Origin of the sequence: Pseudomonas sp. ANT_J28 (genome assembly GCF_008370005.1) — a bacterium.
GTDB lineage: Bacteria > Pseudomonadota > Gammaproteobacteria > Pseudomonadales > Pseudomonadaceae > Aquipseudomonas > Aquipseudomonas frigoris.
Genome location: NZ_VOBM01000037.1, coordinates 1 through 56,017, shown reverse-complemented (window position 1 = coordinate 56,017; position 56,017 = coordinate 1). Strand labels below are relative to the sequence as shown.

The 56,017-nt window shown below is 59.8% G+C and carries 54 protein-coding genes and 1 other RNA gene (1 of these 55 cut by a window edge); 32 read left to right on the top strand and 23 right to left on the bottom strand.

Annotated features, from left to right (window positions below):
• The 4 genes from FQ187_RS22880 to FQ187_RS22865 all read left to right on the top strand — a co-directional run.
• Positions 1-1,080, top strand: the 3' portion of a protein-coding gene (locus FQ187_RS22880) for a uroporphyrinogen-III C-methyltransferase (protein ID WP_149631207.1). Its footprint begins 75 nt before the window's first position; 1,080 of the gene's 1,155 nt are visible here — the last part of the coding sequence; its start codon lies beyond the left edge, outside the window; the stop codon is at positions 1,078-1,080.
• A complete protein-coding gene (locus FQ187_RS22875; RefSeq protein ID WP_149631206.1) occupies positions 1,077-2,315 on the top strand; it encodes a heme biosynthesis protein HemY in 1,239 nt (412 codons plus the stop codon). The genes FQ187_RS22880 and FQ187_RS22875 overlap by 4 nt, the downstream gene beginning before the upstream one ends.
• Before the next feature lie 229 nt (positions 2,316-2,544).
• On the top strand, positions 2,545-3,096 hold the full coding sequence (locus tag FQ187_RS22870) for a disulfide bond formation protein B (protein ID WP_149631205.1): 552 nt from the start codon (positions 2,545-2,547) through the stop codon (positions 3,094-3,096).
• 179 nt (positions 3,097-3,275) lie between these two features.
• Positions 3,276-3,734, top strand: a complete 459-nt coding sequence (locus FQ187_RS22865; RefSeq protein WP_046045098.1) for an Rsd/AlgQ family anti-sigma factor — start codon at positions 3,276-3,278, stop codon at positions 3,732-3,734.
• Between the two features lie 63 nt (positions 3,735-3,797).
• On the opposite strand, the gene FQ187_RS22860 is transcribed toward FQ187_RS22865, so the two are convergent.
• A complete protein-coding gene (locus FQ187_RS22860) occupies positions 3,798-4,463 on the bottom strand; it encodes an FKBP-type peptidyl-prolyl cis-trans isomerase (protein WP_149631204.1) in 666 nt (221 codons plus the stop codon).
• A gap of 192 nt (positions 4,464-4,655) precedes the next feature.
• Here FQ187_RS22860 and FQ187_RS22855 point away from each other — a divergent pair, with 192 nt between their 5' ends.
• Positions 4,656-5,765, top strand: a complete 1,110-nt coding sequence (locus tag FQ187_RS22855) for an AlgP family protein (RefSeq protein WP_149631203.1) — start codon at positions 4,656-4,658, stop codon at positions 5,763-5,765.
• Here the strand turns inward: FQ187_RS22855 and FQ187_RS22850 are convergent.
• Positions 5,762-6,226 (bottom strand): TIGR02444 family protein, encoded by a 465-nt coding sequence (locus tag FQ187_RS22850; RefSeq protein ID WP_149631202.1) that lies wholly within the window; start codon positions 6,224-6,226, stop codon positions 5,762-5,764. The genes FQ187_RS22855 and FQ187_RS22850 overlap by 4 nt on opposite strands.
• 50 nt (positions 6,227-6,276) lie before the next feature.
• Between FQ187_RS22850 and FQ187_RS22845 the strand changes: the two genes are divergently transcribed.
• The 5 genes from FQ187_RS22845 to FQ187_RS22825 all read left to right on the top strand — a co-directional run bounded on the left by FQ187_RS22845 (position 6,277) and on the right by FQ187_RS22825 (position 12,145).
• A complete protein-coding gene (locus tag FQ187_RS22845; protein WP_046045102.1) occupies positions 6,277-8,187 on the top strand; it encodes an ATP-binding cassette domain-containing protein in 1,911 nt (636 codons plus the stop codon).
• Positions 8,187-8,768, top strand: a complete 582-nt coding sequence (locus tag FQ187_RS22840; RefSeq protein WP_134420855.1) for a mechanosensitive ion channel family protein — start codon at positions 8,187-8,189, stop codon at positions 8,766-8,768. The genes FQ187_RS22845 and FQ187_RS22840 overlap by 1 nt, the downstream gene beginning before the upstream one ends.
• 115 nt (positions 8,769-8,883) lie before the next feature.
• Positions 8,884-9,516, top strand: a complete 633-nt coding sequence (gene rhtB, locus FQ187_RS22835) for a homoserine/homoserine lactone efflux protein (protein WP_149631201.1) — start codon at positions 8,884-8,886, stop codon at positions 9,514-9,516.
• 247 nt (positions 9,517-9,763) lie between these two features.
• Positions 9,764-11,662, top strand: coding sequence for a cytochrome c/FTR1 family iron permease (locus FQ187_RS22830; RefSeq protein WP_149631200.1), 1,899 nt, complete (start codon positions 9,764-9,766; stop codon positions 11,660-11,662).
• A 27-nt stretch (positions 11,663-11,689) separates the two neighbouring features.
• Complete coding sequence (locus FQ187_RS22825; RefSeq protein WP_149631199.1) at positions 11,690-12,145, top strand: YaiI/YqxD family protein; 456 nt, start codon at positions 11,690-11,692, stop codon at positions 12,143-12,145.
• A 29-nt stretch (positions 12,146-12,174) separates the two neighbouring features.
• On the opposite strand, the gene elbB is transcribed toward FQ187_RS22825, so the two are convergent.
• Positions 12,175-12,843, bottom strand: coding sequence for an isoprenoid biosynthesis glyoxalase ElbB (gene elbB / locus FQ187_RS22820; protein WP_149631198.1), 669 nt, complete (start codon positions 12,841-12,843; stop codon positions 12,175-12,177).
• Between the two features lie 115 nt (positions 12,844-12,958).
• Between elbB and FQ187_RS22815 the strand changes: the two genes are divergently transcribed.
• A complete protein-coding gene (locus FQ187_RS22815) occupies positions 12,959-14,194 on the top strand; it encodes a sterol desaturase family protein (RefSeq protein WP_149631197.1) in 1,236 nt (411 codons plus the stop codon).
• On the opposite strand, the gene FQ187_RS22810 is transcribed toward FQ187_RS22815, so the two are convergent.
• Positions 14,175-14,807 carry a DedA family protein gene (locus FQ187_RS22810; protein WP_149631196.1) on the bottom strand — a complete coding sequence of 211 codons (633 nt, stop codon included), beginning with the start codon at positions 14,805-14,807 and terminating at the stop codon, positions 14,175-14,177. The genes FQ187_RS22815 and FQ187_RS22810 overlap by 20 nt on opposite strands.
• Positions 14,808-15,015: 208 nt before the next feature.
• Between FQ187_RS22810 and hemB the strand changes: the two genes are divergently transcribed.
• Both hemB and ppk1 read left to right on the top strand, forming a co-directional pair.
• A complete protein-coding gene (gene hemB, locus FQ187_RS22805; RefSeq protein WP_149631195.1) occupies positions 15,016-16,029 on the top strand; it encodes a porphobilinogen synthase in 1,014 nt (337 codons plus the stop codon).
• 18 nt (positions 16,030-16,047) lie between these two features.
• The gene (ppk1, locus tag FQ187_RS22800) at positions 16,048-18,270 is read left to right on the top strand and encodes a polyphosphate kinase 1 (RefSeq protein ID WP_149631194.1); all 2,223 of its coding nucleotides are present in this window, start codon (positions 16,048-16,050) and stop codon (positions 18,268-18,270) included.
• Positions 18,271-18,436: 166 nt separating this feature from the next.
• Here the strand turns inward: ppk1 and ppx are convergent, their stop codons facing one another.
• The 5 genes from ppx to FQ187_RS22770 all read right to left on the bottom strand — a co-directional run bounded on the left by ppx (position 18,437) and on the right by FQ187_RS22770 (position 23,036).
• The gene (ppx, locus tag FQ187_RS22790; RefSeq protein WP_149631193.1) at positions 18,437-19,939 is read right to left on the bottom strand and encodes an exopolyphosphatase; all 1,503 of its coding nucleotides are present in this window, start codon (positions 19,937-19,939) and stop codon (positions 18,437-18,439) included.
• 235 nt (positions 19,940-20,174) lie between these two features.
• A complete protein-coding gene (locus FQ187_RS22785) occupies positions 20,175-20,912 on the bottom strand; it encodes an amino acid ABC transporter ATP-binding protein (protein WP_149631192.1) in 738 nt (245 codons plus the stop codon).
• A complete protein-coding gene (locus FQ187_RS22780; RefSeq protein WP_149631191.1) occupies positions 20,899-21,549 on the bottom strand; it encodes an amino acid ABC transporter permease in 651 nt (216 codons plus the stop codon). The genes FQ187_RS22785 and FQ187_RS22780 overlap by 14 nt, the downstream gene beginning before the upstream one ends.
• Positions 21,546-22,214, bottom strand: a complete 669-nt coding sequence (locus FQ187_RS22775; protein ID WP_149631190.1) for an amino acid ABC transporter permease — start codon at positions 22,212-22,214, stop codon at positions 21,546-21,548. Before FQ187_RS22775 ends, FQ187_RS22780 begins: the two co-directional genes overlap by 4 nt.
• A gap of 36 nt (positions 22,215-22,250) precedes the next feature.
• The gene (locus tag FQ187_RS22770; RefSeq protein ID WP_129440119.1) at positions 22,251-23,036 is read right to left on the bottom strand and encodes a transporter substrate-binding domain-containing protein; all 786 of its coding nucleotides are present in this window, start codon (positions 23,034-23,036) and stop codon (positions 22,251-22,253) included.
• A gap of 256 nt (positions 23,037-23,292) precedes the next feature.
• Here FQ187_RS22770 and FQ187_RS22760 point away from each other — a divergent pair, with 256 nt between their 5' ends.
• From FQ187_RS22760 to FQ187_RS22740, 5 genes are all read left to right on the top strand, one after another.
• A complete protein-coding gene (locus FQ187_RS22760; RefSeq protein ID WP_149631189.1) occupies positions 23,293-24,000 on the top strand; it encodes a FadR/GntR family transcriptional regulator in 708 nt (235 codons plus the stop codon).
• Positions 24,001-24,120: 120 nt separating this feature from the next.
• Positions 24,121-24,450: a thioredoxin TrxA gene (trxA, locus tag FQ187_RS22755; protein WP_008150340.1), complete on the top strand. Its 330-nt coding sequence runs from the start codon at positions 24,121-24,123 to the stop codon at positions 24,448-24,450.
• A gap of 250 nt (positions 24,451-24,700) precedes the next feature.
• On the top strand, positions 24,701-25,960 hold the full coding sequence (gene rho, locus FQ187_RS22750) for a transcription termination factor Rho (protein WP_007942421.1): 1,260 nt from the start codon (positions 24,701-24,703) through the stop codon (positions 25,958-25,960).
• Positions 25,961-26,100: 140 nt separating this feature from the next.
• Entirely contained in the window at positions 26,101-27,567 is a 1,467-nt protein-coding gene (gene ubiD / locus FQ187_RS22745) for a 4-hydroxy-3-polyprenylbenzoate decarboxylase (protein ID WP_056738783.1), read from the top strand.
• The gene (locus tag FQ187_RS22740) at positions 27,567-28,535 is read left to right on the top strand and encodes a CDP-6-deoxy-delta-3,4-glucoseen reductase (RefSeq protein ID WP_149631188.1); all 969 of its coding nucleotides are present in this window, start codon (positions 27,567-27,569) and stop codon (positions 28,533-28,535) included. Before ubiD ends, FQ187_RS22740 begins: the two co-directional genes overlap by 1 nt.
• A gap of 14 nt (positions 28,536-28,549) precedes the next feature.
• Here the strand turns inward: FQ187_RS22740 and FQ187_RS22735 are convergent, their stop codons facing one another.
• Positions 28,550-29,026, bottom strand: a complete 477-nt coding sequence (locus FQ187_RS22735; RefSeq protein ID WP_178122747.1) for a sn-glycerol-3-phosphate transporter — start codon at positions 29,024-29,026, stop codon at positions 28,550-28,552.
• Positions 29,027-29,377: 351 nt separating this feature from the next.
• Between FQ187_RS22735 and FQ187_RS22730 the strand changes: the two genes are divergently transcribed.
• On the top strand, positions 29,378-30,046 hold the full coding sequence (locus FQ187_RS22730; RefSeq protein ID WP_129440131.1) for a gamma-glutamylcyclotransferase: 669 nt from the start codon (positions 29,378-29,380) through the stop codon (positions 30,044-30,046).
• Here the strand turns inward: FQ187_RS22730 and glpT are convergent.
• Positions 30,022-31,371: a glycerol-3-phosphate transporter gene (gene glpT / locus FQ187_RS22725; RefSeq protein ID WP_074871843.1), complete on the bottom strand. Its 1,350-nt coding sequence runs from the start codon at positions 31,369-31,371 to the stop codon at positions 30,022-30,024. The two genes, FQ187_RS22730 and glpT, sit on opposite strands and share 25 nt — an antisense overlap.
• A 291-nt stretch (positions 31,372-31,662) precedes the next feature.
• Positions 31,663-32,640, bottom strand: coding sequence for an NADPH:quinone oxidoreductase family protein (locus tag FQ187_RS22720; RefSeq protein ID WP_008150352.1), 978 nt, complete (start codon positions 32,638-32,640; stop codon positions 31,663-31,665).
• 150 nt (positions 32,641-32,790) lie between these two features.
• On the opposite strand from FQ187_RS22720, the gene FQ187_RS22715 reads away from it, so the two are divergent.
• A complete protein-coding gene (locus FQ187_RS22715; RefSeq protein ID WP_074871839.1) occupies positions 32,791-33,198 on the top strand; it encodes a flagellar basal body-associated protein FliL in 408 nt (135 codons plus the stop codon).
• A gap of 143 nt (positions 33,199-33,341) precedes the next feature.
• On the opposite strand, the gene FQ187_RS22710 is transcribed toward FQ187_RS22715, so the two are convergent.
• A complete protein-coding gene (locus tag FQ187_RS22710) occupies positions 33,342-33,794 on the bottom strand; it encodes an EVE domain-containing protein (protein WP_149631187.1) in 453 nt (150 codons plus the stop codon).
• 201 nt (positions 33,795-33,995) lie between these two features.
• Between FQ187_RS22710 and FQ187_RS30015 the strand changes: the two genes are divergently transcribed.
• The gene (locus FQ187_RS30015; RefSeq protein ID WP_178122746.1) at positions 33,996-34,148 is read left to right on the top strand and encodes a hypothetical protein; all 153 of its coding nucleotides are present in this window, start codon (positions 33,996-33,998) and stop codon (positions 34,146-34,148) included.
• Positions 34,149-34,182: 34 nt separating this feature from the next.
• Here the strand turns inward: FQ187_RS30015 and FQ187_RS22705 are convergent, their stop codons facing one another.
• The 4 genes from FQ187_RS22705 to FQ187_RS22690 all read right to left on the bottom strand — a co-directional run bounded on the left by FQ187_RS22705 (position 34,183) and on the right by FQ187_RS22690 (position 35,607).
• Positions 34,183-34,788: a 5-formyltetrahydrofolate cyclo-ligase gene (locus tag FQ187_RS22705; protein WP_046045124.1), complete on the bottom strand. Its 606-nt coding sequence runs from the start codon at positions 34,786-34,788 to the stop codon at positions 34,183-34,185.
• Between the two features lie 86 nt (positions 34,789-34,874).
• Positions 34,875-35,053: non-coding RNA, 6S RNA (ssrS, locus tag FQ187_RS22700), on the bottom strand.
• A 30-nt stretch (positions 35,054-35,083) separates the two neighbouring features.
• Positions 35,084-35,401 (bottom strand): cell division protein ZapA, encoded by a 318-nt coding sequence (locus FQ187_RS22695; protein WP_008024266.1) that lies wholly within the window; start codon positions 35,399-35,401, stop codon positions 35,084-35,086.
• A complete protein-coding gene (locus FQ187_RS22690; protein ID WP_007982902.1) occupies positions 35,398-35,607 on the bottom strand; it encodes a TIGR02449 family protein in 210 nt (69 codons plus the stop codon). Before FQ187_RS22690 ends, FQ187_RS22695 begins: the two co-directional genes overlap by 4 nt.
• A 128-nt stretch (positions 35,608-35,735) precedes the next feature.
• Between FQ187_RS22690 and FQ187_RS22685 the strand changes: the two genes are divergently transcribed.
• The 8 genes from FQ187_RS22685 to gcvH all read left to right on the top strand — a co-directional run bounded on the left by FQ187_RS22685 (position 35,736) and on the right by gcvH (position 44,782).
• Entirely contained in the window at positions 35,736-36,296 is a 561-nt protein-coding gene (locus tag FQ187_RS22685; RefSeq protein WP_008150369.1) for a YecA family protein, read from the top strand.
• A 27-nt stretch (positions 36,297-36,323) separates the two neighbouring features.
• Positions 36,324-37,658 carry a Xaa-Pro aminopeptidase gene (gene pepP / locus FQ187_RS22680; RefSeq protein WP_149631186.1) on the top strand — a complete coding sequence of 445 codons (1,335 nt, stop codon included), beginning with the start codon at positions 36,324-36,326 and terminating at the stop codon, positions 37,656-37,658.
• Positions 37,655-38,842: a 2-octaprenyl-6-methoxyphenyl hydroxylase gene (gene ubiH / locus FQ187_RS22675; RefSeq protein WP_149631185.1), complete on the top strand. Its 1,188-nt coding sequence runs from the start codon at positions 37,655-37,657 to the stop codon at positions 38,840-38,842. The genes pepP and ubiH overlap by 4 nt, the downstream gene beginning before the upstream one ends.
• Before the next feature lie 66 nt (positions 38,843-38,908).
• Complete coding sequence (locus tag FQ187_RS22670; RefSeq protein WP_178122748.1) at positions 38,909-40,126, top strand: 2-octaprenyl-3-methyl-6-methoxy-1,4-benzoquinol hydroxylase; 1,218 nt, start codon at positions 38,909-38,911, stop codon at positions 40,124-40,126.
• 221 nt (positions 40,127-40,347) lie between these two features.
• Entirely contained in the window at positions 40,348-41,352 is a 1,005-nt protein-coding gene (locus tag FQ187_RS22665; protein WP_149631183.1) for an extracellular solute-binding protein, read from the top strand.
• Positions 41,353-41,492: 140 nt separating this feature from the next.
• Positions 41,493-43,109, top strand: a complete 1,617-nt coding sequence (locus FQ187_RS22660) for an iron ABC transporter permease (RefSeq protein WP_149631182.1) — start codon at positions 41,493-41,495, stop codon at positions 43,107-43,109.
• A 156-nt stretch (positions 43,110-43,265) separates the two neighbouring features.
• Positions 43,266-44,348 carry a glycine cleavage system aminomethyltransferase GcvT gene (gene gcvT, locus FQ187_RS22655; RefSeq protein WP_149631181.1) on the top strand — a complete coding sequence of 361 codons (1,083 nt, stop codon included), beginning with the start codon at positions 43,266-43,268 and terminating at the stop codon, positions 44,346-44,348.
• A gap of 50 nt (positions 44,349-44,398) precedes the next feature.
• A complete protein-coding gene (gcvH, locus tag FQ187_RS22650; RefSeq protein WP_149631180.1) occupies positions 44,399-44,782 on the top strand; it encodes a glycine cleavage system protein GcvH in 384 nt (127 codons plus the stop codon).
• A 63-nt stretch (positions 44,783-44,845) separates the two neighbouring features.
• Here the strand turns inward: gcvH and FQ187_RS22645 are convergent, their stop codons facing one another.
• Positions 44,846-45,985: a DegT/DnrJ/EryC1/StrS aminotransferase family protein gene (locus FQ187_RS22645; protein ID WP_149631179.1), complete on the bottom strand. Its 1,140-nt coding sequence runs from the start codon at positions 45,983-45,985 to the stop codon at positions 44,846-44,848.
• 154 nt (positions 45,986-46,139) lie between these two features.
• Here FQ187_RS22645 and gcvP point away from each other — a divergent pair, with 154 nt between their 5' ends.
• On the top strand, positions 46,140-49,013 hold the full coding sequence (gene gcvP, locus FQ187_RS22640; protein ID WP_149631178.1) for an aminomethyl-transferring glycine dehydrogenase: 2,874 nt from the start codon (positions 46,140-46,142) through the stop codon (positions 49,011-49,013).
• Positions 49,014-49,076: 63 nt separating this feature from the next.
• On the opposite strand, the gene FQ187_RS22635 is transcribed toward gcvP, so the two are convergent.
• The 4 genes from FQ187_RS22635 to FQ187_RS22620 all read right to left on the bottom strand — a co-directional run bounded on the left by FQ187_RS22635 (position 49,077) and on the right by FQ187_RS22620 (position 52,561).
• Positions 49,077-49,742, bottom strand: a complete 666-nt coding sequence (locus FQ187_RS22635) for an outer membrane protein (protein WP_149631177.1) — start codon at positions 49,740-49,742, stop codon at positions 49,077-49,079.
• 214 nt (positions 49,743-49,956) lie between these two features.
• A complete protein-coding gene (locus FQ187_RS22630; protein ID WP_134420813.1) occupies positions 49,957-50,274 on the bottom strand; it encodes a DUF2388 domain-containing protein in 318 nt (105 codons plus the stop codon).
• A 73-nt stretch (positions 50,275-50,347) separates the two neighbouring features.
• A complete protein-coding gene (locus tag FQ187_RS22625) occupies positions 50,348-52,132 on the bottom strand; it encodes a GspE/PulE family protein (RefSeq protein ID WP_149631176.1) in 1,785 nt (594 codons plus the stop codon).
• A gap of 90 nt (positions 52,133-52,222) precedes the next feature.
• The gene (locus FQ187_RS22620) at positions 52,223-52,561 is read right to left on the bottom strand and encodes a hypothetical protein (RefSeq protein WP_149631175.1); all 339 of its coding nucleotides are present in this window, start codon (positions 52,559-52,561) and stop codon (positions 52,223-52,225) included.
• 126 nt (positions 52,562-52,687) lie between these two features.
• On the opposite strand from FQ187_RS22620, the gene FQ187_RS22615 reads away from it, so the two are divergent.
• Positions 52,688-53,158, top strand: coding sequence for an Lrp/AsnC family transcriptional regulator (locus FQ187_RS22615; RefSeq protein WP_018927598.1), 471 nt, complete (start codon positions 52,688-52,690; stop codon positions 53,156-53,158).
• Between the two features lie 84 nt (positions 53,159-53,242).
• On the opposite strand, the gene FQ187_RS22610 is transcribed toward FQ187_RS22615, so the two are convergent.
• Positions 53,243-54,610: an inorganic triphosphatase gene (locus FQ187_RS22610; RefSeq protein ID WP_149631174.1), complete on the bottom strand. Its 1,368-nt coding sequence runs from the start codon at positions 54,608-54,610 to the stop codon at positions 53,243-53,245.
• 157 nt (positions 54,611-54,767) lie between these two features.
• Here FQ187_RS22610 and argE point away from each other — a divergent pair, with 157 nt between their 5' ends.
• Positions 54,768-55,937: an acetylornithine deacetylase gene (gene argE / locus FQ187_RS22605; protein WP_149631173.1), complete on the top strand. Its 1,170-nt coding sequence runs from the start codon at positions 54,768-54,770 to the stop codon at positions 55,935-55,937.
• Positions 55,938-56,017 lie beyond the last annotated feature (80 nt).

The following is a 56,017-nucleotide window of genomic DNA, read 5'->3' as shown; positions in this document are numbered from 1 at the left end:
GGGCCACCTGCTGCAGTGCAGCGCCGAGGCAATGGGCTGGCAATCGTCGCGCTGCTGCTGGGCGCTGCCGGTGTCGCCGTGGGCGGTTGGGGAGTTTGGCAGGTGCGTCACCTGCAAGCCAATACTCAACAGCAGTTGAGCCAGGTCCAGGCATTGAACGATCAGGCGCAAGACCTGAAGCTCAATGAACAACGCCTGACTGCTCGCCTGGAACAAATGCCTGCCGCCGACGAGCTCGATGCGCGCAGTCGTTTGGTCACTCAACTTCAAGGCGATCAGCAACGCTTGAATCAACGTCTGGAAACGGTTCTCGGCGCCAGCCGCAAGGATTGGCGTCTGGCCGAGGCCGAGCACCTGCTGCGTCTGGCCAGCCTGCGTCTTTCCGCGTTGCAGGACATCAGCAGTGCCCAGGCTTTAGTACAGGGCGCCGATGAAATTCTGCGCGAACAGAACGACCCGGGTTCTTTTGCCGCTCGCGAGCAAGTGGCCAAAACGCTGGTGGCATTGCGTAGCACCCAACAGCCGGATCGCACCGGTTTGTTCCTACGATTGGGGGCGTTGCGCGATCAGGTTATCAGCCTCACCGAGCTGGCACCTGAGTACAAGGACCGTGGCGAATCCCTGTTGGGGCTCACCGCCGATGGCGACGGCGCCAGTCGCTGGGCGCAATGGTGGAATCAGGTCTCGCGCTACGTCCGCATCGACTTTAACGCCGACAAGAATGTGCGTCCGTTGCTGGCCGGGCAGAGCCTGAGCCAGGTGCGCCTGGCCCTGAGCCTGGCGCTGGAGCAGGCGCAATGGGCCGCGCTCAATGGCCAGGCCGCGGTTTATACCCAGGCGCTTGCCGAAGCGCGGGACGTGCTCAAGGGTAACTTCAACCCGGACAACCCTCAGAGCAAAGTGATGCTTGAGCAGGTTGGCGAGTTGAGCAAGCAACCGGTCAACGTTGTCACGCCAGACTTGACCGGCACGCTGAGTGCGGTTCAGGGGTATCTGGAGCGGCGTAATGTCAACGCCGAGGAATCGATCAAACCGATGGCCAAACCTGCCGCGGACACCGCTCAGGAGGCGACGCCATGAAACGCCTCTATGTGATCGTGTTCCTGGTGATCGCCGCTGCTGCCGCGCTGGGGCTGGCGATTGCCGAGCATTCCGGTTACGTGCTGATCGCCTACAAAAGCTTCCGTTACGAATCGAGCCTGTGGGCAACCCTGGCGTTGGTCGCCGTGCTCTGGCTGGTGTTCTGGGGCATCAAGGCGTTGATCGAATTGGTGACGACCTCCAGTGGCGTGGTCAATCCCTGGTCGCGGCGCAATCGCAGTCGCCGGGTGCAGGTGGCGATTGAACACGGCCAGCTGGATCTGGCCGAAGGTCGCTGGGCCAGTGCGCAGCGTCATCTGCATCGGGCAGCGGAAGCCGAGCGCCAACCTTTGCTTTACTACCTGGGCGCTGCCCGGGCTGCGAACGAACAAGGTCAATACGAGGAAAGCGACAACCTGCTGGAGCGCGCTCTGGAGCGACAGCCCCAGGCAGAATTGGCGATTGCCCTGAGCCACGCACAATTACAGACCGACCGCGGCGATACCGAAGGCGCTCTGGTGACCTTGCAAGCCATGCACGAGCGTCATCCTCATAACGTCCAGACCTTGCGCCAGTTGCAGCGCTTGCACCAACAGCGGGGCGACTGGTCGGCCGTGATTCGCCTGCTGCCGGAGCTACGCAAGGACAAGGTCCTGCCACCGGCCGAATTGGTCGAATTGGAACGCCGGGCCTGGGGTGAGAACCTGTCCCTGGCGGCGCATCAGGAAGAAGACGGGACGGTCGGCTTGCAAGCTCTCAATCGCGCCTGGCAGCAGTTGACCTCAGCTCAGCGTCAGGAGCCGCAACTGGTGCTCGCTTATGCCGAGCAACTTCGGCAACTGGGTGCTCAGGTCGAGGCCGAAGAGATCCTGCGAACGGCGCTCAAGCGCAACTACGACAGTCATCTGGCGCGCCTCTACGGACTCGTTCGCGGTAGCGATCCGGCACGTCAACTGCACACCGCCGAGGGCTGGCTCAAGGATCATCCGGCCGACCCGAGCCTGCTGCTGACCCTGGGGCGCTTGTGTCTTCAAAGCAGCCTTTGGGGCAAGGCCCGGGACTATCTGGAAAGCAGCTTGCGCGTGCAGCGCAATCCGGAAGCCTGCGCGGAACTGGCGCGGCTGCTGGCGCAGCTGGGTGACACAGAACGCAGCAATCAGTTGTTCCAGGAGGGCTTGGGCTTGCTGGACGAGCGCTTGCTGGCGGCACCGTTGCCGGTTCCTGTTCACGCTTAAAGAGTGGATGACGGGTCGCTCGAAGGAGCGATCCAGTTGCCTGCAAACTGTCGGAATTTTACCTCTGTAGTCCGTTAACGGCAGAGTCCTACAGAGGACTACACCTAATCCTCTCGTTTCTGTCGGGAATTCCCTACACCTCTGTTGAAGTGTCCCCGCTGGCCTGCCTTGAAAGGCTGCCGCGCTTTCCTCTACCGTAACCGCCTGTCTCTACTGTTACGGAAATGCCATGTCTTTGGCCTGCTCACGCTCCTTGTTTTTCATGGCTTTCATTGCAGGTGCCCTGGCCCTGGGCGTGTCCTATTACCTGGAATATGCGGTCGGCCTCAAGCCTTGCGGGTTGTGCCTGTTGCAGCGATCTTGCCTCGCGTTACTCACGGGTATTTGCCTGACGGCTTCGGTTCATGGGCCGGGCCGCTTTGGCTCTTTCCTGTATTGGATGCTCGGTCTGGTTTGCAATCTGGCGGGTACAGTCACGGCGTGGCGGCAGGTCTTGCTGCAGAGCGATCCAACGCATCAGCTGTTGACGTGTCCGCCTAATCTGGCAGTTCCGTACGAGGACTTGCCCTGGTTTTGCCAGGTGACACAGATGTTTAAAGGGGAGGCAGAGTGCGCGGAGATTTCGTGGACACTGTTCGACCTGAGTATTCCTGAATGGAGTCTGCTGCTCTTCATGGCGATGACGATTTTAGGTATTTATCAGGTGCTACGTCTTGTCTGGAAAGCTTGTCAGCGACCGCTCAGCGGCGGTTCGTCGCACCGGACGCTGGCGGGTGATTAAACACTTGTATGAACTTTATCTCCTGCGTACCTTGAAGCCATTGTCGCGCGGGCATAATCTGGCCCGCACGTGTCATTGGAATTATGTTGCTCGAATGACGCTCTGCCTGGCCGATACTTGACCTTCAAGTGTGGCGACGGGTGTAGGGCAGCATGACCCACAAGGGAAGAGAGATCACCATGCTCGAAAGTTGTCAGAATGCTCAGGAACGTTGGGGTGGAGTGCATCTGCTGATCGATCGCTGGTTGCAGGAGCGTCACGAACTGGTTCGGGCCTATGATGCTCTCGGCGCCAAGCCTGAGGCACTGGGTGAGAACCGCAAGCCGTTGCAGGAGTTCTGCGGCGTGCTGGTCGATTACGTGTCTGCCGGGCACTTCGAGATCTACGAACAGCTGACCGGCGAAGCCAAGGCGTTTGGTGACACTCGCGGGCTCGAGCTGGCCGAGACCATTTACCCTCGTATCGACGTCATCACCGAGAAGCTGCTGGCGTTTAATGACCTGTGTGATGCAGGTCAATGCGTGGCAGAGAAATTCAAAGAGCTGGGTGGCCTGTTGCACGAGCGCTTCGAACTGGAAGACTGCCTGATCGAAGTGCTGCACACCGCTCACAAGGAAGAGGACTCGGTTCAGGCCTGAACCCCCTTCCTGCAAGACCTCCAAAAACGGTGCGCTATGCGCGCCGTTTTTCGTTTCCGGTATTCAGCTTGTGGCACCGCGCAATTCGACTTCGAATACCAGCGGTGTGAACGGTGCAATCAGGTCGCCGGCACCCTCAGCGCCATAGGCTTCGGCCGATGGAATCACCAGACGCCATTTTGCCCCGACCGGCATTTGCTGCAGCGCACTGCGCCATCCGCTGATCACACTGTCGAGACTGAACCACTGCGGCTGACTGTTCTGATCGAACACTGTGCCGTCGGGAAGGCGACCGATATACAGCACCTGGACTTTGCCGTTGGGACCAGCTTTGGCGCCAGTGCCTGGCGCCAACTCCGTTAGCAATATTCCATCTGCCAGTTCACGAACGCCCGGTCTGGCTTTTTCCTCGGCGAGAAAGGCCTGCTCTTTTTCGAGGGCGATTTCACTTTGCGGCGTGCTCGGTTGCAAGGCGACCTGGGCTTCGTGCTCAGCAAGTATCTGTTCGATCTGCTCATCTTTCAGCGCCAGGGGTTTGCCTTGATAGGCTTGTTGCAAACCTTCGATCAGCGCCTGAAGTTGCAGATCGGGAACCTCCTGGCGCAGGCGTTCGCCGAGACTTGCGCCCAGGCTGTAAGAGAGATCATGAGTGTCATTTTCTTTGGTTTTCTCGGCGGCCTGGGCCACGGAAAAAAACACGCACAGTGATAAAAAAAGGTAGCGCGACATGGGCACTCTCCGACCTGAGATGCGGGGGATTATGCCAGTGTGAATGTGCTCTACGGTGAACTGGTTTTGCGCAAGCGCAGAAGAATTTCAATCCGTTGCAACGCAGCGCTTTGGATACTGTCAACATGCCCTAGCGGCGGTAGCAGCAGAGGTCTAGTATGAGCCGCACCCACGTCAGCCAGGAGGTAAACCATGTCGGCCACCAAGAAGCCTGTAAATACTCCGTTGCACTTACTCCAACAACTCTCGGGCAGCTTGCTCGAGCACCTGGAAAACGCTTGTTCCCAAGCCTTGGCTGATGCTGAAAAACTGCTCGCCAAACTGGAAAAGCAACGCGGAAAAGCGCAAGAAAAACTGCACAAATCCCGTACCAAATTGCAGGACGCTGCGGCGGCCGGCAAGGCCAAGGCACAAGCCAAAGCCAAGGGCGCGGTGAAGGAGCTTGAGGACTTGCTCGATGCCCTCAAGGATCGTCAATCCGAAACTCGCAGCTACATTCTGCAACTCAAGCGCGATGCTCAAGAAAGCCTGAAACTGGCCCAGGGCATCGGTCGTGTACAAGAGGCTGTCGGCAAGGCGTTGTCCCTGCGTTCGGCCAAGCCTGCTGCGGCTCCTGCCAAGAAAGCCGCTGCCAAACCGGCTGCTGCAAAAGCACCGGCCAAGTCTGCTGCCAAACCGGCCGCCAAAGCACCGGTGAAAGCCGCAGCAAAACCTGCCGCTAAACCTGCGGCGAAAAAACCAGTCGCTGCCAGCGCTGCAAAACCGGCTGCTAAAACAGCCGCTGCCAAACCTGCCGCCAAGCCAGCCGCTGCCAAAACAGCTGCCGCTAAACCGGCTGCAAGAACCGCTGCTGCTAAACCCGCGGTGGCGAAAACTGCAGCGGCGAAAGCAGCTGCCAAACCGGCCGCAAAAACTGCCGCTGCGAAACCTGCTGCCAAGCCTGCCGCGAAATCAGTCGCGACTAAAACTGCTGCCAAGCCAGCTGCAAAACCAGCTGCAAAAGCTGCAGCCAAACCGGCTGCCAAAACTGCTGCTGCAAAACCTGCCGCAGCCAAGCCAGCCACTGCTGCAAAACCTGCTGCAAAACCTGCTGCAGCGAAACCAGCAGCCAAACCTGCCGCTGCCAAACCAGCGGTGAAAAAACCGGTTGCCGCCAAGCAGGCCGCCGCGCCAGTTGCCAAGCCAGCCAACCCGGCTCCGGTAGCAACGTCTGCTTTAGCAGCAGCCACCTCGACAGCCACGCCAGCGCCAACGCCGGCCGCCGCATCGATCGCAGCAACCACCCCAACCAGCGCTTCCTAAGTGCTGCTTACCGCGACGCGCAGCTGATGCAGCGCGTCGCGGTCCAGGTGGGCGGCGCCTGCCGTTACACCTTCCAGCCAGGCCGATAGATCGGTCGCCTCACCTTGCGGCCAACTCTGCGCCGATCGTTCCAGTCGCAACAACAGATGTCGCTCGGCTTCCAGTTCGAGTGCCTTCACTTGCTCGCGCAAAGCATTCAGTTCGCCATCGTCGGCGGCAACGACTTTCCAATTCACCCGCAAGGCTCGCAGCGGTCGAACCACGTCTGCGTCCCACGGCTCGGCCACGCTACGCAGTTGCTGCAATCGGTGTTCGTTACAGGCGACGCCACGTTTTCCCAGCCACAGCCCGCAGAGCAGCAAGCACACATTGATGCCCGCCGACTGCAATTGCAGGCATGCGGGTTCAACGCCGGGACGGGCGTAAGTACTAAGGGAAAAGCTCCACAGGTCAGAGGACATAGTGCTACTCGCGCCAGTTGCGAGCGAAGCTGGTAGACTCCGCCGCCATTATGATTCGACTTCAGAACCTGACTTTACAGCGTGGCCCTCAACGTCTGCTAGAAGACGCCGAGCTGACCCTGCACGCCGGCCACAAAGCCGGCCTCATCGGTGCCAACGGCGCCGGCAAATCGAGCCTGTTCGCCTTGCTTCTGGGTGACCTGCACCCGGACTCGGGTGATTGTTTCCTGCCGGCGGACTGGCGCATCGCCCACATGCGCCAGGAGATCGACACCCTCGATCGCGTGGCGGTCGACTATGTGCTCGATGGCGACCTGCGCCTGCGCGAGGTGCAACGCGACCTCGCGGCAGCCGAAGCGGCCCATGACGGTACCGCTCAGGCCCGCCTGCACTCGGAGCTCGACAGTGCCGACGGTTACACCGCCGACGCCCGGGCGCGCAAGTTGCTGGCTGGCCTTGGGTTCACCAATGAACAGATGGATCGCCAGGTAGGAGACTTCTCTGGTGGTTGGCGGATGCGTCTGAACCTGGCGCAGGCTTTGATGTGCCCTTCGGACTTGTTGTTGCTCGACGAACCGACCAACCACTTGGACCTCGACGCCATCATCTGGCTCGAAGAATGGCTCAAAAGCTATCCCGGCACCTTGATGCTGATTTCCCATGACCGGGACTTCCTCGATGCCGTGGTCGATCACGTGGCTCACGTCGATCAGCGCAAGATCACCCTGTATCGCGGTGGTTACAGCGCCTTCGAACGCGCCCGTGCCGAACGTCTGGCCCAGCAACAGCAGGCTTACGAGAAGCAGCAGGCGCAACGTGCGCACATGGAAAGCTACATCGCCCGCTTCAAGGCCCAGGCCACCAAGGCCCGTCAGGCCCAGAGCCGGATCAAGGCGCTGGAGCGGATGGAAGAGCTGTCCGCCGCCCATGTCGATTCGCCATTCGATTTCGTTTTCCGCGAATCAGTGAAAATCTCCAGCCCGTTGATTGACCTCTCCGACGCCCGACTGGGTTACGGCGAGCGAGCCGTGCTGGAGAAGGTCAAGCTGCAACTGACCCCCGGTGCGCGGATCGGTTTGCTTGGCCCGAACGGTGCCGGCAAATCGACCCTGATCAAAAACCTTGCCGGTGAGCTCGAGCCGTTGTCCGGCCGACTGACCCGTGGCGAGAACACCGTCGTCGGCTACTTCGCCCAGCATCAACTGGACTCACTCGACTCCAAGGCCAGCCCGTTGCTGCACATGCAGCGCCTGGCGCCGACCGAGCGCGAGCAGACGCTGCGCGACTTCCTCGGTGGTTTCGACTTCCGCGGTGCGCGGATCGATGAGCCGGTGCTGAACTTCTCCGGTGGCGAAAAGGCCCGTCTGGCGCTGGCGTTGATCGCCTGGGGCCGGCCGAACCTGTTGCTGCTCGACGAACCGACCAACCACCTGGACCTGGAAATGCGCCTGGCGCTGACCATGGCCTTACAGGAATTCAGTGGCGCGGTACTGGTGGTCTCCCACGATCGCCATTTGCTCAAAAGCACCACCGACAATTTCTATCTGGTGGCGGACGGCAAGGTCGAGGAGTTCGACGGCGACCTGGAAGACTACACCCGTTGGCTGGTGGACTACCGCCAGCGCAATGCGCCCGTCAGCAATACGCCGGTCAATCCGGACAAGACCGACAAGAAGGCCCAGCGCCAGGCGGCGGCCGCGTTGCGTCAGCAGCTGGCACCGCACAAGCGCGAGGCTGACAAGCTCGAAGCCGAGCTGGGCAAGCTGCATGAGAAACTGGCGAAGATCGATACCAGCCTCGGCGACAGCGACATTTACGAGCCGGCGCGCAAGAACGATTTGCGTGATCTGCTGGCCGAACAGGCCAAGCTGAAGGTCCGTGAAGCCGAGCTGGAAGAAGCCTGGATGGAAGCGCTGGAACTGCTCGAAAGCATGCAGGCGGAGCTAGAGGCTCTGTCCTGATGGAAGCCTTCAAGCTGCCATTGCCTGCCGTGTTGATCGAGCCGATCTGGCTCTTCGTGCAGATCCTGCTGATTCTGTTGGCCGGATATGTTGCCCAGCGCTGCGTCGCCAAGTGCCTGACTCGCCTGGGTGAACGTTATCCGTTGCCGCCACAATTGCTAATGCCGCTGCGCGGTGGACTTCGTTGGCTGATCATGGGCAGCGCGCTGATTTTCGTGCTGGAACGCCTCGGGGTGTCGGCGACGGTACTCTGGACCGCGTTGTCCGGGTTTGTCGCGGTAGCGGCAGTGGCGTTCTTCGCCATGTGGAGCGTGCTCTCGAATCTGTTGTGCGCAATCCTGATCTTCACCGTCGGCCCGTTCCGCCTCGGCGACGTGGTCGAGTTGGTGGACACCACCGACAAGCCTGGCGTCAAAGGCCGGGTCGTTGCGATCAATCTGCTATACACCACGCTGATCGAAGCCGAAGAGCTCGGCACCGGCAGCGCCATGGTGCAAGTGCCCAATAGCCTGTTCTTCCAGCGCTCGGTTCGACGCTGGCGCGGCAGCGATGTATTCCCTTCCAACGGTTTCGAAAAGTAGCCGAAATGCCGACCACGCTGGTCGGCAGCCGTTCTGTCCTGCAAAAAATCGGTAGTCATCGGCCCAAAGCCGCATTAGCTTAGACGTCTGTCACGAGTCTGAGTCGAGGTGTGCGATGGAGCTTCAAACGTGGCTGGCTTTTTTTGCCGCCTGCTGGGTGATCAGTCTGTCTCCCGGTGCCGGCGCCATTGCGTCGATGTCCAGCGGTCTGCGATACGGTTTCTGGCGCGGTTACTGGAACGCCCTGGGCCTGCAGCTGGGCCTGGCGGTGCAGATTGCGATTGTCGGTGCCGGTGTTGGTGCGATTCTCACGGCGTCGGCCACGGCCTTCTATGCGATCAAATGGTTCGGTGTCGCCTATCTGGTTTACCTTGCGATCAAGCAATGGCGTGCGCTGCCCAGCGACATGAGCGATGACGCGGCCGTGCGTCAGATTGGTAAGCCGATGGCCCTGGTGTTCCGTGGTTTTCTGGTGAACATCAGCAACCCCAAGGCGCTGGTGTTCATGCTGGCGGTGTTGCCGCAGTTCATTGATCCGCATGCGCCGCTGCTGATCCAGTACCTGATCATTGGTGTGACCATGGTCTGCGTTGATTTGATCGTCATGGCCGGTTACACCGGACTTGCATCGAAGGTGCTGCGGATGTTGCGCACGCCCAAGCAGCAGAGACGCATGAACCGCACGTTTGCCGGGCTGTTCATTGGTGCGGCGGCATTCATGGCGACCCTTCGCAAAGTGGCTGTGTAAAACCGTCGGGCACAAAAAAGGCGACCCTTGGGGTCGCCTTTTCAGTTTTAGGGTTCAGCGCAGAATGACCGGCGCTGTGTCCGCTGGCAGGTTATTGCGCATTTTAACGGCGTGCCATCATGGCTCGGAAACGCGAACCCAATGCGCCCGATCACCTGGCCGTATCGCGCACCTCACAACAAAGCTTGAGTGAAAGTCATTGGAAGTGAACAATGTGTTACTTCTTATTTCCAATTGAGATTCATTCATGAGTGCCCCGTCCCGTTTCCTGGCCTGGCTGGTGTTCCCCCTGTTTGCCTTGTGCAGTTTCAATCTGCTGGCCGACACCGTGGAAGGCGCGCCGCAAGCGCTGCATTTGCTCGACTACATCGGCGCGGACTACCCGCACACCGTGCAGGCAGGCAAGGTCATCGATGAGTCCGAATACCAACAGCAGCTGGACTCCATCAAGGCGCTGCAAGGCTTGATCGCCGCGATGCCGGCCAAGCCAGAAAAGGCCGGGTTGGAGCAGGGCATCAGCACGCTGCGCAACGCCGTCGCTGCGCGACAAGACGGTGCAGATGTCGCCCGTCAGGCACGGCAACTCGGCGCGAAGCTGGCGGTGACTTATGAAGTCAGCCAGGCGCCGATCATTACGCCGGATCCGACCCGTGGTGCGCCGTTGTACGCTCAGCATTGTTCGGTGTGCCACGGCGACACGGGTGCCGGGGATGGCCCGGCGGGTGTCGGTCTGACGCCGCCGCCGTCCAATCTGCGTGATGCTGCGCGGCTGGATCACCTGAGCCTCTACGCGATCTACAGCACCCTGGGCCTCGGTGTCGAAGGCACCGACATGCCCGCCTTCGCCGATCAGCTGGACGATCGTCAGCGTTGGGACCTGGCAACCTACATCGCCAGCTTCAGCGCCGACCCGGCTGCCGCAAAATCCGAAAAAACCTACAACATCGCCGACCTGGGCCGCCAGACTCCCGCAGAAGTGCAGGTTGCCGAGGGGCCGCAAGCTGCGGCGACCTTCCGTGCGCAGCGAGCGCAACCGCCGCAGGTCAAGCGTGGCCCCGCGCAGTTGCTCGACTACACCGCCGCGACCCTGGACAAGAGCCTCTTAGCCTACCGTGCCGGTGATCACGATCAGGCCTATGACCTGTCGGTGGCGGCTTACCTGGAGGGTTTCGAACTGGTCGAAAGCTCTCTGGATAACGTCGACACCAACGTGCGCAAAGACACTGAAAAATCGCTGATGGCGTACCGTCAGTCGTTGCAAGACGGTTTGCCGGTGGCTCAGGTCCAGCAGCGTCTGGACGCGGCCAAGGCCAAGTTGAAGACGTCTGCCGGCCTGCTGGGCAGCGATGGCTTGAGCTGGTCCCTGAGCTACATCTCCGGTTTGTTGATTCTGTTGCGCGAAGGTCTGGAAGCAATTCTGGTGCTCGCGGCAATCCTCGCGTTCCTGCGTAACACCGGCCAGCAATCGGCAGTGCGCAGTGTCAACGTCGGCTGGGGTCTGGCGCTGCTGGCCGGTCTTGGGACTTGGGCGCTGGCGGCCTACGTGATCGATGTCAGCGGCTCGCAACGCGAATTGCTGGAAGGCGCGACAGCGTTGTTCGCCGCCGTTATGGTGCTTTGGCTCGGCGTGTGGATGCATGACCGTCGTCATGCGGCGGCCTGGCAGGATTACATCAAGAGCAATCTGGTGGGCGGCGGTGGGCGTTTCGGGTTTGCGACGCTGGCGTTCTTCTCGGTGTATCGCGAACTGTTTGAAGTGGTTCTGTTCTACGAGACCCTGTGGCTGCAGGCGGGTCCGGCGGGCCATAACGCGGTACTGGCGGGTGGTGCGACGGCGTTGGTGCTGCTGGTGGGTCTGGCTTGGGTGATCTTGCGCGGCTCGGCGAAACTGCCGCTGTCGTTGTTCTTCAGTATCAACGCCGGTCTGTTGTGCGCGTTGTCGGTGGTGTTTGCCGGGCATGGCGTGAAGGCGTTGCAGGAAGCCGGAATTTTCGGCACCCGGCCGGTGCCATTCTTTGACTTCGACTGGCTGGGGATCCACGCTGATGCGTATTCGCTGAGTGCGCAGGCGGTGGCGATTATCGCGATCATCGTGTTGTATAGCCGTAGTCGGCTGGCTGAGAAGCGGCGGGTGCAGGTTTCCTGATCCGAGTGATCCTCAAGAGGTAAAAACATGCGTGTGTGGATCGATGCCGACGCCTGCCCCCGGGCGGCCAAGGATCTGGTGGTGAAGTTCGCCCTCAAGCGCCAGTTCGAAGTGGTGTTGGTAGCCGGGCAGCCGCAGATCAAACCGGGTTTGGCCCTGGTGAAGCTGATCGTGGTGCCAACCGGTCCGGATGCCGCCGACGACTACCTGGTGGAACATGCGGTGCCGGGTGAGCTGGTGATCTGCAGCGATGTGCCGCTGGCCGACCGTCTGGTGAAAAAGGGCGTTGCGGCGCTGGATCCACGGGGCAAGGAGTTCGATGCGCAGAACATGGGCGATCGGTTGGCGGTGCGTAACTTGTTCACCGATCTACGTGAGCAGGGGCAGATGAGCGGCGGGCCAGCGCCGTTTGGCGAACGTGAGAAGCAGGCGTTTGCCAATGCGCTGGACCGGATCCTCACGCGTCTCACACGCAAAGCCTGAGCCTTGCCCAGATCAAATGTGGGACAGTGTCAGGCGTCGTTTTCGTGGGTCAGTTCGAGGACGCGGTCGACCAGTTTGTTGATGCCCGAAGCCGCTTCACTGATGCTCTGCGCCAGCATATACGCCGGGGTGCTGACCAGTTTGCGTGCTTTGTCTTCAACGATGTCAGTTACCGCGCAGTCTGCGTGTGTAGCGCCCATCTTGTTCATGGCGGCGGCAGTATCGGCGTCGTTGCCGATGGTGCAGGTCACGCCCGGTCCATAGATCTTCGCCGCGAGCGCCGGCGAGATGCAGATCAGCCCGACCGGTTTGCCGGCCTCGGCAAAGGCTTCTGCCAGCGCCAGGACTTCCGGTTGCACGGTGCAGCCGGCGCCTTCGACGGCGAAGTTCGACAGGTTCTTGGCCGCCCCGAAACCACCCGGAACAATCAGCGCATCGAAGTCTTCGGCGTTGGCTTCGCGGATATCCTTGATGTTGCCTCGGACGATCCGCGCCGATTCCACCAGCACGTTGCGCGACTCGGGCATTTCTTCGCCGGTCAGGTGATTGATCACATGCAACTGCGCAATATTGGGTGCAAAGCACTGCACCTGAGCCCCCCGCTGGTCCAGACGCAGCAGGGTGATTACGCTTTCGTGGATCTCGGCGCCGTCGTACACGCCACAGCCGGATAGGATCACTGCAATTTTTTTGCTCATGGGTTTTTCTCCAGATTCATGGCGTTAAATGTCCACTAATTTGTCACTCGTTGCCATAGGGTTAATTCGCGGCTACACCTAGGATCTGTCCTCAAGATTCCGATCAGGACGCGTCATGGACTTCATTCTGTATGCGGTGCCGTTTTTCTTTGTGTTGATTGCCGTCGAACTGCTGGCTGACCGTTGGCGCGGGGTGAGCAATTATCGCGTGGCTGACGCGATCAACAGCATGAGCACCGGCGTGCTGTCGACCACCACCGGCCTGTTGACCAAAGGCGTCGGGCTGGTGACTTACGGGTTTGCCCTTGAGCACCTGGCGCTCTTCAAACTCTCGGCCGACAGCCTTTGGGTCTGGGTATTCGCCTTTGTCCTCTACGACTTCTGCTACTACTGGCTGCATCGGATGGGCCACGAACGCAACATCCTCTGGGCGGCGCATTCGGTGCATCACCAGAGCGAGGATTACAACCTTTCCACGGCGCTGCGCCAGACCAGTACCGGCTTCCTGTTGAGCTGGATTTTCTATCTGCCGATGGCCGTGCTCGGCGTGCCGCTGCTGGTGTTCATCAGCGTCGCCTCGCTGAACTTGCTGTACCAATTCTGGGTGCATACCAAACACATTCCCAAGCTCGGCTGGTTCGAGTGGTTCTTCGTCACGCCGTCCAATCATCGGGCTCACCATGCTCAGAACGCTCTCTACATGGATCGCAACTACGGCGGGGTGTTCATTATTTGGGACCGTCTATTCGGCTCGTTCCAGGAAGAGGACGACAACGAACCGGTGATTTTCGGCGTGACCACGCCGCTCGCAAGCTGGAATCCGTTGTGGGCGAACGTGCAGTTCTACGCGCAGCTGTGGGATGACGCGCGGCGTGCGCAAAGCAAATGGGACAAGCTGCGCATCTGGTTCATGCGCACTGGTTGGCGGCCGGCGGACGTGGCGGCCAGGTACCCGATGAACAAGCCAGACCTGAGTCAGTTCCGTAAATTCGAAGTGCCGCTGGACGGGCGTCAGCAGCTTTACGTCGTGTTGCAGTTCTGCGTCTACATCGCGCTGGGCAGCTACTTGATGAACCTGGAGCGCAGTTTGCCAACCGCCGCGCTGGTGCTCGGTTGGGGTGCCGTGGCGCTGGGTTTGTTTACATTGGGCGTGGCCCTGGAGAATCGCCCGTGGGCGCTGAAGCTGGAGCTGCTGCGCCTGGCGTCGAATGTGCCGCTGGTGTGGCTTGCGCCGGTCGTTGGACTGTGGCCTGCCAGCGCGGCAGGTTGGGTCGGCTTGCTGAGTTACAGCCTGCTCAGCGGAATCGGTCTCTACTGTTGCAGAAACCGTTTCACTCGCCTGGCGTCGTAGGTTCGTTGGTTTTGGCTTGTTCAGATTTCAAGGCCTGCTCGTCGGCGTAGATCTTCTTCGCCAGACGTGCATTCTTGAAGCGTCGGCGCAACCACAGGCAAAAGCCCAGGATCAGCAGGGCACCAAGCACCCAGAGCTCGTACTTCTTGACGCTGCCGAGCAGGCCTTCGAGCACCGCGCCGAAGTGATACGCGGCGGCAGCCAGTGCCGCGGCCCAGATCGCGGCACCAATCCCGTTGAGCAGCAGATAACGTCCCGGCGGATAGCCCGACAGGCCGATCGCCACCGGCATCACCGTGCGTAGGCCATAGACAAAGCGGAAGCTCAGTACCCAGATGTCCGGGTGCCTGCGGATGTGTTCCAGCGCCCGGTCGCCCATCAATTGCCAGCGCGGTTTGCGCGCCAGCAACTTGCGGCCGTGCTTGCGCCCCAGGAAATACCAGAGCTGATCACCGGCATAACTGCCGAGGAACGCCACGATCATGACCACTTTGAGGTCCATGTATCCGCGGAACGCGAGGAAGCCTGCGAGCACCAGAATGGTTTCGCCTTCGAAAAACGTGCCGAGAAAGAGGGCGAAGTAGCCGAATTCCTGAAGAAATTGTTGGAGCATTGTCTGGATGCTGGCGAAATGAACGCGCAGCCTAACCCTTCGGGAACATTCATGAAAGTGTCCAAATGTGTCTCGACGTGAACATTTCCTACAAGGACAATGGAATGCGGCTGCGTGTCACAGGGCTAAGCACAACTGTCATCTGTTCGTCATAATGCCCGCTTATAACTGTCACGCTCGCCCGCCAGCGCGGGCTCAGGAGTCTGCCGTGAGCTTTACCCCCGCCAACCGTTTGTTTCCTGCAACCCGCCTGCGTCGCAATCGCCGTGATGATTTTTCGCGTCGACTGGTCCGTGAAAACGTTCTGACCGTCGATGATCTGATCCTGCCGGTGTTCGTGCTGGACGGTGAAAACCGTCGCGAAGCGGTGGCGTCGATGCCAGGCGTCGAGCGCCTGACCATCGATCTGTTGCTTGAAGAAGCGGCCAAGTGGGTCGAGCTGGGGATTCCGGCCTTGGCGTTGTTCCCGGTGACGCCGCCGGAGCTCAAGTCCCTGGACGCCGCCGAAGCCTGGAACCCGAACGGCATTGCTCAGCGCGCCACCCGCGCATTGCGGGCGCAGTTTCCTGAACTGGGTGTGATCACTGACGTCGCCCTGGACCCGTTCACCACCCACGGGCAGGACGGTATCCTCGACGAAGAAGGCTACGTGCAGAACGACATCACCGTCGACGCACTGGTCAAGCAGGCGCTGTCCCACGCCGAAGCCGGCGCTCAGGTGGTGGCCCCGTCGGACATGATGGACGGTCGCATCCAGGCGATCCGCGAAGCGCTGGAACTGGCCGATCACGTCAACGTGCGGATCCTGGCCTACTCGGCGAAGTACGCCAGCGCCTATTACGGCCCGTTCCGCGATGCGGTCGGTTCGGCGCTGAACCTGGGCAAGGCCAACAAGGCCTCCTATCAGATGGACCCGGCCAACAGCAACGAAGCCCTGCACGAAGTGGCGGCAGACTTGTCAGAAGGCGCGGACATGGTCATGGTCAAGCCAGGCATGCCGTATCTGGACATCCTCTACCGGGTCAAAGAAGAATTTAAAGTGCCGACCTTTGTTTATCAGGTCAGCGGTGAATATGCCATGCACATGGCGGCGATCCAGAATGGCTGGTTGAGCGAAGGGGTTATCCTCGAATCCCTGACCGCTTTTAAACGTGCAGGCGCTGATGGCATCCTGACTTACTTTGCCGTCCGTGCCGCTCAATTGTTACGAGAGCAAAAATAGCCCTCCCAGGAACATTCGATGAATACCGAAGGACTCACTGAAGTTGCCGTAAAAGATGCTCAACCTGTGGTGGAGCAAATCGCCGAAACCCCGCCGGAACTGGAGCCTGCTCCACCCGCGGTGGTGGCCGAGACCGCAATAGCGGCGCCAGCGATTGCCATTCCCGGTCTGGATGACAGCAGCCTGTACATCCATCGCGAGCTCTCGCAACTGCAGTTCAACATCCGTGTGCTGGAGCAGGCGCTGGATGAGTCCTACCCGCTGCTGGAGCGGCTGAAGTTTCTGCTGATCTTCTCCAGCAACCTGGACGAGTTCTTTGAGATTCGTGTGGCCGGCCTGAAGAAGCAGATCACCTTCGCCCGTGAACAGGCCGGCGCCGATGGCCTGCAACCGCATCAGGCCCTGGCCCGCATCAGCGAACTGGTGCACGGTCACGTCGATCGCCAGTACGCGATCCTCAACGACATTCTGTTGCCGGAACTGGAAAAGCATCAGGTTCGCTTCATCCGCCGGCGTCACTGGACCACCAAGATCAAAACCTGGGTGCGCCGCTATTTCCGCGACGAGATCGCGCCGATCATTACCCCGATCGGCCTCGACCCGACGCACCCGTTCCCTTTGCTGGTGAACAAGAGCCTGAACTTCATCGTCGAGCTCGAAGGTATCGATGCCTTCGGCCGCGATTCCGGTTTGGCGATCATTCCGGCACCACGTCTGCTGCCGCGCGTCATCAAGTTGCCGGAAGAAGTGGGCGGCTCTGGCGACAACTACGTGTTCCTGTCGTCGATGATCCATGCGCACGCCGATGACCTGTTCCAGGGCATGAAGGTCAAGGGCTGCTACCAGTTCCGTCTGACCCGAAACGCCGACCTCGCCGTCGACACCGAAGATGTAGAAGACCTGGCCCGCGCCCTGCGCGGCGAGTTGTTCTCGCGTCGCTACGGTGACGCGGTGCGTCTGGAAGTCGCTGACACCTGCCCGAAACACCTGTCCGACTACTTGCTCAAGCAGTTCAACCTGCACGAGACCGAGTTGTATCAGGTCAACGGTCCGGTCAACCTGACCCGCCTGTTCAGCATCACCGGTCTGGACAGTCAGCGAGCGCTGCAATACACGCCGTTCACCCCACAGATCCCGAAACTGCTGCAAAACAGCGAGAACATCTTCAGCGTGATCAGCAAGCAGGACATCCTGTTGCTGCACCCGTTCGAGTCATTCACCCCGGTGGTCGACCTGCTGCGCCAGGCTGCCAAGGACCCGCATGTTTTGGCGGTCCGTCAGACCCTGTACCGCTCCGGCGCCAACTCGGAAATCGTCGATGCGCTGGTCGATGCGGCGCGTAACGGCAAGGAGGTCACTGCGGTGATCGAATTGCGCGCGCGGTTTGATGAAGAGTCCAACCTGCAACTGGCCAGCCGTCTGCAAGCGGCCGGTGCGGTGGTGATTTACGGCGTGGTCGGCTTCAAGACCCACGCCAAGATGATGCTGATCTTGCGTCGTGAGGCCGGCGAGATTGTCCGTTACGCTCACTTGGGGACCGGCAACTACCACGCGGCCAACGCCCGTCTGTACACCGACTACAGCCTGCTGACCTCGGATGACGCCTTGTGTGAAGACGTCGGCAAACTCTTCAGCCAGCTGATCGGCATGGGTAAAACCCTGCGCATGAAGAAGCTGCTGCACGCGCCGTTCACGCTGAAGAAGGGCATGCTCGACATGATTGCCCGGGAGACCCAGTTCGCCCTCGACGGCAAGCCGGCGCACATCATCGCCAAGTTCAACTCGCTGACCGATCCGAAGATCATCCGCGCGCTGTACAAGGCCAGTCAGTCCGGGGTGCGTATCGATCTGGTGGTGCGCGGCATGTGCTGCCTGCGTCCGGGCATCGCCGGGGTTTCGCACAACATCCACGTGCGCTCGATCATCGGGCGTTTCCTGGAGCACACCCGGGTCTTCTACTTCCTCAATGGCGGCGAAGAGCAGATGTTCCTGTCCAGCGCCGACTGGATGGAGCGCAACCTCGACAAGCGCGTCGAGACTTGCTTCCCGGTCGAGGGCAAGAAGCTGATCATGCGGGTCAAGAAAGAGCTGGAGCTGTATCTCACCGATAACACCCACAGCTGGAGCTTGCAGGCGGACGGCCGTTACATCCGCAACACGCCGACCGGCAACCAGAACCCGCGTAGCGCGCAGGCGACTTTGCTGGAGCGTTTGGGTAGCCCGATTCTGACCGTGCGTTAATACAAAACCTGTGGGAGCGGGCTTGCTCGCGAAAGGGGAGTGTCAGTCAATACTGATGTCGACTGACACACTGCATTCGCGAGCAAGCCCGCTCCCACATGGGGATTGTGTCGTTTGCTGAATCGCGGATACAAAAAAGGCCTTCCGAAGAAGGCCTTTTTCAATTTCAGCGAACGTTAAGCACAAAGCCCACCCGGGTCAGCCACTCCGCTTCCAGGCCGAAGTCGGCCTGAGTCAACTGGTTTTCGTCCAGCCAGTTTTCCGGGAACAACACATCCAGGCTGTCGCCATTGGCCTGTAGCACGACCTGGGGCATTTCCTGGGTGCCGCGGATGTGATGGAACAGAATCGCAAAGCGCAGCAGCACGCACAGGCGAATCAGCTTGATGCCTTCATCGCCGAAGTCGGCAAACTTGTCCCGGGGAATATTGCGGCGGTGCCCACGCACCAATAGCGCGAGCATTTGCTGGTCTTCGCGGGAGAACCCGGCCAGGTCCGAATGCTCGATCAGGTAGGCGCCGTGCTTGTGGTAGTGATAGTGAGCGATGTCCAGGCCCACTTCATGGACCTTCGCCGCCCAGCCGAGCAATTCACGCCATACCCCGTCATCCAGCTCCCAATCCTCAGCCACTTGATCGAAAGCATGCAACGCCTTGCGCTCAACGCGCACCGCTTGTTCCAGATCGACGTGATAACGCTCCATCAACGAGCTGAGGGTGCGCTCGCGGACGTCTTCGTGATGATGACGGCCCAGCAGGTCATAGAGCACGCCTTCGCGCAGGGCGCCTTCACAGTGGTCCATGCGTTGCAGCTCGAGCGCGTCGAAGATCGCTTCGAGAATCGCCAGGCCCGCCGGGAAGATCGCCCGGCGGTCGGGCTTGATGCCTTCGAAATCGATCTTGTCGGCATCGCCCAGTTTGAACAGCTTGCGCTTGAGCCAGGCCAGGCCTTCGGCATTGACCTCGCCAGTGCCATGCCCGCCGGCCTTCAGTGCCAGGCCAATGGCGCGGATGGTGCCCGAGGAGCCGATGGCTTCATCCCAGGTCAGGCGGTGCAGGGCGTGTTCGATGCTCATGATCTCCAGCCGCGCCGCCGTGTACGCCTGGGCGTAGCGGGCCGGGGTGATCTTGCCGTCCTTGAAATAGCGCTGGGTGTAGCTGACGCAGCCCATTTGCAGGCTTTCGCGCAGCAGCGGTTCGAAGCGCTGGCCGATGATGAATTCGGTACTGCCGCCGCCGATGTCGGCCACCAGGCGTTTGCCCGGGGTGTCGGCGAGGGTGTGGGAAACGCCGAGGTAAATCAGGCGTGCTTCTTCACGACCGGAGATGACTTCCACCGGGTGGCCAAGGATTTCTTCAGCGCGGCGGATAAATTCGCCACGGTTGCGGGCTTCACGCAGGGCGTTGGTGCCGACGATCCGCACGGCGCCGGGTGGCATACCGTTGATCAGTTGGGCAAAACGCTTCAGGCAATCGAGCCCGCGTTGCATGGATTCTTCACTGAGCTGGCGCTCATCGTCGATGCCTGCGGCCAGCTGAACCTTCTCCCCGAGACGCTCGAGAATACGGATTTCGCCGTTCTGGGCCTTGGCCACGACCATGTGAAAGCTGTTGGAGCCCAGGTCGATTGCGGCGATCAGGGACAGATTCTTGGCTTGGGATTGCGGCATGGTCAGGGGGTCTCGGTCGATAACCTCGACATCGTGCCACGATCAAACGCTGCCGCCAACGCGTAGGAGCTGCCGAAGGCTGCGATCTTTTACCGCGGGAATATTTGCGGTGTTGCTGATGGCCCCTTCGCGAGCAAGCCCGCTCCCATATTCAACCGAGTACCTCAGTACGAACGCGGTCAACTGTGGGAGCGGGCTTGCTCGCGAAAGCTGCCTCGCAGGCGCCGAAGATCGATCAGCCCGCCGCCTCAACCGTCCCGATAAAATTCGCCAGCTCCGCCGTCTGCGGATTCGCGAACAGAATCTTCGGATCCCCGACCTCATGCACCTTGCCCTGATGCATGAACACCAACTTATCCCCAACCTCCCGGGCAAAACGCATCTCATGGGTGACCATAATCAACGTCATCCCTTCCTTGGCCAGTTGCCGGACCACGCTCAGCACTTCATTGACCAATTCCGGGTCCAGCGCCGAGGTAATCTCATCGCACAGCAAGACCTTCGGCGACATCGCCAGCGCCCGGGCAATCGCCACCCGCTGTTGCTGCCCGCCAGACAACCGATCCGGGAAGGCATCGAATTTTTCCCCCAGCCCGACCCGCTCCAACATCTCCCGCGCCAGTTCGGCCGCTTTGGCTTTCGGCACTTTCTGCACCACTTGCGGTGCGAGCATCACGTTCTCGCCGACCGTCAGGTGCGGGAACAGGTTGAACTGCTGAAACACCATCCCGACTTTCTGTCGCAAGCTGCGCAGATCGGCACGAGCGGCGTCGAGGTAGTCGCCGTCGACTTCAATCACGCCGTCGTTGATCGATTCCAGGCCATTGAGCGTGCGCAGCAATGTGGATTTTCCCGAACCGCTGCGGCCGATGATCGCCACCACCTGGCCTTCCTCGACGCTCAGGTCGATGCCTTTGAGTACATGGTGATCGCCGTAATATTTATGCAAAGCGGAAATTCTAAGCAGAGGCATGCAGTCTCCTTTCCAGGTAGCGCGCACTGAGGGACAAGGGGTAACAGAGCAGGAAATAGCCGAGGGCCACGAGGCCGTAGACCATGAACGGTTCGAAGGTCGCGTTGGCGAGCATGCCGCCGGTCTTGGTCAGTTCGGTGAAGCCGATGATCGAGGTGACGGCGGTGCCTTTGACCACTTGCACGGAAAAGCCAACGGTCGGCGCCACGGCGATCCGCAACGCTTGCGGCAGGATCACGTAGCGCAGTTGCTCCAGCGGGCTCAGTGCCAGGCCCGACGAGGCTTCCCACTGACCATTGGGGATCGATTCGACGCAACCACGCCAGATCTCCGCCAGGTAGGCGCTGGTGAACAGCGTCAGGGCTATCGCCGCCGCCATCCACGGCGAAATCTCCACCCCGGCCAACGCCACGCCGAAGAACACCAGAAACAGCTGCATCAACAGCGGCGTTCCCTGGAACAGCTCGATGTAGGTGCGAGCGAAGTTGCGCGGCAGGGATTTTTTCGAGATGCGCATGACCATGATCAGCAAGCCGATCAGTCCGCCACCGATAAACGCCACCAGAGACAGCGCCAAGGTCCATTGCAGGCCGGTGAGCAGGTTGCGTACGACGTCCCAGAATGTGAAATCGCTCATTGGCTGCTCCGGGCTATATAGCGGCGACCAATCCAGTTCAGCAATTGGCGGATCATTAGCGCCATGCACAGGTAGACCAGCGTGGTCAGCGCATAGGTTTCAAAGGCGCGGAAGTTGCGCGACTGAATGAAGTTGGCGGCGAAGCTCAGCTCTTCGGTGGCGATCTGCGAGCAGACCGCCGAACCCAGCATCACGATGATGATCTGGCTGCTCAATGCCGGCCAAACCTTGCCCAGCGCCGGCAGCAGCACTACGTGGCGAAAGGCTTCGAAACGGGTCATCGCCAACGCGGCGGCGGCTTCCAGCTGTCCTCGGGGGATCGCTTGAATGCCGGCGCGGATGATCTCGGTGGAATAGGCGCCGAGGTTGATCACCATCGCCAGCACCGCCGCCTGCCATTCCGAAATCTGCACACCCAGTGACGGCAGGCCGAAGAAGATGAAAAACAACTGCACCAGAAACGGCGTGTTGCGGATCAACTCGACGTAGACCCCAAAAATGCCGGCGAACGGGCGGATGTTCCACGCCCGCACCAGCGCCCCGACGATGCCCAGACTCACCCCGAGCACCGCGCCGATGGCCGTCAGTTCAAGGGTGAACAGCGCACCGCGCAGCAGCAGGTCGGTGTTTTGCACCACCGGAATGAAATCGAACTGATAAGCCATGTTTAGGCTCCTTGTTTAAACGGCGTCGCACGACAGTCAGAGATCGGCCGGTAGCGGCTCTTTGAGCCAGGTCCTGGAGTTCTTCTCCAGCGCGCCGTCGGTCTTGGCGGTGGCGAGGATCTGGTTGACCTTGTCCAGCAGCGCCGGCTCGTTTTTGTTCACGCCGACATAGACCGGCGAATCCTTGAGCTTCACTTTCAGCGCCGGAATGCGTTTCGGGTTGCGCTCGCTGATGGTCACCATCACCACGTTGCCGCTGGCGATCAGATCGACTTGCCCGGCGAGGTAAGCGGCGATGGTCGAGTTGTTGTCTTCGAAGCGCTTGATGTTCACGCCTTCGGGCGCGACTTTGGTCAACTCGATGTCTTCGATGGCACCACGGGTGACGCTGATGGTTTTGCCCTTGAGGTCGTCCAGGCTTTTGATGCTGGCGTCTGGCGGACCGAAAACGGCAAGGTAGAACGGCGCGTAGGCACGGGAGAAATCGATGACCTTCTCGCGCTCGGGGTTCTTGCCGAGGCTGGAGATCACCAGATCGACCTTGCCGGTGGTCAGGAACGGAATGCGGTTGGTGCTGTTGACCGGCGTCAGCTCGAGTTTGACCTTGAGTTGGTCGGCCAGCAGTTTTGCCGTATCGATGTCCAGGCCGCGCGGTTTCATGTCCGGGCCGACCGAGCCGAAGGGCGGGAAGTCTTGAGGCACGGCAACCTTGAGGACGCCGCGCTTGACCACATCCTCCAGACCGTCGGCGTGGGCGGGCGCCTGGCTCAGCATCAGGCTGGCAAACAGGGCTGCGAGGAGGGCGCTGTAACGCTGGGTCATGGCAAATCTCCGAATCGGCGAGAAGTGAATTCTGCGGATCGACAGAGCACGGGCCATGCCAACATCGGGTTTTGGGGGCGCAAGGCCACGGTTTTGCTGGTGCTACTCGGTCTTACTGGTCTGAACAGTCGTGCGCGGTTTCGCACCCCGATAGCGCATCGCTGGAATTCGCCGAACCCCCATGGGGCACGACTTGCCGGGCGTCGCGAATAGCTTTACAACTAACCGCTCATTGGCCTGGTTCGTCTGAAAAACCATGAACTCGATCTCCCGCGCCGTACCTGAAGTGGCGCTGCTAGCCATCCGTAAACTCATCACCGAGCAAGGTTTCGGGCCGGGCGATGCTTTGCCCTCGCAACGGGATTTGGCGGTGCAATTGGGGGTCAGTCGGGCGTCGCTGCGCGAAGCGTTATCGTCATTGAGTGCGTTGGGGGTGATCAGTATCCAGCCTGGCAAAGGCGTGTTCGTGCAGTCACCGGTTGATTTGCTGCGAGGCGATGCGGGGCTGAGTTGGCCATTTGCGGCGCAAGCCTCGCCGCTGGACATCTTCCAGTTGCGCTATGCGCTGGAAGGCTTTGCGGCCGGTTTGGCGGCGGTGACCCTCAGTACTCACGAGCTCGATGCACTGGAAGATAACGTCGCCGCGATGCGCATCGAATTGAAGGCCGGCGACTTCGAGGCCGCGGCGCGACTGGATTTCGAGTTTCACCGGCGCATCCTGCTGGCGAGCGGCAATCAGGCGATGCTGAGCATTCTGACGGCCAGCGCCGACATTTTTCTAGAGAGCCAGAAACTACCGTTCATCCGGGCGGAACGGGCCATGGAAACCTGGCAGGAACACCGCAAAATCCTCCGCGCACTGGCCCGGCGGGCGTCCGGCGCAGCGCAGAAGGCCATGCACGAACATGTGCGTAACGCGGCACTGCGCACAGGAATTGCCTTCGTCGCTCCCGCCACCTCGTGACTTGGGCTATACCCAAACTCATGCGGCACCATAGCGAGACTCAATCATCTGCACCTTCCTGAACGAGGGAAGGGCGGCTATGATGGGCCACGTTTTTTTGCTTACAACCTGGAGACTTCCATGAGCAGCGATCTTATTAAACACGTCACCGACGCTAGCTTCGACGTCGACGTCCTCAAGGCCGAAGGCGCTGTACTGGTCGACTACTGGGCTGAATGGTGCGGCCCTTGCAAAATGATCGCTCCTGTTCTGGACGAAATTGCTGAAACCTACAAAGGCAAGCTGACCGTTGCCAAACTGAACATCGACGAAAACCAGGAAACTCCGGCCAAGCATGGCGTGCGTGGTATCCCGACTCTGATGCTGTTCAAGAACGGCAACGTTGAAGCCACCAAGGTCGGTGCGCTGTCGAAGTCGCAACTGGCTGCCTTCCTCGACGCCAACATCTAAGCGTCGTTGTAAAGCGTCATTTAAAAGGCCCCGCATATTGCGGGGCCTTTTCGTTATTCAGGGCTAGACGCTCCGAAACTCAGGTGGTACATTCGGCCCCGCACTGGTTTCTCCATTGCCCCCTGCTAGCCGTCGCCGACGCACTCCTTTTCGAATAAGTACGCGATCCTGTCGCCTTCTCTGCGGCGCGGCCTCATTAAGCCAAAAGCTTAATTTCCCCCCCCTCCATAAATGATTACGTCATTCCTATATGAATCTGACTGAACTCAAGCAAAAGCCGATTACCGAACTGCTCGAATTGGCCGAACAGATGGGCATAGAAAATATGGCCCGTTCGCGCAAGCAGGACGTGATTTTCTCCCTGCTCAAAAAGCACGCTAAAAGCGGCGAGGAAATCTCCGGTGATGGCGTGCTGGAGATTCTCCAGGACGGCTTCGGCTTCCTTCGCTCCGCTGACGCTTCCTATCTCGCCGGCCCAGACGATATCTACGTCTCGCCGAGTCAGATCCGTCGCTTCAACTTGCGCACCGGTGACACCATCGTTGGCAAGATCCGTCCTCCAAAGGAAGGCGAGCGTTATTTCGCGCTGCTCAAGGTCGACACGATCAACTACGATCGTCCCGAGAACGCGAAAAACAAGATTCTCTTCGAGAACCTGACCCCGCTGTTCCCGACCGTGCGCATGAAGATGGAAGCCGGCAACGGCTCCACCGAAGACTTGACCGGTCGTGTCATCGACCTGTGCGCCCCGATCGGCAAAGGCCAGCGCGGTCTGATCGTTGCACCGCCGAAAGCCGGTAAAACGATCATGCTGCAGAACATCGCCGCGAACATCGCTCGTAATAACCCTGAAGTTCATCTGATCGTTTTGCTGATCGACGAACGTCCGGAAGAAGTAACCGAAATGCAGCGCACCGTGCGCGGCGAAGTGGTTGCCTCGACGTTCGATGAGCCGCCAACCCGCCACGTGCAGGTTGCCGAAATGGTGATCGAGAAGGCCAAGCGCCTGGTCGAACACAAGAAGGACGTGGTGATCCTGCTCGACTCCATCACCCGTCTGGCTCGCGCCTACAACACCGTGATCCCGAGCTCCGGCAAAGTACTCACCGGTGGTGTCGATGCCCACGCCCTGGAGAAACCGAAACGTTTCTTCGGCGCCGCGCGGAACATCGAAGAAGGCGGTTCGCTGACCATCATCGCCACCGCGCTGGTTGAAACCGGCTCGAAGATGGACGAAGTGATCTACGAAGAATTCAAAGGCACGGGCAACATGGAACTGCCGCTGGATCGTCGTATCGCCGAAAAACGCGTCTTCCCGGCCATCAACATCAACCGTTCCGGCACCCGCCGCGAAGAGTTGCTGACTGCCGACGACGAGTTGCAACGCATGTGGATCCTTCGCAAGCTGCTGCACCCGATGGACGAAATCGCTGCCATCGAGTTCCTGGTCGACAAGCTGAAAACGACCAAGACCAACGATGAGTTCTTCCTGTCGATGAAACGCAAGTAAGTCGATAGATCAGCAGAAGCCGGGGAAACCCGGCTTTTTGCTATCTGATTTTTGATGAACCGGCAGTTCGTGGTTCTGAATAGAGGGGTTCGGCGCTAAACTGCCACCCCCGAACGGCACGGCCAACACGAGGCTCACGCATGCAGTATCGCGACTTGCGCGACTTTATCAGCGGCCTGGAAAAGCGCGGCGAACTCAAGCGCATCCAGGTTCCGGTGTCCCCAGTGCTCGAAATGACCGAGGTCTGCGACCGCACCCTGCGGGCAAAAGGCCCGGCCCTGCTTTTCGAAAAGCCCACGGGTTATGACATCCCGGTGCTCGGCAACCTGTTCGGCACCCCTGAGCGCGTGGCGCTGGGCATGGGCGCAGAAGCGGTCAGCGAATTGCGCGAAATCGGCAAGTTGCTGGCGTTTCTCAAGGAACCCGAGCCGCCGAAAGGCCTGAAAGATGCCTGGTCCAAGCTGCCGATCTTCCGCAAGATCATCGCCATGGCACCGAAGGTGGTCAAAGACGCGGTCTGCCAGGAAGTGGTCATCGAAGGCGACGACGTCGACCTCGCGATGCTGCCGGTGCAGACCTGCTGGCCGGGCGACGTCGGCCCGCTGATCACCTGGGGCCTGACCGTTACCAAAGGTCCGAACAAGGATCGCCAGAACCTCGGTATCTACCGTCAGCAAGTGATTGGTCGCAACAAGGTCATCATGCGCTGGCTCAGTCACCGTGGCGGCGCACTGGATTACCGCGAGTGGTGCGAGAAGCATCCTGGCCAGCCGTTCCCGGTGTCCGTGGCGCTGGGGGCTGACCCGGCGACCATTCTCGGCGCGGTGACTCCTGTGCCGGACAGCCTTTCCGAATATGCTTTCGCGGGGCTGCTGCGCGGCAATCGTACCGAGCTGGTGAAATGCCGTGGCAACGATCTGCAAGTGCCGGCGACCGCCGAGATCATCCTTGAAGGCGTGATCCATCCGGGCGAAATGGCCGATGAAGGCCCGTACGGCGACCACACTGGTTACTACAACGAAGTCGACAGCTTCCCGGTGTTCACCGTCGAGCGCATCACCCACCGCATCAAACCGATTTATCACAGCACCTACACCGGCCGTCCACCGGATGAGCCGGCGATTCTCGGCGTGGCGCTGAACGAAGTGTTCGTGCCAATCCTGCAGAAGCAGTTCCCCGAGATCACCGACTTCTACCTGCCGCCCGAAGGCTGCTCGTACCGCATGGCCATCGTGACCATGAAAAAGTCGTATCCCGGCCATGCCAAGCGGGTAATGCTCGGTGTCTGGTCGTTTTTGCGACAGTTTATGTACACCAAGTTCGTTATCGTCACTGACGACGACATCAACGCACGCGACTGGAACGACGTGATCTGGGCCATCACCACGCGCATGGACCCCAAGCGCGACACAGTGATGATCGACAACACGCCGATCGATTACCTGGACTTCGCCTCGCCGGTTTCCGGCCTGGGTTCGAAGATGGGGCTCGATGCCACGCATAAATGGCCGGGCGAAACCACTCGCGAGTGGGGCCGGGTGATCGTCAAGGACGAAGCCGTTACCCAGCGGATCGATGCCATCTGGAATCAGTTAGGAATAGATTGATGCGTGTAACCTTGCAGCCCTCCGGAGCAGTGCTACAGATTCTGCCCGGCGAGCGGATTCTCGATGGCGCGCGGCGTCTGGGCTATGAATGCCCGCAAAGCTGTCGAAACGGCAATTGCCACGTGTGCGCCGCACTGCTGGTGGAAGGGCGGGTCGAACAGGACGGCGCTGTGCGTGACCATGGCGAGTTCTACACTTGCATAGCAGAGCCGCTGGAAGACTGCATCGTGCTGTGGGATGGCGTGCTCGCGCAGGGAGAATTGCCGGTGCGCAGCTTGTCGTGTCAGGTCATAGAATGCAGGGACGTCGGCGGCGATACCTGGCGTGTGCGTCTGCGAGCACCGGCCGGCAAGCCACCGCGTTATCACGCCGGTCAGTACTTGATGATCGAGCGCGAGAGCGGCGAGAAATCCGCGTTCTCCCTGGCCTCGGCACCGCATGGCGGGCGTGATCTGGAAATCCATGTGCTGGCGCGCGAAAGCAGTGCGCTGAGCCTGATCGACCAGTTGCAACGCAACCCGATGGTACGAATCGAAATGCCGTTCGGCGACACCCATCTGGCGGAACTGCCGGACGGTCCGCTGGTGCTGATCGCTGCGGGCACAGGCATGGGCCAGATCCATAGCCTGATCGAACATTGCCGCGCCACGGGCTTCAAACATCCGGTGCATCTGTATTGGGGCGTGCGTCGTCCTGAAGATTTTTATGCCATCGAACATTGGGATGAATGGCTGAAACTGCCCAATCTATTCCTGCATAAAGTCGTCAGCGATCAATGCGGCTGGCAGGGGCGCTGCGGGATGCTGCATGAGGCGGTGTGTGAGGACTTCCTGGATCTGAAATCCTTGCATGTCTACGCCAGCGGCTCTCCGGCCATGGTCTACGGCACGCTGGATGCTTTGGTCGAAGCCGGGATGGACGCTCATCAAATGCGCGCCGATGTATTTGCTTACGCCCCGCGATCGTAGGTGGGCGAACCGTTCTAGAAGCGCACCCCGGTCGTCACCATGACGGCATTGAAGCCGAGCAACACCAGCTCGGCTGCCAACGGTCCGTAGTGTGCACCTATTGAAGGAATGATCACCGGCGCGACGCCGAAGTGATTCAGGGGGATCTTGTCCTTAGACTTGCCGCTGTAACCTTGTAGCAAGCCACCACTCAGTTTGAAGTACACGGGATAGTCGGAGCTCTCGTAGCGTTTGCCCGCATACGCATAATTTGAACGCTGGCTGAACGAGTTGCGAAAAGTTGCGCCACCAAACAACCAACCGGACGCTTGCTCACGCTCAAGGCCGATGAGGTCCTGATTGTTATTGTGGTCGGGGTCGTCAGAGTAGTGTTTGGTATAGACGCTGGCCTGCAAATACCAAGAGCCCTTGTCTTTCTCGGAAGTATCTTCTGCCCGCGACTGCTGCGCCATGAGCACCAGAAGTAGTCCGTACATCCATGGTTTTTTCATTGTTCAGGCCTGTAAGGCAGTTTGGCTTGCGCCTGTGGGTGGCCGTTATACGCCATACATACTGCAACGGACAGGCGGGAAAACTGAAGGATGTGTAGGAAGTTTCTCCTAAGTGGGCTTTATCCTAGACGCGCTAATGCTTATGTATATTTCATTCCGGTATTTAAGAATTTTTCTAAATGATATTAGGGTATATGGGCAAGCCTTCAGCTTTGGCATTTGAATGCTTATGGCTGCTCCGGAAGGTCGACCGTCTCTTAGCACTTTTCGTTTTAGTATTACTGCTATATGTTCTATAACGTGAATGTTGCTTATATTTTGTAATGATTGCAGGGCCGAAATTTCATCGCCATGAGTGCCATTGAATCTGCTTTTTTGAATCTGGCTTACCCTCCGCGGCTCGATCTGGGGCCGCAACTCACGCACGAACAATTGCTCAGCTCAATGCAGTCCACGATGGCACGCCACAAGGGCGGGCCGGTGTGGCTGTTCGCTTACGGTTCGCTGATCTGGCGTCCCGAATGCGCAGCGGTGGAGCGAGTGCGTGGTCGTGTGCATGGCTACCATCGCGGTTTGTATTTATGGTCCCACGAACATCGCGGCACACCCGAAGTGCCTGGGCTGGTGTTCGGCCTGGATCGCGGTGGTTCTTGCAGCGGCTTCGCCTATCGCTTGCCTGAAGAACAACTTGAAGCGTCTCTTTACGCACTTTGGCAGCGCGAAATGCCATTCCCGTCCTATCGCCCACACTGGCTCAACTGCCGTCTTGAAGACGGAAGTCAGGTTCAGGCGTTGGGGTTTGTATTGGAGCGGCATCTGCCCAGCTATGCGGGCAACTTGCCGGATCACGTGCTGAGCCACGTGTTCGAAAACGCTTGTGGGCGTTACGGCACGACTCGCGATTATGTCGAGCAGACCGCCCACGCCCTGCGTAGCCACGCCATGCCAGACCGGAATCTGGAGGCGCGGCTCAAGCGCTGCAAATCAAAGGCCGATCAGGCGATTGCTTCGCGGCTCTGACTGGCGACTTGTTTGTGCCACAGCGTCGGCGCAAGGAAGGCCATCGCCAGTAAGCATGCGCCGATCAGCAGCACGAAACCGCCATCCCAGCCGAAGTGGTCCACGGTGTAGCCCATCGCTGCACTGGCCGCGACCGAACCACCCAGATAACCGAACAGACCCGTGAAGCCCGCTGCCGTACCGGCGGCTTTCTTCGGTGCCAATTCCAGCGCTTGCAAGCCGATCAGCATCACCGGGCCGTAAATCAGGAAGCCGATCGAGACGAGCGCGATCATGTCGACTGTCGGGTTGCCCGCCGGGTTGAGCCAGTACACCAGGGTCGCAACAGTCACCAATGCCATGAACACCATGCCGGTCAGGCCACGGTTGCCACGGAAGATCTTGTCCGACATCCAGCCACATAGCAGCGTGCCCGGAATACCTGCCCATTCGTAGAAGAAGTAGGCCCACGAGGTTTTATCTACGGTGAATCCCTTGGCTTCCTTGAGGTAGGTCGGTGCCCAGTCCAGCACGCCGTAACGCAACAGGTAGACGAAGACGTTGGCCAGGGCGATGTACCAGAGCATTTTGTTGCGTAGCACGTATTTGACGAAGATTTCCTTGGCGCTGAATTCTTCTTCGTGGCTAGCGTCGTAGCCTTCCGGGTAGTCGTTCTTGTACTTCTCGATGGGCGGCAGGCCCACCGATTGCGGAGTGTCGCGCATGGTGACGAAGGCAAACACCGCCACCGCCATAGCGACCGCCGCCGGCACATAAAACGCTGCGTGCCAGTCATTGAACAGGCCCATGCCGAGCAGGAACAGCGGGCCGATCAGGCCGCCACCGACGTTATGCGCCACGTTCCACAAGGACACTACGCCGCCGCGTTCCTTCTGCGACCACCAGTGCACCATCGTCCGCCCACTCGGCGGCCAGCCCATGCCCTGAGCCCAGCCATTGATAAAGAGCAGGATGAACATGATGGTCACGCTGGACGTCGCCCAGGGCGCGAAGCCGAAAATGAACATCACACCGGCCGATACCAACAGGCCGAAGGGCAGGAAGAAACGCGGATTGGAACGGTCGGACACGATGCCCATCAGGAACTTGGACAAGCCGTAGGCAATGGCGATGGCCGACAGCGCCAGGCCCAGCTCACCGCGGGTATAGCCCTCTTCGATCAGATAGGGCATGGCCAGGGAGAAGTTTTTGCGCAGCAGGTAATAGCCGGCGTAGCCGATAAAAATACCGGCGAAGATCTGCCAGCGAAGGCGTCGGTAGGTGTTGTCTATTTTTTCTTCAGGCAATGGAGCCTGATGTGCGGCAGGACGAAAGAAAGCAAACATTCAAAAGCTCCAGATTTCTTGTTTTGACTGCGGATGCGAATGTTACAGTTTCGTTACCGAAAATAGCACTGGTTCACATCGCTCAAATAGTGGAAATGCTGGAGATTGCATGTTCTTTTATGAACATGTCGCTCAGGTATAAATGTAGGGCGTTGTGGGAAACGTTACTTGCAGGTCTTCATGCCGCCTTTCGGTCCAGCGTAGGGCGAGGCTTTGGGAAATGTCCTTCACTTGAATGGGAAGTAAGCGGCCTGACAACTTCATTTTGAAGTCCAGACCGCTTCATTGGGCTCAGCGAACCTGAACCACCACTTTCCCGACCGCTTTGCGCTGGCCAAGATCATTGATCGCCTGCGCCGCATTGCTCAGTGGATACACCTGCGACACCAACGGCTTCAACTTGCCCTCGGCAAACCAGCCAAACAATTGCTGGAAGTTCGCCGCGTTGTCTTGAGGCTGGCGCTGGGCGAATGAGCCCCAGAACACACCCACCACCGCTGCACCTTTGAGTAGCGCAAGATTGACCGGCAACTCAGGGATGCGACCGCTGGCAAAGCCCACCACCAGCAGACGGCCGTTCCACGCGATGGCGCGGATGGCCTGGTCGAACAGGTCGCCGCCCACCGGGTCGTAGATCACGTCGGCGCCCTGGCCATCGGTCAGGCGCTTGATTTCGTCCTTGAGACTGGTTTCGCTGTAGTTGATAAGCTCATCGGCGCCGGCAGCTTTGGCCACCGCGAGTTTTTCGGCGCTGCTGGCGGCGGCGATCACGCGGGCGCCCATGGCTTTGCCGATTTCCACGGCGGCCAGACCGACACCGCCGGAAGCACCGAGCACGAGCAAGGTTTCGCCCGGTTGCAGGTTGCCCCGTTGCTTGAGCGCGTGCATCGAAGTGCCGTAAGTCATGCTGAACGCGGCGGCGGTGTTGAAGTCCATCGATGGCGGGATGGGCAGCACGTTGTAGCCCGGCACCGCGACCTGTTCGGCGAAACTGCCCCAGCCGGTCAGCGCCATGACCCGATCGCCGACCTTGAGGTGGCTGACCTTTTCGCCTACTTCGCTGACCACGCCAGCCGCTTCGCCGCCCGGGGAAAACGGGAAGGGCGGTTTGAACTGATATTTGCCCTCGATGATCAGCGTGTCCGGGAAATTCACCCCGGCGGCGTGCACGTCCAGCAGGATTTCATTCTTCTTCGCGACAGGACTGGCGACGTCTTCCAGCACCAGCGATTCGGCAGGGCCGAAGGCTTTGCACAGCACGGCTTTCATCAGGGCTATTCCTTTGGGAGTGATGGCCGATAAGTGTAGGTGTGTGAGTCGATGGGTCAACGAGCATGCCCGGCCCTGATAGTCAGCCATAAGCTTGTGCTTGAGCGGCGGGTCGTTATGCTAGGCCGCAAACCGGATAAGGAGCGAATTGTGAAAGCGTGGATCATGTTGTTGCTGGCCCTGTCTCTGCCTGTGGCAGCGATGGCCGAAGAAGCCAAAGAAGGTGCAGCTCCGAAGGTCAATTACATCACCCTGAGCCCGCCGTTCGTGGGCAACTACGGGCTGGACGGGACGCCGAAGCTCAAGGTCTACAAGGCCGATGTGGCATTGCGAGTGACCGGTGATGAGGCGACCAAACTGGTGAAAGCCAATGAGCCGTTGATTCGTAATCAACTGGTGGCGTTGTTTGCCCAGCAGACCACTGAAGCGATGAACAACGTCGAGGCCAAGGAAAAGCTGCGGCAGGAAGCCCTTAAGCAGACCCAGCAAATCATGAGCGACGAAACCGGCAACCCGGTGGTTGAGGATCTGTTGTTCAACAACCTGATCATTCAATAAGTCCCTCGCTGTCCGGGCGGGCCTCTTCGCGAGCAAGCCCGCTCCCACAATTGAACTCCGGTGGCTGCAAGTTTTGCATCCGACGCAGAACCAATGTGGGAGCGGGCTTGCTCGCGAAAGCTTTCATGCAGTCACTGCATGGCTTAAGCCCGTAATGCAATCACCGCCGCCCATTGCTCAGCGGTCACCGGCATCACCGACAGTCGCGAGCCTTTCTGCACCAGCGGCATCTCGGCCAGCGCCGCCTGCTGTTTCAGGTAATCAAGCTTAAGCACGTTGGGAAACGTCTCGACATGCGCGACATCAATCGCGCTCCAGGCGTTTTTCTCTGCCGTGGCCTTCGGATCGTAGTAATGACTCTCTGGCTCCAGCGCCGTCGGGTCGGGATACGCGGCTTCGACGATCTTTCCGATCCCGGCGATCCCCGGTTCGGGGCAGCTGGAGTGATAGAAGAAAAATTCGTCGCCCACGGCCATGGCCCGCAGAAAATTACGTGCCTGGTAGTTGCGAACCCCGTCCCAGCGCGCTTTCCCAAGCGTCTCCAGGCCCTTGATCGAGAACTCGTCGGGCTCGGATTTCATTAGCCAATAAGCCATGGTTTTTGCTCCTTGCGAAGTGGGTGGGCAAGTTGTCGGGGAATTTTATGACAAACCGACGGTCGGTTGACGCCAGCGTTTGCGTGTCGGTTCACGTTGTCGCAAAATGCCGGCCTTCTAAGCTTGACGCTGCTGCACGGCCTACACCTACAACGGAAACCGCTGCTGTCATCGTGATGATGTGCCTTTGGGGGGCAATCGATGAAACGCAAACCGGATTTACTATGGATTTTGGTTATTTTGTTCGGCCTCGGCGTCGTGACCACTGGCTATGCCCAAAGCCTGTGGAGCAACACGACTGACGCTCCGATCGAAATCGCGCAGCAACAAAAGCCGTCGGCCTTCAAACGCTGAAACTGTATTCGGACGCCGCTGATTCCAGTGGCGTCTAGCCGGCGAAATACCACGCCTTGTCTGTCACCGTCCCCTGTAACGGCACATCCCAGCTCGCTTGAGCCAATCGTTCGACCTTCTGACATTCATGGGCCAGCCCCAATAGCGTCGGCTTGCGCCAGTTTTTACGTCGTGCCAGGTACGCCAGGCTTCGATCATAGAAACCACCGCCCATGCCCAGGCGTCCGCCGACATCGTCAAATCCCACCAATGGCAACAGCACCAGATCGAGCGCCCAGACTTTGCGTTGCCGGGCGAGGTTGTGCCGGGGTTCGAGAATACGAAAGCGGTTGGGTTTCAGTTTTTCGCCGGGGCGAATTCGCTGGAACACCATTTTGGTTCGTGGCCAGGCGCTGAGCACCGGCAGATAAGTCGCCTTGCCCCGACGTTGAGCGGCACGCAGCAAAACACGCGGATCGATTTCACCGTCAGTGGGCAGGTACAGAGAGATATGTTTTGCGCGGCGAAACAGCGGCTGCTGGGCCAATTGCTTGTACAGCCCGCGAGCGGCCTGGCGTTGCTGACTGGGTGTCAATGCGCGGCGGGCCTTGCGCAGCATGCGTCGAAGTTGCGGGCGGGGCAGCAGCGCAGGTTCGGTCATGGATTCGGGCTTCGGCAGTGCGGGTACTTAAAGCGTACCCGTAAAAAAGCCGATGCCGGTATTTAAACCGGCATCGGACTGGAATCAGGCTCCCCGGATGTACCGCTGTCGACTTAGCCCTTGAACCCGAAAGTTCAAGGTGGAAGATGCAGTAGGCTTTAAGGCTTTCCGTCTAGCGGACATGCACACCAGCCCAACGTGCAACCTCCAGGGTATAGCAAATCGGCTCAGGGACATCGCCAACTGGCAAGCACCCCAGGGAGTGATGCGAGTATACCCCAAGCGGTTTCGCGTTTCAGCCCTTGGTGACGTCCGGATCGGTGGCGAGCACCAGATCGACGCGATCCAGCAGGTCGCGAACCTGCTCGCGGGTCGAGCCGCTGACCTGCACATCCGGGCGTTCTTCCTTGTGCAGAAGGTCGTGCGTGATGTTCAGGGCGGCCATCACGGCGATGCGATCGGCGCCGATGACTTTGCCGCTGCTGCGGATTTCGCGCATTTTGCCGTCCAGGTAACGGGCGGCGCTCACCAGATTGCTGCGCTCTTCCTGGGGGCAGATGATCGAATATTCTTTATCGAGGATCTGCACGGTAACGCTATTGCTTGAACTCATGAGTCTTGCTCCAGGGCCTTGAGGCGCGAAATCATTGATTCGACCTTACGCCGGGCGATTTCGTTCTTTTCAATGAGGTGAGCGCGTTCCTCGCGCCAGGTCTTTTCCTGAGCTAATAGGAGTCCGTTTTGACTCTTTAGTTGCTCGACGCGGGTAATTAGCAGTTCGAGTCTGGCCATTAGCGCTTGCAGGTCGGTGTCTTCCATTGGGTCCACTGAAATTGTGTCAGATGGGTGATAGCTGGCGGACAGCCTTTAATAGTCTTGGCGAGTCTGTCGATGTAGGATACAAGGCCTTCATTCTAGACATAGCGCCGTCTGGCGCCTAGCTGCCCATGCCCATTCAGAATTCCCCGTACCAAGCCTTCGCCAAACTGCTGACTTCCAGCGGTCATAACGTCTCGCCTGCCGAACTGCATGGCCTGTTGCTCGGCCGCAGTTGCGCCGGTGCCGGTTTCGATGCCGAAGGCTGGCTGATTGATGCCGCCGAGCTGCTCGAAAGTGAGCCGCAGGATAATGTCCGCAACGCCTTGATCGGCTTGCAGGAGATGGTCAAGGGCGAGCTCACCGGCGACGACGTGACCGTCGTTCTTTTGCTGCCGACCGATGACGAACCACTGGCCGACCGCGCCGCCGCACTGGGCCAATGGTGCCAGGGTTTCCTCAGCGGTTTCGGCCTGAACTGCCGTGACAGCAGCATGCTGAGCACCGAGGCCACCGAAGTACTTCAGGATCTGGCGGCTATTTCACAGGTGCAAGACGCTCTGGAAGAGTCCGACGACGGCGAAAGCGATTACATGGAAGTGATGGAGTACCTGCGCGTCGCGCCGCTGCTGCTGTTCACTGAAAACAAAAAGCCGGACGCGCCCGCTGCCGCCAAACCGTCGTTGCATTAATCGCGTGCCAGGGAAAGCCATCTGCCCATGATTCATATCCCGAAATCGGAATACAGCCGTCGCCGCAAGGCCCTGATGGCGCAGATGGAACCCAACAGCATCGCCATCCTGCCCGCCGCCGCCGTTGCGATCCGCAACCGCGACGTCGAGCACGTCTACCGTCAAGACAGCGACTTCCAGTACCTCAGCGGTTTTCCCGAGCCTTCGGCGGTCATCGTTTTGATGCCTGGGCGTTTACATGGCGAATACATACTGTTCTGCCGTGAACGCAATGCCGAACGGGAGTTGTGGGATGGCTTGCGCGCCGGGCAGGAAGGCGCGATTCGCGACTTTGGCGCCGACGACGCCTTCCCCATCACCGACATCGACGACATCCTGCCGGGCCTGATCGAAGGTCGCGACCGGGTGTATTCGGCCATGGGCAGCAACCCGGAATTCGACCGGCACCTGATGGACTGGATCAACGTGATCCGCTCTAAAGCGCACCTCGGCGCCCAGCCGCCGAACGAATTCGTTGCCCTGGATCATCTGCTTCACGACATGCGCCTGTATAAATCGGCGGCAGAAGTGAAAGTGATGCGCGAAGCCGCACGGATTTCCGCACAGGCGCATATCCGCGCGATGCAGGCCAGTCGTGTGGGGCTGCATGAGTTCAGCCTCGAAGCCGAACTCGACTACGAGTTCCGCAAGGGCGGGGCGAAAATGCCGGCTTACGGTTCGATCGTCGCCGCTGGGCGCAACAGCTGCATCCTGCATTACCAACAGAATGACGCGGTGCTCAAGGACGGCGATCTGGTATTGATCGATGCCGGGTGCGAAATCGACTGCTACGCCAGTGACATCACCCGCACCTGGCCGGTCAACGGCAAGTATTCAGCGGAACAGAAGGCGATCTACGAGTTGGTGCTGGCGTCGCAAGAAGCGGCGTTTGCGGAAATCGCCCCGGACAAACACTGGAATCAAGCCCACGAAGCCACAGTCCGGGTGATTACTGCCGGGTTGGTGAAGTTGGGCTTGTTGCAGGGCGAGGTCGACGAGTTGATCGCCAGCGAAGCCTATAAAGCGTTTTACATGCACCGCGCCGGCCATTGGCTGGGCATGGATGTGCATGATGTCGGCGAATACAAGGTCGGCGGCGAATGGCGCGTGCTGGAAGTCGGCATGGCGCTGACCGTGGAGCCGGGCATCTACATTGCCCCGGGCAACCAGAACGTAGCGAAAAAATGGCGCGGCATTGGCGTACGAATCGAGGACGACGTAGTGGTCACCAAAACCGGCTGTGAAATCCTGACCAAAGGCGTACCGAAAACGGTCGCCGAGATCGAGGCCTTGATGGCCACCGCGCGGACACAAGCGGCATGAGTCGCGTCAATCTGGCAATCATCGGGGGTGGTCTGGTCGGCGCCAGCCTGGCGTTGGCGTTGCAGGCCGGGGCCAAGGCTCGTGGCTGGAAGATCGTGCTCATCGAACCGTTTGCCCCCGGCGACACCTATCAACCGAGCTACGACGCCCGCTCTTCGGCGTTATCCTACGGCGCCAAGCAGATTTATCAACGGTTGGGCGCGTGGCAGGAAATCTCTCGCCGCGCCGAGCCGATCAAACAGATTCATGTCTCCGACCGTGGACGCTTCTCCACCGCGCGATTGTCGGCGATGGAAGAGGGCGTTCCGGCGCTGGGTTATGTCGTGGAAAACGCTTGGCTCGGCCAATGCCTCTGGCAGGGGCTGGACAAGGACGTGATCAGTTGGCGTTGCCCGGCTGAAGTCACGCGCATGGAGCCGCTGATCGATGGCTATCGCCTGACCCTCAACGACGAAACCACTCTGGAATGCGATCTTGCGGTGCTGGCTGATGGCGGCCGTTCCGGCCTGCGCGAGCAACTGGGGATCGGCATCAAAAAACGCCCGTATAACCAGAGCGCGTTGATTGCCAACATCACGCCAAGTGAAGCGCACAACGGCATGGCCTTCGAGCGTTTCACCGATGACGGGCCGATGGCTTTGTTGCCGTTGCCGGAAAACCGTTGCGCACTGGTCTGGACTCGATTGGGAATGGACGCGCAACGGCTGGCGGCCCTCGATGAAAAGAGCTTCCTCAGCGAGTTGCAAGGCGTGTTCGGTTATCGCCTCGGCACCTTGAAGCAGGTTGGCGCGCGGCATTTGTACCCGCTGACGCTGATCGAAGCTGAAGAGCAGGTGCGTCCGCATCTGGCGATTCTCGGCAACGCTGCTCACAGTCTGCATCCGATTGCCGGCCAGGGTTTCAACCTGTCCCTGCGTGATGCTCAAGCGCTGGCCGATGCGTTGCTGGCCAGCGAATCATCGCCCGGCGACTTTGCGACCTTGCAGGCCTACCGCGAACGTCAGCGTCTGGATCAGAACCTGACCGTGGGTTTCTCCGATCAGGTCACCCGTTTGTTCGGCAGCACTCAACCGCTGGTTTCCCTGGGCCGCAACATCGGTCTGCTCGGGCTGGATCTGCTGCCGCCGGCCAAACGCTGGTTCGCGCGACAGGCCATGGGTTTGGGTACGCGTCCCGATGCTTAAGTGGCGGTCGGAAAATCCCTTTATATGCGGCTTAAGCCGCAAGCGAGACAGGCTTAAAGCATGGAAATGCGCGCAGATCTGCTGATTGTCGGGGCCGGAATGGTCGGCAGCGCCCTGGCGCTGGCGTTGCAGGACAGCGGGCTGGAAGTCCTGCTGCTGGACGGCAGCCCCATGAGCGTCAAACCCTTCGATGGGCAGGCGCCGTTCGAACCGCGAGTCAGTGCCTTGTCCACGGCCAGCCAACGAATTCTTGAACGTCTGGGCGTCTGGGACGGCATCGCCAATCGGCGCAGCAGCCCTTACACCGACATGCACGTTTGGGACGGCAGCGGCACCGGGCAAATCCATTTTTCGGCGGCCAGTGTGCATGCCGACGTGCTGGGCCATATCGTCGAGAACCGCGTGGTTCAGGACGCCTTGCTCGACCGTTTGCACGACTGCGACCTCGGAATGCTGGCCAACGCGCGCCTGGAGCAAATGCGTCGCTCCGGCGACGACTGGCTGCTGACCCTGGCCGATGGCCGCACCTTGCGCGCACCTTTGGTGATCGCAGCGGATGGCGCTAATTCCGCCGTTCGGCGGCTGACCGGTGTGGCGACTCGCGAGTGGGACTACATGCACCACGCGATTGTCACCAGCGTGCGCAGCGCCAAGCCTCATCAAATGACTGCCTGGCAGCGCTTCACCGACAACGGTCCGCTGGCGTTTTTGCCGCTGGAGCGTGACGGTCAGCAGGATTGGTGTTCGATCGTCTGGTCGACCACCCCGAGCGAAGCCGAACGCCTGATGGCGCTGGATGACGACGGTTTCTGCAAAGAGCTGGAGCGGGCCTTCGAAGGCCGACTCGGTAAGGTGCTCAGCGCCGATCCGCGTCTGTGCGTACCGCTGCGGCAGCGTCATGCCAAGCGTTATGTGGCTGAAGGTTTGGCGTTGATCGGTGATGCGGCGCACACCATTCACCCATTGGCCGGGCAGGGCGTGAACCTTGGTTTTCTCGATGCCGCCGTGCTGGCCGAAGTGCTGTTGCAAGCGGCCGCGCGTGGCGAGCGTCTGGCGGATGTGAAAGTGCTCAGCCGTTACGAACGTCGGCGCATGCCCCACAACCTGGCGTTGATGGCGGCGATGGAAGGCTTCGAGCGTCTGTTCCAGGCTGATCCGTTGCCGGTGCGCTGGTTGCGCAATGCCGGGTTTAAGATGGTCGACCAGATGCCCGAAGCCAAGGCGCTGTTCGTGCGTGAAGCGCTGGGATTGATCGGGGATCTACCGGCACTCGCCAAGGCCTGAGATTTTCATTGCGGCAGATGGCCTCTTCGCGAGCAAGCCCGCTCCCACATGGGGATGCATTTCAACTGTGGGAGCGGGCTTGCTCGCGAAGACGTCGGTACATCCACCACACATTCCAACTTGTGCAACATCTGGTAACTCCTCCGCAAACTGTTCGATTGAGAACCTAAATGTGAGTCCATATCATTTGGCTTCAATTTTTCAATCGAGAGATCGCTCCCATGTTGGTACCGAAGCGTCTACTGACCGCGCTGGCCCTGACCCTGATTGGTAGCACTGCTACCCAGGCCGCTGACGAGGTGGTGGTTTACTCCTCGCGAATCGACGAACTGATCAAACCGGTCTTCGATGCCTACACCGCGAAAACCGGCGTGCAGGTGAAGTTCATCACCGACAAGGAAGCGCCGCTGATGCAGCGGATCAAGGCCGAGGGCGAGAACGCCACCGCGGATCTGCTGCTGACCGTCGATGCCGGCAACCTCTGGCAGGCCGAGCAAATGGGCATACTGCAACCGTTCACCTCCAAGGTGATCGACGCCAACATCCCGCTGCAATACCGCTCATCCGCCCATGCCTGGACTGGCCTGAGCCTGCGGGCGCGGACCATCGCTTACTCCACCGATCGGGTGAAATCCGGTGAGTTGACCACCTACGAAGGTCTGGCCGACAAGAACTGGGAAGGCCGCCTGTGCCTGCGCACGGCGAAGAAGGTCTACAACCAGTCCCTGACCGCCACCATGATCGAAGTCCATGGCGCCGACAAAACCGAGAAGATTCTCAAGGGCTGGGTGAATAACCTGTCCACCGACGTGTTCTCGGATGACATCGCGGTGCTGGAGGCCATCAACGCGGGTCAATGCGACGTCGGAATCGTCAACACGTACTACTACGGTCGTCTGCACAAGCAGAAGCCTGACCTAGCGGTAAAGTTGTTCTGGCCGAACCAGGGCGACCGTGGCGTGCACGTGAACCTGTCGGGTATCGGCCTGACCAAACACGCCCCGCACCCGGAAGCGGCCAAGGCCTTGGTGGAATGGATGACCACACCTGAAGCGCAGAAGATCTTTGCTGACGTGAACCAGGAATTCCCGGCCAACCCTGCGGTTCAACCTTCCGCAGAAGTGGCGAGCTGGGGCAAGTTTGTGGCTGATACCTTGCCTGTGGAAATTGCCGGCAAACGTCAGGCTGAAGCGATTCGGATGATGGATCGGGCTGGCTGGAACTGAGTCTGCACCTTTAAAGATCAAAAGATCGCAGCCTGCGGCAGCTCACATTGGGATGATGTACACCCGGTAGGAGCTGCCGCAGGCTGCGATCTTTTTGCGTATGACGCACATTTCGCTGATTTTCCTCAGAGAGCTTTTCCTTGGCCCACCCCGCCCAACGCCGCTGGTATCCCCTGGTCTTCGCCATCGCTGCGCTGGTCCTGCTGCCCCTCAGCGTTTTGTTGTTGTCATGGCAAACCATCGACCAACAGATCTGGTCCCATCTCTGGGATACCCAGATGCCGCGCCTGCTGGGCAATACCCTGACCCTGGTGCTCGGCGTCGGTATCGGCGTGACGCTCTTGGGTGTGAGCCTGGCCTGGCTAACCAGTCTCTGCGAATTCCCCGGTCGGCGTTGGCTGGACTGGGCGCTGATGCTGCCATTCGCCATTCCGGCTTACGTGCTGGCATTCGTCTTCGTCGGCCTGCTGGATTTTGCCGGCCCCGTGCAAACCCTGTTGCGCGAATGGTTCGGCTCAGGCTTGAGGTTGCCGCGCGTGCGCTCCACTGGCGGCGTGATTCTGGTCCTGGTGCTGGTCTTCTATCCCTACGTTTACCTGTTGGCGCGAACCGCGTTCCTGGCGCAGGGCAAAGGCCTGATGGAAGCGGCGCGAGTCCTGGGGCAATCCCCGTGGCAAGCGTTCTGGCGAGTCGCGCTGCCCATGGCGCGCCCGGCCATCGGCGCTGGCGTGGCGCTGGCGCTGATGGAAACCCTGGCGGATTTCGGCGCGGTGTCGGTGTTCAACTTCGACACGTTCACGACCGCCATCTACAAGACCTGGTACGGATTTTTCAGCCTCTCCACCGCCGCGCAACTGGCCAGCCTGTTGCTGCTGGTGGTGATGGTCGTGCTGTACGGCGAGCGTCGTGCTCGCGGGGCCAACCGGGCGAGCAACGAACGGCCTCGGGTCAAGGCGCTGTATCACCTGCACGGTTTCAAGGCGCTGGCGGCCATGAGTTGGTGCGGTCTGGTGTTCGCCTGCGCTTTCGTCATTCCAGTGCTTCAACTGGTGGTGTGGTTCTGGCAGCGCGGGCGCTTCGATCTGGATGAGCGTTACGCGGGGCTGATCGTCCATACGTTGTACCTGGGCGGCATGGCGGCGCTGATCACCGTCAGTGTTGCTTTAGTGCTGGCGTTTGCCCGGCGTCTGGCGCCGACCCGAGCGATCCGCACCGGCATCAGCCTGGCGAACCTCGGCTACGCCTTGCCGGGTTCGGTGCTGGCGGTGTCGATCATGCTGGCGTTCAGTTACCTGGACCGCGAACTGGTGATTCCGTTGTCGGGTTGGCTGGGGGGCGCCGGCAAGCCATTGCTGCTAGGCAGCCTTTCGGCGTTGTTGCTGGCCTATCTGGTGCGTTTCATCGCGGTGGCTTATGGGCCGCTGGAAAGCAGTCTGGCGCGAATACGGCCATCTTTGCCCGAAGCGGCACGTAGCCTTGGCGTCAGTGGGCCACGACTGTTTTTCAAAGTGTATCTGCCGTTATTGCTGCCAGGAACGTTGAGCGCCGCGTTGCTGGTGTTCGTCGATGTCCTCAAGGAAATGCCCGCGACCCTTCTGATGCGCCCGTTTGGCTGGGATACGTTGGCGGTGCGCATCTTCGAAATGACCAGCGAAGGCGAGTGGGCGAGGGCCTCGTTGCCGGCCCTGACTCTGGTTTTGGTCGGGCTGTTACCGGTCATCGGATTGATTCGACGTTCAGCGCATCGAAACGCCTAGGTGTCAGTCCTACACCTTGAGGCTACAATGCGCGGCATTCGGTGCGGTCCGTCCTACAGACCTGGTAGCTGAAATCGGCTGAAAGCCTTCTGTTTCAAGGCTTTCACCCCGTGCAGCACCGGCCCGCACCTTCGCCACGCCCGGAAGGAGAAACCCATGGGACTGCGCACGCCTCTGTATGACCTTCATCTCGCCCTCGGCGCGAAGATGGTCGATTTTGGCGGTTGGGATATGCCTTTGCATTACGGCTCGCAGGTCGAGGAACACCATCAGGTGCGCCGCGATTGCGGGGTTTTCGATGTATCCCATATGACCGTGATCGATGTCAGCGGCCCTCAGGCCAAGGCCTGGCTCCAGCATTTGCTGGCCAATGATGTCGAACGTCTGCACAGCCCTGGCCGTGCCTTGTACAGCACCATGCTCAACGAGCGCGGCGGCATCGTCGACGACATGATCGTCTACCGTCTCGACGACGGATATCGTTTGGTGGTTAACGCCTCCACCCGTAATCAGGACCTCGCCTGGATGCAGGCTCACCTCAATGGTTTCAAGGTGCAGCTCAACGAACGCTCCGAGTTGGCGATGCTTGCCATTCAAGGTCCTCAGGCCCGGCACAAAATCTCCGAACTGGTGACCCAGTCCCGCGGCAACCTGATTCAGATGCTCAAGCCTTTTGAAGGCCAGCCCGACGGTGACTGGTTCATCGCGCGCACGGGTTACACCGGCGAAGACGGCCTGGAAATCGTTCTGCCAGCCAATCAAGCGCCAGGATTCTTCAACGATCTGGTGGGCGCGGGCATCTCGCCGATCGGCCTCGGGGCGCGCGATACTTTGCGGGTCGAAGCCGGCATGAACCTCTACGGTCAGGACATTCATCAAGACGTTTCACCACTGGCTTCCAACATGGCCTGGAGCATTGCGTGGGAACCGGCCACTCGCCAGTTCATCGGTCGCAGCGATCTTGAAGCCGAGCGGGCGGGTGGCGTGCAGCACAAACTGGTCGGTCTGGTCCTTGAGGAGCGTGGAGTTTTGCGCGCTCATCAAGTGGTCCGCATCGCCAATGTTGGCGAAGGGGAGATCACCAGTGGTAGTTTCTCTCCTACGCTTAGCAAGTCGATAGCACTGGCGCGCGTGCCGATGGCGACAGCCGACCGCGCAGAAGTGGAAATCCGTGGCAAGTGGTACCCGGTCCGAGTGGTCAAACCGACCTTCGTACGCCATGGCAAAACCTTGATCTAACCTTTTCTGGCGGGCAACGACCGCTGACAATTCTCTTGAGGACACAGAACATGAGCGATATTCCTGCCGGCCTGCGTTTTGCCGAAAGTCACGAGTGGGCCCGTCTAGAAGCCGATGGCACCGTCACCGTGGGCATCAGCGATCACGCTCAGGAAGCCTTGGGCGATGTGGTGTTCGTTGAATTGACTGAAGTCGGCAACGTGTTTGCTGCCGAAGATCAAGCCGGCGTGGTGGAGTCGGTTAAAGCTGCTTCGGACATCTACTCCCCGATTGCCGGTGAAGTGATTGCGGTCAATGAAGACCTGAGCGCTTCGCCTGAGTTGCTCAATACCGATCCGTACGGTGCCTGGATCTTCAAGCTCAAGCCAAGCAACGCGGCTGACCTGGACAAGCTGCTCGATGCAGCGGGCTACAAAGCCGCTATCGGCGAGTAATGCTCGCCCCGTAGGAGCTGCCGAAGGCTCGGGCCGCGTTCGGCAGCTCCTACAATGGTCGGTTTACGGCTTCAGTACCGCCTTCACCGCTGCCACCGAACGCTCAACATCCGCTTTAGTCATGGCGGTGAACATCGGCAGTGAAACGATCAGACGACCGACCCGCTCGGCGACCGGGAACATGCCCTCCTGGAACCCGCGCTCGCGGTAAAGGCTCAGCAGGTGAATCGGCGGGTAGTGATAGCCGATACCGATGCCTAATGCCTGCATCTGCTCCATGAAGGTGGCTCGTGCCGGTTGGCCATCCTTACGCTCTGGCAGCACCAGCTGGAATAAATGCCAGTTGCTGTTCTCGAAATCCGCAGGGGGCAATTGCGCCCCATACAACGCTTCGAAATCCGCGCCAAAACAAGCGAAATAGTGCCTGGCCAGTTCACGGCGATGAGTTGTGATTGCTTCGATATGAGCAAATTGCCCAAGGCCGATGGCCGCCGCAACGTCGGTCATGTTGAACTTGCCGCCCAGCACATCAACATCCAGCCCATCGAAGCCGCTGCGGGTGACGCCCTGTAAACGGTACTTTTGCCCCAGTCGCACTTCCTCGGCATTGTTCAATACAAGGCAACCGCCCTCTGACGAGGTGACGTTTTTGTTCGCCTGGAAACTGAAGGACACGAAATCGCCGGTCGAGCCAATGCGCTGGCCGTTCCAGCTCGAACCCAAGGCTTGCGCGGCGTCTTCGACAATCCGCAACCCGTGTTTTTTGGCGATCGCATACAACCGGCTCATGTCCACCGGCAAACCGGCGAGGTATACCGGAATGATCGCTTTGGTGCGCGGGGTGATTGCCGCTTCCAGCTGATCCAGGTTGATGTTGCGGGTAATCGGGTCGATGTCGGCAAACACCGGCGTGGCGCCGACTTCCAGAATGACGTTGGCGGTGGCCACCCAGGAAATCGGCGTGGTGATCACTTCATCGCCCGGTCCGACCCCGGCAATGCGCAGGGCGATTTCCATGGTGCAGGTGCCGGAATTAAAAGTGAGTACCGGGCGCCCGCCAAAAAACTCCGAGAGTTGTTGTTCAAAGGCCTGGACCTTGGGGCCGCTGGTAATCCAGCCCGAGCGCAACACGTCGCCAACAGCGGCAATCGTGGCTTCGTCGATGGTGGGTTTGGAGAAAGGCAGGAAAGGCAGTTGATTCATGAGTTCAGAAATCCGATCGGCGGATGTTAGGCGTGCGCCGAGCATGATGATCCGGATTGGTCGACGGCGCTACGTCATCCGCTCGGGCATCGACTGCTATGCTGGTTTGACCGTGTTGCATCGACGTTGAGCGCCAGTCAAGAGAGAGCCCGTCATGTCCCAGTTGCCGTCCTTGAGCCAGTTACGCGACCCCAATGCCTTCCTTCGCCGCCACCTCGGGCCCGATGCCGCCGAGCAACAGGCGATGCTCGACAGCCTCGGCCTCGGCAGCCGTGTCGAGTTGATCGAGCAGACGGTGCCGCCTGGAATCCGCCTGAACAGGCCGCTCGATCTGCCACCCGCGCTCGACGAAGAAGCCGCGCTGGCCAAACTGCGCGGTTACGCCGAGCAAAACCAGGTCTGGACCAGCCTGATCGGCATGGGTTACCACGGCACCCTCACACCGACCGTCATTGTGCGCAACGTACTGGAAAATCCCGGTTGGTACACCGCGTACACACCGTATCAACCAGAGATCGCCCAAGGGCGGCTTGAAGCGCTGCTGAACTTTCAGCAATTGACCATCGACCTCACCGGCCTGGAACTGGCCAACGCCTCGCTGCTGGACGAAGCCACGGCGGCGGCGGAAGCCATGGCATTGGCCAAGCGCGTCGCCAAGTCCAGAAGCAATCTGTTCTTCGTCGACGAAAACTGTCATCCGCAGACCATTTCCGTGGTGCAGACTCGAGCAGAAGGATTCGGCTTCGAGCTCATCATCGACACTGTGGATAACTTGAAACAGCACCAGGTGTTCGGCGCGCTCCTGCAATATCCCGATACCCACGGCGAGATCCGCGATCTTCGTCCATTGATCGATCATCTGCATGCGCAGCAAGCGTTGGCGTGTGTCGCGACCGATCTGCTGAGTCTGCTGATGCTGACTCCGCCTGGGGAGTTGGGCGCCGACGTGGTGTTTGGTTCATCCCAGCGTTTCGGCGTGCCTATGGGGTACGGCGGCCCTCACGCAGCGTTTTTTGCCAGTCGCGATGAGTACAAACGGGCCATTCCCGGGCGAATTATCGGCGTGTCGAAGGACGCTCGCGGCAACGTCGCCCTGCGCATGGCCCTGCAAACCCGCGAGCAACATATCCGCCGGGAAAAGGCTAACTCGAACATTTGTACCGCGCAGGTGCTGCTGGCCAACATTGCCAGTTTCTATGCGGTCTACCACGGTCCGGACGGGCTCAAACGCATTGCCCAACGCGTCCATCGGCTGACTTGCATCCTCGCCGCGGGCCTGGAGCGCCACGGCATCACCCGCCTCAACACACACTTTTTCGACACGCTGACGCTGGAGGTCGGTGGCACTCAGACGGCAATCATCGAAAGTGCCAAGGCTGCACAGATCAACCTGCGCATTCTCGGGCGCGGGCAGTTGGGGCTGAGCCTCGACGAAACCTCTGACGAATCCACCGTCGCGAAGTTGTTTGATGTGTTCCTCGGTTCTGATCATGGGCTCAACGTCGACGAACTGGACGCTGAAACCCTTGCTTGCGGCATTCCCGCAGGTCTGCTGCGTACCTCGCCTTATCTGCGTCACCCGGTGTTCAGCGCCCATCACAGCGAAACCGAGATGCTGCGCTACCTCAAGCAACTGGAGAACAAGGACCTGGCGCTCAATCAATCGATGATCCCGCTGGGCTCCTGCACCATGAAGCTCAATGCCACCAGCGAGATGATCCCCATCACGTGGCCGCAGTTCGCCAACCTGCACCCGTTTGTGCCGAAAGAGCAGGCGGTCGGTTATTCGCTGATGATCGAAGAACTGGAGCGCTGGCTCTGCGCGATTACCGGTTTCGACGCGATCTGTATGCAGCCCAACTCCGGGGCCCAAGGCGAGTACGCCGGTTTGCTGGCGATCCGCAAATATCACGAGAGTCGTCATGAGGGCGCGCGGGATATCTGCCTGATCCCGTCCTCGGCCCACGGCACCAACCCTGCTTCGGCGCAGATGGCCGGGATGCGCGTGGTGATCGTCGAATGCGACGAGGCGGGCAACGTGGATCTGGATGACCTCAAAGGCAAAGCCGCAGAGGCCGGAGACAAACTCGCCTGCCTGATGGCGACGTATCCTTCGACCCATGGCGTGTACGAGGAAGGCATCAGCGAAATCTGCGAAGTTATCCACAGCCACGGCGGCCAGGTGTACATGGATGGCGCCAACCTCAACGCTCAGGTCGGACTGGCGCGCCCGGCGGACATCGGCGCCGACGTGTCCCACATGAACCTGCACAAAACTTTCTGCATTCCACATGGTGGCGGCGGGCCGGGCATGGGGCCGATTGGTGTGCGGGCGCATCTGGCGCCGTTCGTGGCCAACCATCCGGTGGTGCCGATCGACGGACCGCTGGCGCAGAACGGCGCAGTCAGCGCGGCGCCTTGGGGCAGTGCGAGCATCCTGCCGATCAGCTGGATGTACATTGCGATGATGGGGCCGCAATTGGCGGATGCCAGTGAGGTGGCGATCCTCGCCGCGAATTATCTGGCGCAGCACTTGTCCGGGGCGTTTCCGGTGCTTTACACCGGGCGCAACGAGCGGGTGGCTCACGAATGCATTCTTGACCTGCGGCCACTCAAGGCGCTGACCGGGATCAGCGAGGAGGACGTCGCCAAACGGCTGATGGACTATGGCTTCCATGCGCCGACCATGTCGTTTCCTGTGCCGGGGACATTGATGGTTGAACCGACCGAAAGTGAATCGAAGGCGGAGCTGGACCGGTTTATCGGGGCGATGCTGAGTATCCGCGCGGAAATCACCGAGGTGCAGAACGGCAACTGGCCGGCCGATGACAACCCGCTGAAACGCTCACCGCATACCCTGGCGGACATCACCGGGGTTTGGGAGCGGTCCTACAGCATCGAGCAGGCGGTGACGCCGGATGCACACACCAAGGCGCACAAGTACTGGCCGGTGGTGAACCGTGTCGATAACGTTTACGGCGACCGCAATCTGTTTTGCGCTTGCGTGCCGGTGGATGATTACCGCTGACAGGGTTTTGCAGCGGGCAAAAAAATGCCGCTCATGGAGAGCGGCATTTTTTTGAGTCATGAATCAGAACGACATCCGCGCTTCAACGTAAAGATTCTGCTCTCGTAGCTTGCCCTTTAGTTGTTCGTCCCGCGCATTGATGCGGTTGGCGAAGGTGTTATAGCCGGTTTCAACCTTACCCATGTCGACATAGCGGTAGCCGGTGCCGACGGTAATTTGCCGGGTCAGTTTGAGGTCTGCACCGACGCCCAAGTTGTAGGCGAAATTGTTTTGGGTATTGTTGGCAAATCGACGTGAAGGGTTGGACTGGTAGCCTTCGGAGTTGATATGGGCCACACCTGCGCCCGCCATGGCGTACAGCGATAGGCTTTGGGTCAAGGGGAAGTCCTTATAGGCATTGAACATCAGGCGCTTGGATGAGACCTGCATGTTGTTAACGTTGGCGTTGAATGGCGCCCAGTAACTCTTGAACTCCGAGTCCTGCTTGATGGTGTACTCGCTTTCCAGGCGCCAGCCACCTATGAACTCATAGCCGAGCGCAACGGAGCCGCCGACATCTTTGTTGCGCTCCGGACTGACGATACGGTTGTTCACCCTGGGACTTGTGAGCAGGGCGTCGGCAAGTTCTTGCTGGACGCTCTGGATTTTTATCGAGCCGTACAGGCCTTCGGCTTGGGAAACGTGACTGTAAGCGGTCAGCAGAAGTAAAGATAAGACTGGTTTTTTCATGTGAGTCGATTCGCTTGTGGGGGTAATCCGAATCGACAAAGTTTGAGTTCGCACGTCTGGCTCTCATATCAGAGCTTTCATCAGTAGGTCGGTGAAAACTCGACTGCATCTCAGTGTTTTGGCGTTAGCCTACGTAGGAAATAGCTGTGCAATTTCTCTGGTTCAAAAAAAATGCCGCTCATTGAGAGCGGCATTTTTTATTCAGCAACAACGCTTATTCCGACGCGACGGCATTCTTCGCCAGGATCGCATTCGCCAGTTCCATGTCCGTGGCCTGCAGGCCAGGGTTGTCGGCGCGGACTTTCTGCATCGCGGCTTCCAGGTATGGGCCGCGAATGCCGCCGTCACTGGCGACAAAGCTGCCAGCATCGTCCTGGGCGGCAATGATCAGCTTGTGATCCTTGAAGGTCAGGTAGGTTGAACCGGTGGTCGCACCGGATGAGATGACGTTACGCCAAAAGCTATCAGCCATCGCCGAACCGACAGGAAGGGACAACAAGGCGATGGTAGCGACAGCAAGTTTGAGACGCATATTGGGTGACTCCACTGGGTTAACTAGGGCGTTGGATTGCCAATCCCCCAATCGAGTTCCATGACGGCCGCGCCTACTTTTGGTCGCTCTGCGGCGTTACTCGCAGCACCTCCTCGATCGTCGTTAAACCTGCCGCCACTTTTTGCGCCCCCGACAACCGCAAACTGCGCATGCCTTCCTTGAACGCCTGACGCCGCACCGCCTGCAAATCGGTGTCGGGATTGATCAGCGCCTTGACGCCGTCCGTCAGTTGCATGATTTCGTAGACCCCGGCGCGGCCGCGGTAACCGGTATCGCGGCATTCCAGGCAACCGATGGCGCGATGTGCGTTGTTGGGCAACGGTGCCTGCCAGGGTCGGGTCAAGGTTTGCCAGTCTTCTTCACCCAGCGTCAGCGGTGCCTTGCAATGCGGGCACAAGGTGCGCACCAGGCGCTGAGCCATGACGCCAAGCACCGTGGCTTTGATCAGGTAATGCGGCACACCCAGTTCCAGCAAGCGGCTGATCGCGCTCGGCGCATCGTTGGTGTGCAGCGTCGACAGCACCAAGTGGCCCGTGAGCGCAGCCTGGATGGCCATTTCAGCGGTTTCCAGATCGCGGATCTCACCGATCATGATGATGTCCGGATCCTGCCGCATCAGTGCGCGCACACCGGCGGCGAAAGTCAGGTCGATGTTGTGCTGGACTTGCATCTGATTGAACGCCGGCTCGACCATTTCGATCGGGTCTTCGATGGTGCAGAGGTTGACCTCCGGCGTCGCCAGTTTCTTCAGGGTGGTGTAGAGGGTGGTGGTCTTGCCGGAACCGGTCGGGCCGGTGACCAGAATGATGCCATTAGGCTGGCTCGTCATGTCCTGCCAGCGGCGCAAGTCATCGGCGGAGAAGCCCAGCTGATCAAAGTCCTTGAGCAGTACCTCCGGGTCGAATATCCGCATGACCATTTTCTCGCCGAATGCGGTAGGCAATGTCGACAGCCGCAGCTCGACTTCGCCACCGTCCGGGGTTTTGGTCTTGACCCGTCCGTCCTGGGGTTTGCGTTTTTCCGCGACGTTCATCCGCCCGAGGCTTTTCAGGCGGCTGACGATGGCCATGGTCACTTGCGGCGGGAATTGATAGACGTTGTGCAGCACGCCGTCGATGCGAAAGCGCACCGTACCTTGTTCGCGCCGGGGTTCGATGTGGATATCGCTGGCCCGTTGCTGGAACGCGTACTGGAACAGCCAGTCGACGATGTTGACGATGTGCGCGTCGTTGGCGTCCGGCTCCTGGTCGCTGGCGCCGAGGTTCAGTAGCTGCTCGAAGTTGCCCAGGGTGTTCATCTGCTGATCGGCGTTGGTCGCGCCGCTGACCGATTTGGCCAGGCGGAAAAACTCCACGCTGAAGCGCTGGATGTCGACCGGGTTGGCGACCACACGCTTGATCGGCAGTTTCAGCACATGGGTCAGGTCGGCTTCCCAGCCGGTGACGTAGGGTTGGGCGCTGGCCACGGTGACGGCGTCGCGGTCGATAGACACCGCAAGAATCTTGTGGCGCTGGGCGAACGCGTAGGACATCAGCGGCGTAATCGCCGCAACGTTGATTTTCAGCGGGTCGATACGCAGATACGGCTGGCCGGCCTGCTGCGACAGCCACAGGGTCAGGCTTTCCAGGTCGAGGTGTTTGCCGGGACGGCTGAGATCGTCCAGGTGCTGGCTGGCGATGAATTCCAGCGGGTGCATCTGGCCATGGGCGGCGTGACGGCGTCGAGCATTGAGCGCGTGCTCGGCCGAGTCCTGATTGATAAAGCCTTGGGCGACCAGTTCACGCAGCAAATCATTGAGATCCAGCCAGCGGTCCTGAATGGAAAGTTGAACGGACATGCGGGCTCCTCATGAACAACAGTTCGCAAAGGATAGTCGCGGACCCGAAGACCGTTGGGCCACTACCCGACGAAGCCGTATCGAGTTTTTTCAGCCCGCCGCCTGAGCCGGTTCATCCCACGCGCAATCAACTGCTTGCAGCTCAACCGAACAGACGCTGATCAGGTTACGAAATTTTTCCGCGATCACTTGGGCACGGTGCCAGCTCAGGCCGTCTATCACGATGTCGATCGACAGCAGATCGTCCATCCGCTGCACGTTGACCTGTTGTGGCGTCAGAAACTGCAAAGCGAACAGGTTGAGCGCCCGGCACAGCAGGTCAGGTTCGGCCTCGGCCAACAGTTGGTAATGAACACGGCAGTGGGCGTTGCTGACGTTCCAGACATCGGCGCGGGTGTGAGGGGTGTTGACGGCTTCTAGATGCGGCATGGTCGGTCTCCAAAATCACTGGAGGAATTTTTACATTCGGTGCCGGGCATTTCTTATCTATGATTGGGCTTATTGGCGATTATTTGAATTGCTTGATTCAGTAAGTTATCAATCAAAGGTTTTTTTATGCATAGCGAGCTGGATGGCTACGACCGCAAGATCCTCGCGTTGCTGCAAGAGGACGCTTCGCTCTCCAGCGCGCAGATCGCCGAGCAGGTGGGGCTGTCGCAGTCGCCATGCTGGCGGCGGATACAGCGGATGAAGGAGGAGGGGATCATTCGCGGGCAGGTGACCTTGCTCGACCGGAAGAAAATCGGGCTTAACACGCAGATCTTCGCCGAAATCAAACTCAACGCTCACGGGCGTTCGAACTTCACCGAATTCACCGAGGCAATTCGCGGCTTTCCCGAAGTGCTGGAGTGTTATGTGCTGATGGGGTCGGTGGATTTCTTGCTGAGGATTGTGACGGCGGACATTGAGGCGTATGAGCGGTTCTTCTTCGAGAAGCTGTCGATGGTGCCAGGGATTCAGGAGGTGAACTCGATCGTGGCGTTGTCGGAAATAAAGTCCACGACGAGTTTGCCGGTGTTGCGGTAAAGCAAAAGATCGCAGCCTGCGGCAGCTCCAACAAGGGAATGCGTACACCAAGGAGCTGCCGAAGGCTGCGATCTTTTAGCGGTGTCACATACGCAGCAGCATCTTCCACGAACGATTCTGATACACCGCAATAGCCTGCTGCTTGCGCGCATCCAGCGACTCGTCAGTGATTGGCTCGTTAGCAAGCAGAGCAAGCTGTTTCAGCTCACCGTACAGGCGATCCATTTCCGGGATGTCCAGCACGCTGCGGGCGTGGTGTAGCCAGGCCTGGATGCGCTCGATACGCGGCAGTTGCTCGGCCAAGTCTTCCGGCTGTTGCTGATAACGCTGCAGTTGCAGGGAAGTCGCTTCTTCACCCAGCAGACGTGGCAGCCAGCTACCCAATTGCGCAGCGCCCTGGCGATTGCCACGGACATTGCGATCGGCAGCCCAGGTGCGGGCCAGCAACCAGCGCGAAGTGTTCAGCGAGAACAAGCCCCAACGCGGATCTTCCAGTTCTTCGAGGAACTGCTCCGGCGCGGCTTTGCGCACGTCTTCATCGTCGACACCGGCTTGCACCAGCGGACGCCAGTCTTCGAGCAAGGCATCCAGCGCGACGCGCAGATCGTGCGTCGACTGACGCGGTGCGGCTTGACCCAGGCTGCTCAGCAGCGCGCGCAACTCAGCCAGGTTTTCGACCCAGTCCAGCAACAGGCGCCAGTGACCATTGAAGCGATACTGCTCGGCGAGACGCTGGCTGCTGCTCAGCAAGTGCCAGCTCAGCGCGGCAAAAGCGTCGTCCAGCGGGGTTTCGGCGGTGATCTGTGGCGCCGGCAGGCTCAACGAGTAGCTGTTGGCGTCGTACAGGCGATAACCGCGCTCGGCCTTGCTGATGTCACATGGCATCAGGGCCAGGGTCGCGGCCAGTTCGGCGGCCAGTTCCAGCAGGGCGGCCGGCTCGCCTTCGCGCAGTTCAAGTTCCAGCTCGCAGATTTCTTCTTTCTGCTTGCCCACGATCACGTGACCCAGATCCAGTGCGGCTTCGATGACAACTTTGGTCTTGCCACGGCCCCAGGCGATTTCAGCGCGTTCGCGGACGAAATCGGTGGTGAAGATCGCCTTCAGGGTTTTCTTGTCCAGCTCGGCCAACTCTTCAGGCCAGCATTCGCCGTCGAGTTTCTTCACGTCGAGCTTGGCTTTGGGCAGGTTCCAGTCGTATTCGTTACGCTCGGACAAACCGGCGACGCTCTGGCCGCGGGTCTTGAGCGTTTGAATCACTTCTTCACCATCCTTGCGCAGGCGCAGGGCAACCTTGGCGCGGGCCAGGTCGCGCTCAGGCGTGTCGAAGTACTGGTTCATCAACTCACGGCGTTCCCAGCCACTTTTGTTGCGTTTTTTCAGGAGCGGGTGCTCGCGCAGGGCAGCGAGGGTTTCGCGGCTGACGCGGAGTTTGATTTCGGTTTCTTTCTGCATGGCCGGAAAATCCAGGATCGGGAGCGCAGCCGGGGGGAATGTGTGGCTGCCAAGGTCGTGCAGTGTACAGGACTCATCAGCCCTACGTGCCGCGGCGGTTTATTCCTGTCGCCGGATGGCTCTATGATGGACTTCAATTCGGGAGTTGGAGCCAGCGATGCCATTGCCGTCCATGAAAGATCAGTTCGCTGCGCTGATCGCCGCACCGTCCGTCAGCTGTACGCAGGCCAGCCTTGATCAAACCAACCGTCCGGTGATTGATTTGCTGGCGACGTGGCTCGGCGATCTGGGTTTTACCTGCGACATCCAGCAGGTCAGCCCCGGCAAATTCAATCTGCTGGCCAGTTTCGGTTCCGGCCCCGGAGGCCTGGTGTTGGCAGGTCACAGCGACACGGTGCCGTTCGATGGTGCGTTGTGGCAGACCGATCCGCTGAAGCTGACCGAAGTCGATGGCCGCTGGGTCGGGCTGGGCAGTTGCGACATGAAGGGCTTTTTCGCGCTGGCCATCGAAGCCGTCATACCGCTGCTCGATCAGCCGTTCAAGCAACCGCTGCTGATCCTCGCTACCTGTGATGAAGAAAGCTCGATGTCCGGTGCCCGCGCCCTGGCCCAAGCCGGGCGGCCACTGGGTCGTGCGGCAGTAATCGGGGAGCCGACCGGGCTCAAGCCGATCCGTATGCACAAAGGCATCATGATGGAGCGCATCGACATCCTCGGTCAGAGCGGCCACTCCTCGGATCCACGCCTCGGCCACAGCGCCCTCGAAGCCATGCACGACGCCATCGGTGAACTGCGCGGTTTGCGCCTGTTGTGGCAGCGCAAATTTCGTAATCCGCAGTTCGGTGTACCGACGCCGACCCTGAATTTCGGCTGCATCCATGGTGGCGATAACCCCAACCGCATTTGTGGCCAGTGTTCGCTGGAGTTCGACCTGCGGCCTCTGCCGGGCATGGACCCCAAAGCCCTGCGCGCGGAGATTTTGCAGAGGCTTAACCCGGTTGCCGAACGGCATCAGGTGAAGATCGATTACGCGCCGCTGTTTCCGGAAGTGCCGCCCTTCGAACAGGCTGAGGACGCCGAATTGGTCCGGCTTGCGGAAAAGCTCACCGGCCATCGCGCCGAAGCAGTGGCGTTCGGCACCGAAGCGCCTTATCTTCAGCGCCTTGGTTGCGAAACCCTGGTGCTCGGCCCTGGCGACATCGCCTGTGCGCACCAACCGGGGGAATACCTCGAAATGTCACGTTTGCAGCCTACGGTGCATCTATTACGTCAACTGATTGAACATTACTGCCTGACACCGGCCAAAACGCCAATGCCAGTCAATTGAGCACAAATCCATGTGGGAGCGGGCTTGCTCGCGAAGGCGGTGTGTCAGACACATCAGATGCGACTGACACACCGCCTTCG

Bases quoted from the DNA above. Each gene is read 5' to 3' on its own strand.
- FQ187_RS22875 (WP_149631206.1), top strand. From the start codon at position 1,077: ATGAAACGCCTCTATGTGATCGTGTTCCTGGTGATCGCCGCTGCTGCC.
- FQ187_RS22870 (WP_149631205.1), top strand. From the start codon at position 2,545: ATGTCTTTGGCCTGCTCACGCTCCTTGTTTTTCATGGCTTTCATTGCA.
- FQ187_RS22865 (WP_046045098.1), top strand. From the start codon at position 3,276: ATGCTCGAAAGTTGTCAGAATGCTCAGGAACGTTGGGGTGGAGTGCAT.
- FQ187_RS22860 (WP_149631204.1), bottom strand. From the start codon at position 4,463: ATGTCGCGCTACCTTTTTTTATCACTGTGCGTGTTTTTTTCCGTGGCC.
- FQ187_RS22855 (WP_149631203.1), top strand. From the start codon at position 4,656: ATGTCGGCCACCAAGAAGCCTGTAAATACTCCGTTGCACTTACTCCAA.
- FQ187_RS22850 (WP_149631202.1), bottom strand. From the start codon at position 6,226: ATGTCCTCTGACCTGTGGAGCTTTTCCCTTAGTACTTACGCCCGTCCC.
- FQ187_RS22845 (WP_046045102.1), top strand. From the start codon at position 6,277: ATGATTCGACTTCAGAACCTGACTTTACAGCGTGGCCCTCAACGTCTG.
- FQ187_RS22840 (WP_134420855.1), top strand. From the start codon at position 8,187: ATGGAAGCCTTCAAGCTGCCATTGCCTGCCGTGTTGATCGAGCCGATC.
- rhtB (WP_149631201.1), top strand. From the start codon at position 8,884: ATGGAGCTTCAAACGTGGCTGGCTTTTTTTGCCGCCTGCTGGGTGATC.
- FQ187_RS22830 (WP_149631200.1), top strand. From the start codon at position 9,764: ATGAGTGCCCCGTCCCGTTTCCTGGCCTGGCTGGTGTTCCCCCTGTTT.
- FQ187_RS22825 (WP_149631199.1), top strand. From the start codon at position 11,690: ATGCGTGTGTGGATCGATGCCGACGCCTGCCCCCGGGCGGCCAAGGAT.
- elbB (WP_149631198.1), bottom strand. From the start codon at position 12,843: ATGAGCAAAAAAATTGCAGTGATCCTATCCGGCTGTGGCGTGTACGAC.
- FQ187_RS22815 (WP_149631197.1), top strand. From the start codon at position 12,959: ATGGACTTCATTCTGTATGCGGTGCCGTTTTTCTTTGTGTTGATTGCC.
- FQ187_RS22810 (WP_149631196.1), bottom strand. From the start codon at position 14,807: ATGCTCCAACAATTTCTTCAGGAATTCGGCTACTTCGCCCTCTTTCTC.
- ppk1 (WP_149631194.1), top strand. From the start codon at position 16,048: ATGAATACCGAAGGACTCACTGAAGTTGCCGTAAAAGATGCTCAACCT.
- ppx (WP_149631193.1), bottom strand. From the start codon at position 19,939: ATGCCGCAATCCCAAGCCAAGAATCTGTCCCTGATCGCCGCAATCGAC.
- FQ187_RS22785 (WP_149631192.1), bottom strand. From the start codon at position 20,912: ATGCCTCTGCTTAGAATTTCCGCTTTGCATAAATATTACGGCGATCAC.
- FQ187_RS22780 (WP_149631191.1), bottom strand. From the start codon at position 21,549: ATGAGCGATTTCACATTCTGGGACGTCGTACGCAACCTGCTCACCGGC.
- FQ187_RS22775 (WP_149631190.1), bottom strand. From the start codon at position 22,214: ATGGCTTATCAGTTCGATTTCATTCCGGTGGTGCAAAACACCGACCTG.
- FQ187_RS22770 (WP_129440119.1), bottom strand. From the start codon at position 23,036: ATGACCCAGCGTTACAGCGCCCTCCTCGCAGCCCTGTTTGCCAGCCTG.
- FQ187_RS22760 (WP_149631189.1), top strand. From the start codon at position 23,293: ATGAACTCGATCTCCCGCGCCGTACCTGAAGTGGCGCTGCTAGCCATC.
- trxA (WP_008150340.1), top strand. From the start codon at position 24,121: ATGAGCAGCGATCTTATTAAACACGTCACCGACGCTAGCTTCGACGTC.
- rho (WP_007942421.1), top strand. From the start codon at position 24,701: ATGAATCTGACTGAACTCAAGCAAAAGCCGATTACCGAACTGCTCGAA.
- ubiD (WP_056738783.1), top strand. From the start codon at position 26,101: ATGCAGTATCGCGACTTGCGCGACTTTATCAGCGGCCTGGAAAAGCGC.
- FQ187_RS22740 (WP_149631188.1), top strand. From the start codon at position 27,567: ATGCGTGTAACCTTGCAGCCCTCCGGAGCAGTGCTACAGATTCTGCCC.
- FQ187_RS22735 (WP_178122747.1), bottom strand. From the start codon at position 29,026: ATGAAAAAACCATGGATGTACGGACTACTTCTGGTGCTCATGGCGCAG.
- FQ187_RS22730 (WP_129440131.1), top strand. From the start codon at position 29,378: ATGAGTGCCATTGAATCTGCTTTTTTGAATCTGGCTTACCCTCCGCGG.
- glpT (WP_074871843.1), bottom strand. From the start codon at position 31,371: ATGTTTGCTTTCTTTCGTCCTGCCGCACATCAGGCTCCATTGCCTGAA.
- FQ187_RS22720 (WP_008150352.1), bottom strand. From the start codon at position 32,640: ATGAAAGCCGTGCTGTGCAAAGCCTTCGGCCCTGCCGAATCGCTGGTG.
- FQ187_RS22710 (WP_149631187.1), bottom strand. From the start codon at position 33,794: ATGGCTTATTGGCTAATGAAATCCGAGCCCGACGAGTTCTCGATCAAG.
- FQ187_RS30015 (WP_178122746.1), top strand. From the start codon at position 33,996: ATGAAACGCAAACCGGATTTACTATGGATTTTGGTTATTTTGTTCGGC.
- FQ187_RS22705 (WP_046045124.1), bottom strand. From the start codon at position 34,788: ATGACCGAACCTGCGCTGCTGCCCCGCCCGCAACTTCGACGCATGCTG.
- FQ187_RS22695 (WP_008024266.1), bottom strand. From the start codon at position 35,401: ATGAGTTCAAGCAATAGCGTTACCGTGCAGATCCTCGATAAAGAATAT.
- FQ187_RS22690 (WP_007982902.1), bottom strand. From the start codon at position 35,607: ATGGAAGACACCGACCTGCAAGCGCTAATGGCCAGACTCGAACTGCTA.
- FQ187_RS22685 (WP_008150369.1), top strand. From the start codon at position 35,736: ATGCCCATTCAGAATTCCCCGTACCAAGCCTTCGCCAAACTGCTGACT.
- pepP (WP_149631186.1), top strand. From the start codon at position 36,324: ATGATTCATATCCCGAAATCGGAATACAGCCGTCGCCGCAAGGCCCTG.
- ubiH (WP_149631185.1), top strand. From the start codon at position 37,655: ATGAGTCGCGTCAATCTGGCAATCATCGGGGGTGGTCTGGTCGGCGCC.
- FQ187_RS22670 (WP_178122748.1), top strand. From the start codon at position 38,909: ATGCGCGCAGATCTGCTGATTGTCGGGGCCGGAATGGTCGGCAGCGCC.
- FQ187_RS22665 (WP_149631183.1), top strand. From the start codon at position 40,348: ATGTTGGTACCGAAGCGTCTACTGACCGCGCTGGCCCTGACCCTGATT.
- gcvT (WP_149631181.1), top strand. From the start codon at position 43,266: ATGGGACTGCGCACGCCTCTGTATGACCTTCATCTCGCCCTCGGCGCG.
- gcvH (WP_149631180.1), top strand. From the start codon at position 44,399: ATGAGCGATATTCCTGCCGGCCTGCGTTTTGCCGAAAGTCACGAGTGG.
- FQ187_RS22645 (WP_149631179.1), bottom strand. From the start codon at position 45,985: ATGAATCAACTGCCTTTCCTGCCTTTCTCCAAACCCACCATCGACGAA.
- gcvP (WP_149631178.1), top strand. From the start codon at position 46,140: ATGTCCCAGTTGCCGTCCTTGAGCCAGTTACGCGACCCCAATGCCTTC.
- FQ187_RS22635 (WP_149631177.1), bottom strand. From the start codon at position 49,742: ATGAAAAAACCAGTCTTATCTTTACTTCTGCTGACCGCTTACAGTCAC.
- FQ187_RS22630 (WP_134420813.1), bottom strand. From the start codon at position 50,274: ATGCGTCTCAAACTTGCTGTCGCTACCATCGCCTTGTTGTCCCTTCCT.
- FQ187_RS22625 (WP_149631176.1), bottom strand. From the start codon at position 52,132: ATGTCCGTTCAACTTTCCATTCAGGACCGCTGGCTGGATCTCAATGAT.
- FQ187_RS22620 (WP_149631175.1), bottom strand. From the start codon at position 52,561: ATGCCGCATCTAGAAGCCGTCAACACCCCTCACACCCGCGCCGATGTC.
- FQ187_RS22615 (WP_018927598.1), top strand. From the start codon at position 52,688: ATGCATAGCGAGCTGGATGGCTACGACCGCAAGATCCTCGCGTTGCTG.
- FQ187_RS22610 (WP_149631174.1), bottom strand. From the start codon at position 54,610: ATGCAGAAAGAAACCGAAATCAAACTCCGCGTCAGCCGCGAAACCCTC.
- argE (WP_149631173.1), top strand. From the start codon at position 54,768: ATGCCATTGCCGTCCATGAAAGATCAGTTCGCTGCGCTGATCGCCGCA.